This is a genomic window from Fibrobacter sp. UWB4, from assembly GCF_002210345.1.
Classification (GTDB): domain Bacteria; phylum Fibrobacterota; class Fibrobacteria; order Fibrobacterales; family Fibrobacteraceae; genus Fibrobacter.
This window is the reverse complement of record NZ_MWQI01000003.1, coordinates 230,686-288,356: the sequence shown is the minus strand read 5'-3', so window position 1 is coordinate 288,356 and position 57,671 is coordinate 230,686. Positions and strand designations below refer to the sequence as shown.

Annotated in this window: 41 protein-coding genes and 1 tRNA gene (2 of these 42 only partly in view); 19 read left to right on the top strand and 23 right to left on the bottom strand. The window is 48.8% G+C overall.

All coding sequences use genetic code 11. From position 1 onward, the window contains the following. Positions 1 to 1,204, top strand: the final stretch of a protein-coding gene (locus B7990_RS07905; protein WP_088640441.1) for a TIGR03960 family B12-binding radical SAM protein. 1,370 nt of this gene lie to the left of the window's left edge; the window shows 1,204 of its 2,574 coding nt (coding positions 1,371-2,574); its start codon lies off the left edge, out of view; the stop codon is at positions 1,202 to 1,204. A gap of 199 nt (positions 1,205 to 1,403) precedes the next feature. On the opposite strand, the gene B7990_RS07900 is transcribed toward B7990_RS07905, so the two are convergent. Next, entirely contained in the window at positions 1,404 to 1,616 is a 213-nt protein-coding gene (locus tag B7990_RS07900; protein ID WP_015732184.1) for a hypothetical protein, read from the bottom strand. Positions 1,617 to 1,828: 212 nt separating this feature from the next. Here B7990_RS07900 and B7990_RS07895 point away from each other — a divergent pair, with 212 nt between their 5' ends. The 3 genes from B7990_RS07895 (at position 1,829) to B7990_RS07885 (ending at position 5,560) form a co-directional block, all read left to right on the top strand. After that, entirely contained in the window at positions 1,829 to 2,671 is an 843-nt protein-coding gene (locus tag B7990_RS07895; protein ID WP_088640440.1) for a TIGR00730 family Rossman fold protein, read from the top strand. 235 nt (positions 2,672 to 2,906) lie between these two features. Further along, complete coding sequence (locus B7990_RS07890) at positions 2,907 to 4,016, top strand: protein kinase (protein ID WP_088640439.1); 1,110 nt, start codon at positions 2,907 to 2,909, stop codon at positions 4,014 to 4,016. Between the two features lie 71 nt (positions 4,017 to 4,087). Then, positions 4,088 to 5,560: a hypothetical protein gene (locus tag B7990_RS07885; protein WP_254917395.1), complete on the top strand. Its 1,473-nt coding sequence runs from the start codon at positions 4,088 to 4,090 to the stop codon at positions 5,558 to 5,560. A gap of 328 nt (positions 5,561 to 5,888) precedes the next feature. On the opposite strand, the gene B7990_RS07880 is transcribed toward B7990_RS07885, so the two are convergent. Beyond that, positions 5,889 to 8,051 carry a glycoside hydrolase family 9 protein gene (locus B7990_RS07880; RefSeq protein ID WP_088640437.1) on the bottom strand — a complete coding sequence of 721 codons (2,163 nt, stop codon included), beginning with the start codon at positions 8,049 to 8,051 and terminating at the stop codon, positions 5,889 to 5,891. Positions 8,052 to 8,561: 510 nt separating this feature from the next. On the opposite strand from B7990_RS07880, the gene B7990_RS07875 reads away from it, so the two are divergent. Then, positions 8,562 to 9,503: an aldolase catalytic domain-containing protein gene (locus tag B7990_RS07875; protein ID WP_088640436.1), complete on the top strand. Its 942-nt coding sequence runs from the start codon at positions 8,562 to 8,564 to the stop codon at positions 9,501 to 9,503. An 86-nt stretch (positions 9,504 to 9,589) separates the two neighbouring features. On the opposite strand, the gene B7990_RS07870 is transcribed toward B7990_RS07875, so the two are convergent. The 6 genes from B7990_RS07870 to B7990_RS07840 form a co-directional block, all read right to left on the bottom strand. Then, positions 9,590 to 11,020 (bottom strand): hypothetical protein, encoded by a 1,431-nt coding sequence (locus B7990_RS07870; RefSeq protein WP_141099239.1) that lies wholly within the window; start codon positions 11,018 to 11,020, stop codon positions 9,590 to 9,592. A 245-nt stretch (positions 11,021 to 11,265) separates the two neighbouring features. Further along, on the bottom strand, positions 11,266 to 12,324 hold the full coding sequence (locus B7990_RS07865; protein WP_088640434.1) for a hypothetical protein: 1,059 nt from the start codon (positions 12,322 to 12,324) through the stop codon (positions 11,266 to 11,268). Between the two features lie 280 nt (positions 12,325 to 12,604). After that, the gene (locus tag B7990_RS07860) at positions 12,605 to 13,576 is read right to left on the bottom strand and encodes a hypothetical protein (protein WP_141099238.1); all 972 of its coding nucleotides are present in this window, start codon (positions 13,574 to 13,576) and stop codon (positions 12,605 to 12,607) included. A gap of 177 nt (positions 13,577 to 13,753) precedes the next feature. Then, complete coding sequence (locus B7990_RS07850; protein WP_088640431.1) at positions 13,754 to 14,779, bottom strand: hypothetical protein; 1,026 nt, start codon at positions 14,777 to 14,779, stop codon at positions 13,754 to 13,756. A 207-nt stretch (positions 14,780 to 14,986) separates the two neighbouring features. Then, positions 14,987 to 15,820: an aldo/keto reductase gene (locus B7990_RS07845; RefSeq protein WP_088640430.1), complete on the bottom strand. Its 834-nt coding sequence runs from the start codon at positions 15,818 to 15,820 to the stop codon at positions 14,987 to 14,989. Positions 15,821 to 16,191: 371 nt separating this feature from the next. After that, entirely contained in the window at positions 16,192 to 17,121 is a 930-nt protein-coding gene (locus B7990_RS07840; protein ID WP_088640429.1) for a cation diffusion facilitator family transporter, read from the bottom strand. A gap of 93 nt (positions 17,122 to 17,214) precedes the next feature. Between B7990_RS07840 and B7990_RS07835 the strand changes: the two genes are divergently transcribed. Continuing rightward, positions 17,215 to 18,507 (top strand): efflux RND transporter periplasmic adaptor subunit, encoded by a 1,293-nt coding sequence (locus tag B7990_RS07835; protein ID WP_254917394.1) that lies wholly within the window; start codon positions 17,215 to 17,217, stop codon positions 18,505 to 18,507. Between the two features lie 66 nt (positions 18,508 to 18,573). Here the strand turns inward: B7990_RS07835 and B7990_RS07830 are convergent, their stop codons facing one another. Further along, positions 18,574 to 19,425 (bottom strand): A24 family peptidase, encoded by an 852-nt coding sequence (locus B7990_RS07830; RefSeq protein WP_088640427.1) that lies wholly within the window; start codon positions 19,423 to 19,425, stop codon positions 18,574 to 18,576. Between the two features lie 71 nt (positions 19,426 to 19,496). Here B7990_RS07830 and B7990_RS07825 point away from each other — a divergent pair, with 71 nt between their 5' ends. From B7990_RS07825 to B7990_RS07815, 3 genes are all read left to right on the top strand, one after another. Next, positions 19,497 to 19,955, top strand: coding sequence for a hypothetical protein (locus B7990_RS07825; protein WP_088640426.1), 459 nt, complete (start codon positions 19,497 to 19,499; stop codon positions 19,953 to 19,955). A gap of 85 nt (positions 19,956 to 20,040) precedes the next feature. After that, the gene (locus B7990_RS07820; protein ID WP_088640425.1) at positions 20,041 to 20,598 is read left to right on the top strand and encodes a hypothetical protein; all 558 of its coding nucleotides are present in this window, start codon (positions 20,041 to 20,043) and stop codon (positions 20,596 to 20,598) included. A gap of 98 nt (positions 20,599 to 20,696) precedes the next feature. Further along, positions 20,697 to 20,770, top strand: a tRNA-Val gene (locus B7990_RS07815). Between the two features lie 200 nt (positions 20,771 to 20,970). Here the strand turns inward: B7990_RS07815 and B7990_RS07810 are convergent. Both B7990_RS07810 and B7990_RS07805 read right to left on the bottom strand, forming a co-directional pair. Further along, positions 20,971 to 22,575 carry a DASS family sodium-coupled anion symporter gene (locus B7990_RS07810; RefSeq protein WP_088640424.1) on the bottom strand — a complete coding sequence of 535 codons (1,605 nt, stop codon included), beginning with the start codon at positions 22,573 to 22,575 and terminating at the stop codon, positions 20,971 to 20,973. 46 nt (positions 22,576 to 22,621) lie between these two features. Then, the gene (locus tag B7990_RS07805; protein WP_088640423.1) at positions 22,622 to 27,697 is read right to left on the bottom strand and encodes a T9SS type A sorting domain-containing protein; all 5,076 of its coding nucleotides are present in this window, start codon (positions 27,695 to 27,697) and stop codon (positions 22,622 to 22,624) included. A 222-nt stretch (positions 27,698 to 27,919) separates the two neighbouring features. Between B7990_RS07805 and B7990_RS07800 the strand changes: the two genes are divergently transcribed. Next, entirely contained in the window at positions 27,920 to 28,738 is an 819-nt protein-coding gene (locus B7990_RS07800; RefSeq protein WP_088640422.1) for a hypothetical protein, read from the top strand. A gap of 126 nt (positions 28,739 to 28,864) precedes the next feature. Continuing rightward, a complete protein-coding gene (locus B7990_RS07795; RefSeq protein ID WP_088640421.1) occupies positions 28,865 to 29,638 on the top strand; it encodes a hypothetical protein in 774 nt (257 codons plus the stop codon). A gap of 178 nt (positions 29,639 to 29,816) precedes the next feature. Here the strand turns inward: B7990_RS07795 and B7990_RS07790 are convergent, their stop codons facing one another. The 4 genes from B7990_RS07790 to fabG all read right to left on the bottom strand — a co-directional run bounded on the left by B7990_RS07790 (position 29,817) and on the right by fabG (position 33,811). After that, positions 29,817 to 31,637 (bottom strand): extracellular solute-binding protein, encoded by a 1,821-nt coding sequence (locus B7990_RS07790; protein WP_088640420.1) that lies wholly within the window; start codon positions 31,635 to 31,637, stop codon positions 29,817 to 29,819. A gap of 134 nt (positions 31,638 to 31,771) precedes the next feature. Then, positions 31,772 to 32,584 (bottom strand): ribonuclease III, encoded by an 813-nt coding sequence (gene rnc / locus B7990_RS07785; protein ID WP_088640419.1) that lies wholly within the window; start codon positions 32,582 to 32,584, stop codon positions 31,772 to 31,774. Between the two features lie 211 nt (positions 32,585 to 32,795). Continuing rightward, the gene (gene acpP / locus B7990_RS07780; RefSeq protein WP_014546672.1) at positions 32,796 to 33,035 is read right to left on the bottom strand and encodes an acyl carrier protein; all 240 of its coding nucleotides are present in this window, start codon (positions 33,033 to 33,035) and stop codon (positions 32,796 to 32,798) included. Between the two features lie 47 nt (positions 33,036 to 33,082). After that, positions 33,083 to 33,811, bottom strand: a complete 729-nt coding sequence (fabG, locus tag B7990_RS07775; protein ID WP_085491094.1) for a 3-oxoacyl-[acyl-carrier-protein] reductase — start codon at positions 33,809 to 33,811, stop codon at positions 33,083 to 33,085. 264 nt (positions 33,812 to 34,075) lie between these two features. Between fabG and B7990_RS07770 the strand changes: the two genes are divergently transcribed. Continuing rightward, on the top strand, positions 34,076 to 34,504 hold the full coding sequence (locus B7990_RS07770) for a hypothetical protein (RefSeq protein ID WP_141099237.1): 429 nt from the start codon (positions 34,076 to 34,078) through the stop codon (positions 34,502 to 34,504). Positions 34,505 to 34,805: 301 nt separating this feature from the next. Here B7990_RS07770 and plsX read toward each other — a convergent pair whose 3' ends face one another. From plsX to B7990_RS07750, 4 genes are all read right to left on the bottom strand, one after another. Continuing rightward, a complete protein-coding gene (plsX, locus tag B7990_RS07765) occupies positions 34,806 to 35,789 on the bottom strand; it encodes a phosphate acyltransferase PlsX (RefSeq protein ID WP_088640417.1) in 984 nt (327 codons plus the stop codon). 14 nt (positions 35,790 to 35,803) lie between these two features. Then, positions 35,804 to 35,992 carry a 50S ribosomal protein L32 gene (rpmF, locus tag B7990_RS07760; RefSeq protein ID WP_014546669.1) on the bottom strand — a complete coding sequence of 63 codons (189 nt, stop codon included), beginning with the start codon at positions 35,990 to 35,992 and terminating at the stop codon, positions 35,804 to 35,806. A gap of 2 nt (positions 35,993 to 35,994) precedes the next feature. Then, positions 35,995 to 36,522, bottom strand: a complete 528-nt coding sequence (locus B7990_RS07755; RefSeq protein WP_014546668.1) for a DUF177 domain-containing protein — start codon at positions 36,520 to 36,522, stop codon at positions 35,995 to 35,997. 391 nt (positions 36,523 to 36,913) lie between these two features. Beyond that, on the bottom strand, positions 36,914 to 37,789 hold the full coding sequence (locus tag B7990_RS07750) for a TIGR02147 family protein (RefSeq protein WP_254917393.1): 876 nt from the start codon (positions 37,787 to 37,789) through the stop codon (positions 36,914 to 36,916). A 130-nt stretch (positions 37,790 to 37,919) separates the two neighbouring features. Here B7990_RS07750 and B7990_RS07745 point away from each other — a divergent pair, with 130 nt between their 5' ends. From B7990_RS07745 to B7990_RS07725, 5 genes are all read left to right on the top strand, one after another. Beyond that, complete coding sequence (locus B7990_RS07745; RefSeq protein WP_088640499.1) at positions 37,920 to 40,274, top strand: Ig-like domain-containing protein; 2,355 nt, start codon at positions 37,920 to 37,922, stop codon at positions 40,272 to 40,274. A 61-nt stretch (positions 40,275 to 40,335) separates the two neighbouring features. Further along, on the top strand, positions 40,336 to 42,060 hold the full coding sequence (locus tag B7990_RS07740) for a LamG-like jellyroll fold domain-containing protein (protein WP_088640416.1): 1,725 nt from the start codon (positions 40,336 to 40,338) through the stop codon (positions 42,058 to 42,060). Between the two features lie 171 nt (positions 42,061 to 42,231). Further along, positions 42,232 to 43,362 (top strand): glycosyltransferase, encoded by a 1,131-nt coding sequence (locus B7990_RS07735; protein WP_088640415.1) that lies wholly within the window; start codon positions 42,232 to 42,234, stop codon positions 43,360 to 43,362. A gap of 2 nt (positions 43,363 to 43,364) precedes the next feature. Further along, positions 43,365 to 45,887: a DNA topoisomerase III gene (locus B7990_RS07730; protein ID WP_088640414.1), complete on the top strand. Its 2,523-nt coding sequence runs from the start codon at positions 43,365 to 43,367 to the stop codon at positions 45,885 to 45,887. Positions 45,888 to 46,063: 176 nt separating this feature from the next. Beyond that, positions 46,064 to 47,437: a glycoside hydrolase family 3 protein gene (locus B7990_RS07725; protein WP_176407247.1), complete on the top strand. Its 1,374-nt coding sequence runs from the start codon at positions 46,064 to 46,066 to the stop codon at positions 47,435 to 47,437. 80 nt (positions 47,438 to 47,517) lie between these two features. Here B7990_RS07725 and B7990_RS07720 read toward each other — a convergent pair whose 3' ends face one another. Together B7990_RS07720 and B7990_RS07715 are read right to left on the bottom strand one after the other, a co-directional pair. Next, on the bottom strand, positions 47,518 to 48,084 hold the full coding sequence (locus tag B7990_RS07720) for a PolC-type DNA polymerase III (RefSeq protein WP_088640412.1): 567 nt from the start codon (positions 48,082 to 48,084) through the stop codon (positions 47,518 to 47,520). Positions 48,085 to 48,090: 6 nt separating this feature from the next. Beyond that, positions 48,091 to 48,675: a hypothetical protein gene (locus B7990_RS07715; protein ID WP_088640411.1), complete on the bottom strand. Its 585-nt coding sequence runs from the start codon at positions 48,673 to 48,675 to the stop codon at positions 48,091 to 48,093. A 155-nt stretch (positions 48,676 to 48,830) separates the two neighbouring features. Here B7990_RS07715 and B7990_RS07710 point away from each other — a divergent pair, with 155 nt between their 5' ends. Together B7990_RS07710 and B7990_RS07705 are read left to right on the top strand one after the other, a co-directional pair. Further along, positions 48,831 to 49,820 carry a glutamate--tRNA ligase family protein gene (locus B7990_RS07710; RefSeq protein ID WP_088640410.1) on the top strand — a complete coding sequence of 330 codons (990 nt, stop codon included), beginning with the start codon at positions 48,831 to 48,833 and terminating at the stop codon, positions 49,818 to 49,820. Between the two features lie 35 nt (positions 49,821 to 49,855). Continuing rightward, positions 49,856 to 53,929: a hypothetical protein gene (locus B7990_RS07705; RefSeq protein WP_088640409.1), complete on the top strand. Its 4,074-nt coding sequence runs from the start codon at positions 49,856 to 49,858 to the stop codon at positions 53,927 to 53,929. Between the two features lie 128 nt (positions 53,930 to 54,057). Here the strand turns inward: B7990_RS07705 and B7990_RS07700 are convergent, their stop codons facing one another. Continuing rightward, complete coding sequence (locus B7990_RS07700; RefSeq protein WP_088640408.1) at positions 54,058 to 54,459, bottom strand: SPOR domain-containing protein; 402 nt, start codon at positions 54,457 to 54,459, stop codon at positions 54,058 to 54,060. A 66-nt stretch (positions 54,460 to 54,525) separates the two neighbouring features. Next, positions 54,526 to 57,671, bottom strand: the 3' portion of a protein-coding gene (locus tag B7990_RS07695; RefSeq protein WP_088640407.1) for a fibro-slime domain-containing protein. The gene runs 1,654 nt beyond the window's last position; the window shows 3,146 of its 4,800 coding nt (coding positions 1,655-4,800); its start codon lies off the right edge, out of view; it ends in the stop codon at positions 54,526 to 54,528.

The window sequence follows — 57,671 nt, the reverse complement described above, 5'->3', positions numbered from 1 at the left end:
ATCATTTACGGGCCTGCAATGGGCGCCGTTTATGGACAAAGAAACGGCACTCAACCACATCCGCTATGTGCGCGAAAAATTCTTCAAGCACCCGAACGTGAAAATCAACTGGGCTGCCTGGGAAACAAGCTTCCTCGAAGCGGTCTACAGCCGTGGCGACCGCAGCCTCGGCCCAGTCATTTACGCCGCCTACAAGAAGGGAATCATCTTCGAAAGCGACAGCTACCGCTTTGACTTTGACAAGTGGCTACAGGTCTGGGAAGAATGTGGCTACGACACTTCTTGGGTCTACCGCGAACGCGACAAGGACGAAGTCTTCCCGTGGGACTTTATTCACGCAGGCACGACAAAGCAATACTTGCGCCGCGAATGGGAAAAGGCATTCGACCCGACATCCGCACCAGTGCCGAACTGCAAATGGGGCGATTGCCAAGCTTGTGGCATCCCGGGATTCGGCAAAGAAATTGTCCTCGCCGACAATCCTGTGCGCCACAAGGCGCCGAGCCGCACACCTGAAGAAATCAAGAAGCTCGTCGCCGAACGCCGCCCGAGCCAGAAGGTGAGCTACAGCTACAAGATTACATTCAAGAAGTCCGGCATCAGCAGGTTCCTGCCGCACCACAACATGCTCAGTTTCTTCGAGCGCACGTTCATTTGCGCAGGCATCCCCATCAAGTTCAGCGAAGGCTTCAGCCCGAAGCCCCGCATCGTGAACATGGGTGCCTTGCCGCTCGGACTTGAGACTTACTGCGAAGTCATCAGCGTCGATTTATTGCAAAAGCTCGACCTCTCCGCCGAAGGTAAGCCAGCAATCATCGCAAAGCTCAGCGCTCCGTTCCCGCGCGGCATGGAAATCGTGGACATCGAGCCCTTGAAAGAAAAGCTCTCAAAGCATTTCCCGAAAGCGATGGTCTATCGCCACACGCCTGAAAGCATCCCCGCAGACCTTATGCAAAAGTTCGAACAAAAGCAGTTGCCTATTGTCACGAATCACCGCGGTCAGCAGATGGACTTGAACGAACAGGTTTTGGGAATTGATATTCAGAACGGCACGATGGTCGTGCGCGTCAAATGCAACAACCAGGGGACAACCCCTAGTCCGTTTGTCATTTTTGCAGGGCTGCTTGGCATTGAGATTGACCCGGCCAAGCTCGATGAAGTCTCCCGCCGCTTCCTCGTCGCAAAGATTGCGATTGAATGGTAACCAACACCCCCGTAGATGTCATCCTGACGCCAAAGGCGGAAGGATCCAGTGAAATCCTGTATTGCAAAACAAGACTTTACTGGATCCTGCTCCTACGAACCTAATTCAACTAAGGCAACAAGTTGCCGAGTTTCATATATCGCTACGCTCAGGATGACGAGCGATTAAGCAAGGTCAATTTAGCAGGCATGATAAGCTGCTATTCAGCCGGGAGAATGATCTCGATGTGACTGGTGCTGACGTTGAGGAAGTGCGTACGGAACAGGTCCTTCTCATTCCTGTCGCAAACGCGCACCTGCGTCACCGCAATAAAGTCCTTGTTCTCACGGATGTAGTCCGTGAGGCGCTCGTCACGCAACGTGTCGATTTCGCCCGTAATGACAAAATTATCTGTCCACATTTTTACTAGCATACCACTAATATATAAATGTTACTCCAAGTAAGAAGATAAAAACCTTATTTTTTGGTCCACAAAGCCTTTTTAACGTATATTATTCAATAAGATACAACAATGTCATGCCCGATTTATTCGGGCATCTCCCTTTTAAAAGAAAATAGGAGATTCCCGCTTTCGCGGGAATGACAAGAATGAATCAATTTAAACTTAATTAAGAGGTTCGCATTATGGCACCGAAGAAAGTACGCACGATTCCAGGGCAGATGGCATACCACAATGCCGAATTTATGGAAAGCGATGCAGCACGCCCCATTCGATTCCTTTCTGAATTTTTCCAGCCTGCACAGATTTTTGCACAAGAAGATATCAAGAATTCTATCGTATTCTTTGGTTCGGCTCGAACAATTCCGCCGGAAGAAATCAAGAAACGCCGCAAAGGTTGCAAGAACAAAGCTGAACTGGCAAGGCTCGACCGCCTCTCCAAGGTCGCAGATTCTTACACCGCTGCTCGCGAACTCGCAGCCAAGCTCGGCAAGTGGATCAACAAGCGCCACCACGGCTACGCCATCATGACAGGCGGCGGTCCAGGCATTATGGAAGCAGGCAACCGAGGCGCATCCGACGTGGGTACGCCTTCTGTCGGCTTGAACATCAAGCTGCCTTTCGAACAACATTGCAACCCCTACATCGATGACGAACTGAACTTGCAGTTCCGTTATTTCTTTATTCGTAAGTACTGGTTCTTGCGCATGGCTCGTGCGCTCGTGATTTTCCCTGGCGGATTCGGAACGCTCGACGAAGCCTTCGAAATGCTCACACTTATCCAGACCGACAAGTACGCGCAGCAAATGCCTGTCGTGATTTTCGATTCGAACTTCTGGAAGAAGGCTTTGAACTGGGAATTCTTTGCCGAAACAGGCATGATCAATCCCGACGACCTCAAGCTCTTCAAGTTCTGCGATACCGTCGATGAGGCTTACGACTTCATCACCTCCAAGCTCGAAGAGCAAAGCGAAGAAACGGTCACATTCGCGCGCTCCCACGCCGAAGACGAAGGAAAGAAGAAGTAAAGAACAAGACTTAACTGGATGGGGCAAAGCCCCAACTCATTGGCTTGGTTATGCCCATGCAAGCATGGTCGCAACACACGCCTTCCGAGTTGTCTTCACTTCGTTCAGGATGACGATACAATAATGTCATGCCCGCCGGAGCCTGTGCTGAGCGCAGTCGAAGTAAGCGGGCATCTCCTTGCTACTGTCATGCCCGCCACCGAGCGGGCATCTCCTTTTTTATTAAATTTTTGCCATGTTCTGGAACAATTTGGCAGAAATGATGGACAGGGTCTCGCGCAATTTGGCGCTCCGCCCGAACTACACCATGGAAGAATACCAGCGGTGGTTTGACCATAATCCTGACTTCAAGCACAACGGCAATGCAGAACGCATCGAGCTTATCGAGCCTCTTTCGCTCGTAGGCACAAACCAGCTTTACCGCGCAAAGCTCTGGATCGAACATCCGCGCGACGAAAAGCGCTACGACGAAAAAGAAATCGTCGTGAAGATCTGCAAATACTGGGCACCTCCCGGCAAGAACCGCCTGCACCGCTTGAACATGCTATTAAGCGCATTCCAAGACGAAATCCGAATCAACAACCTCATCCGCGCGACAAACATCGAAGGCGTGGTACAGTCATTCGGCGGAGGCATCGCGGGTCGCCACCCCTACCTCAAGCTGGAGTTCATCAAGGGCTGTTCGCTCGATAGAGTCATCAAGCCGAAAATCACCGACGAAGAACGAGTCAAGCGAGTCGCACAAATAGCCTACCTCGCCAACACGATCAGCCAGCTCCATTACTACCAAATTGTACACAAGGACATCAAGCCCAGGAACTTGCTCCTGTGCCAGAATCCGGTACACAAGAACAACCACAAGATTTTGCTCTGCGACTTCGGCTACGCCCAGGCCAAGATGCGCGAAACCGTCACCGAGGGCGGCGGACTTTCATCGCCAAGCTACAGCGCTCCCGAACTTGCCCAGTCCAGCGAAAACATAACCAGCGCCGTGGACTACTTCAGCTTTGGTGCCGTGATGCACGAATACCTCACCGGCGTAAAGCTCTACCCCAAGGCAAAGGACATCTACACCGAAGAAGGCCGCCTGATCACCAAGCGCTACATGGAATACATCGAAAATGGACGCGAAAACGTATTCGACGACGAACGCTTCCCGGAAATCCATGAATGGATCGACGCCCTCACGACCTTCGACGCGAACGAGCGCATGAAAAAGAGCCCAAACCTCTTTGCCCTCGCCCACAAGCTCCGCGAAGAAGTGAACGCGCTCGGCTACAGCGACGTCAACACCGACTTTTTGTGGAATCAGCTAAACGAGTACGGTCAGCAGCGTACTTTTTAACACGCATTTATCCCCCACCTCAATAGCATTTTACTAGTGATTTGTTTATATTCACTAGTATGAAGAAAATATTGAGTATAATCTTAAACCCGTTCCGGTTTTTCAAATTCCATCACTACGTGACGCTATTGGTACTAGCCGTCCTTGGGATTTTCAACTTCCAGACGACCTTCAACCCGACGATTCAAAAGATCCGTCAAGAAAAGGATATCCACCAGTCGTTTGACAAGTGGTGGGACGAGGAACGCGCCCAGGAATTCAAGAACGTAGGACTCACGCCCGACGAGACGATCAAAAAGCAAGAGTTCGAACTCTACAAGGAGCGCTATAAAGTCGAAAACCCAACGCCGGTCATCGAAGACCGCATCGAAGAGATGAAAGTCGAATTTCTCGACTGGTGGGAAAATCAGGGCGGCAAGGAACAATATGCCGCCGAGCACGGCAGTTTCCCGACCGACAAGCAATACGAGGCCGAACTCAAGAAATGGATCTATAAATATACAGACAAATTCATTCGCTACCGTTGGGCATACCAGCCTAGCCGTGGCAACACCGAAAGCTGGCTCACGTGCAGCCTACTGTTCCCAAGCGCATGGTCCTATATTTTCTTCGTCGTATTTTTCATGTTTGCGTTAATGCAGCTCGAAAAGCGCTGGAACGCATTCTTTGTTTACGTTTATGCGGTGGTAATCGCAATTATCAGCGGGTTCTTTGTCGATTTGCTTGTAAACACCTCGTTCTTTGGGCTGTTCGCCACACAGCGTTACATGGGCGTAAGCCTGATGATTTGTTTCTTGCTCGGAGCAAATGTATTCGACAAGGAGAAAGACGCCATTCCCTCTTACGTCAGCAAGATATCGCAATTGGCTCTCGTCGGGAGCATGGCTATAGACTGGTTCATCAATCCGGGAATTTTCAACGCCGTCACAGTCGAATCCCCGATATTCTTTGCGCTTGGCGGACTGGCCGGCTACTACATGCCGCACCGTTCTGACGAAATAGCAACGCCGAAGCAGGTGGTACAAAGTACAGAAGAATCGCTTTCACCCGGAGAACGCATACGCAACATGATAAGCGACGGGCTTGACGCCGCAAACAACGGCGAAACGGAGAATGCAGCAAGAATGTTGCGATACGGGTTCACGGCACTTTTGCAAGAGAACCCTGTCAAGTTCTATGAAGTAAAGGACGCTGCCAACAAAATTGCCGGCTGCTATGCCGAAATTCCCAGTACGCAATGGATCGAATGGGGCGCAATAGCCAAGCAAAAGAACATTCCAGAAGCGGCCATAGTGCTACTTGAAAAAGGAATCGCAAAAGAAACGGACGCAAGCCTCTTGCGTCGTGCGCACTTCGACATAGGCGAACTCCGTATCCAGACAAAGTCCGAAGTCAATGCGGCAATGGAGCACTTGAGCAAGGTCATCAAGGAAAACGACAGCGACCTGCTCGCCGAACAGGCCAAGAAGCTCATGGAAACCGGCAAGGACATTCTAGTGCAAATGGCCTACGCCGCCCCCAAGCAGTTTAAAGTGTCTAATTAAAAGTTAAAGGCGATGCCGGCACAAGGCCGGCATGACAACAAAGCCCCGGGATAAATCCGGGGCTTCGTCATTCTGAACCCGCGCAGCGGGTGAAGACAACTCGGAAAGCGAGTATGCCCCAAGGCGAATGCCGCAGTTGTGCTTGCACAAATATGGCTGAGCCGTTTAGCAAGACGCGAAGCGTCAATGTTGCGCCCATGCTACGCATGGGCATAACCGAGCCAAAGAGTTGAGGGCGTTAGCCCAATCCAGTTACATTATCAGTTGCTTCACCAAGAATTAACTGGATCCTTCGTCCTTACGGACTCAGGATGACGTCAAAGCATTCTTACTTCACAACAAACTTCTTAGCGGCAAAGCCTTGAACTTGCACGAGGTATAGCCCGCTCTTGAGAGTGCTGACGTTGAGCGATTCATTCATGCTCTGGGCAGTCTTCTGCATATGCACATTGCCCTTTACATCAAGAATCTTGATGGACTTGCCCACGACAGAACTCGGCAAATGGAGCGAAAGCGTATTGTCTACGAGCGACATGCCGAACTTCGCCATAGCCACAGACTTCGAAAGTCCAACAGAGAATTTCACAGGCGTTGTCACTTCATCATAGCGTTCCACGAGCGCCATCAAGTACCATGTGCTATGCGGAAGCCACTGTTCATCCCAGCGCCACACCTGCCAAGATTCCTTCATGGAATCAAAGCCCACTGCAGCAACGCCGTCATCCGTCCATGCAATGCCTGAACCATCCTGATTCTTGCCGGTAATGCCGTTTGCAATACCGCCTTCAAGCGTTGCATCATATTCAGACTGACCATCATACTTTTGCGGGTTCTTCGTTCCCTTGCCATACATCATGCAAGTCGCATACGGGTTCTTGCCCAAAATCCAGTCGAGCTGATCCGTAGCATATTTTTGCACATCACTCGTGGTAACATTCCTATATTCGCCGTCAATAATGCGATTTGCGTACATTATCGCCGCAGAAAGACTTGCAAGGCGAGCATCTTCACCCTGCCACCAATAATTACTTTCGTTATCGTGCGGGATAAAGAATCCATCCTTTATTTTGTCCTGAGTCTTGTAAGTCTGGCGGGCATAACCAAACGGGTTATCAACCTTATTCGTAATTTTAACAAGCCAGTCAAAATGAGACCTAATGGCATTACGAACATTATCGATAGATTCGTTCACGCAACCACCACCAATCATAGTAACGCAAGCCCAATAAGGGAATGGCTGACCATGAACTTCTATGCCGGCATCTTCGTCAATAGCGCCAACAACCTCACTATAACGAGCAAGGGCCACCAACGGGAGCCCCGCATCACTTGCATGCCAAAACGGGCGTGTCTTAGCATCGTCACTCCAGAAATAGCCATCTACACTGACACGAGAAGATAAATGTTCGGCACGGTCATAAGCATCTTCCAAATACTCCTGTTTTTTTGTAGCGGCATAAAGTTCCGTCGCCGCCAAAAGCGCCGTGTAATCGTCGATGATATTTTCCTTGTGGTCATCGCAGTAAGCGCAATCGCCGCCAATGCTCTGCTTTTCGGACAAATGCTTGTAAGCCTTTTCAGCCGCCGCCAAATACTGTTCGCTTGTAAAGTCGCCCTTCAGCTGAAGCCTAGCAGCGCTTGCGAGACCGGCAATCGCCATGCCACCGCCTTCGCGGAACGCCGTCTGGTAATCAGCACTCTTGATACCATCAGAACCAGAGAATGCGCAAATTTCGCGCTTGCCCAGTGGCGAACCCCAGTTATCAAAAACCGTCATGTAGAAGAAACCTTCTTCAGAGAGCATGCGCACCAAAAAATCCGCACCGTAAGCCGCTTCATCAGCCGTTTTCGCCTTTGTCGCAGTCGAGCCAAGCAACTTCGGGATGCGTTCCGAAGCAAAAGCAAGCGACCAGACCGTCAAAGGAATCTGCTGCGGATTCAAATAGTTCGCATAAGACAAATGCGAAAGGTATTTGCTCACGTCACCGCTGGCATCGTACCAGCCGCCATGAACATCCACCTTTTTGCCGGAATTATAAATTCCCATGCTCTTGTCCCAGCCCTCAACCGTCGGGTCATCGGCACGGTCATCATAAAAGTAATTGAGCACTGATGCAAGCGTATTTGCAGCCAAAGCGTTTTCGCTCACAGTAAACTCGCCCGAATTCTGCGGCTGCCCATTCTCGGAAACCTGGAGCGTGTACTTGCCCGCCGTAAGGCCCGTCAAGTCCGCCACGTAAAACTTGCCATTATTCAGCCAGTTGTCCGGATTCGAACCCGCCGACAACTTACCCGTCTTGACCGCAGTTCCGCCCGACATCACGCTAAATTCGGCACCATCCGAAAGATTATCGCTCTTGACAATTACAGAAATCGGCTGACCGACATCATAACCGACCTGATTGTAGAAAAACTTGGTTTCGGCAGAAGCGACACCCGCGCTCAAAAGAACCGCGGCAGAGAGAATTGGGGAAAGCTTATATATATGCATGCGCTAAATATAGATTCACGATGTTTTTTCGAAAAGTAAAATTATCCTCATACTAAAACGTCATTCTGAGGACCGAAGGGACGAAAGACCCTGTCAAGCTTCGCATTAATTTAACGCATTTTTAGCGTAGATTATAAAATTACCCTTACAAGACCCAATCTAAAAAGCTTCCAAAGCCACCCAAAATAGCAATTTATTATAGGGGTTTTATAGCAACCGAGTCCAGACGAGAAAGCTTTCCGAGAAATTCGCAGCCTTAAAACACCCTCAAACAGCGCGTTTTTATACTTTCAACGCAACAGTTACGTTAAATAACAAACATTTTCAAGCTGTTTCAAAAATTTTATTGACCGATCAAATTATAAAACCTATGTTTGCGATGTAAATGAAAAACGACTGGATTCTTCGCGATTTCATCGCTCAGAATGACGTCTAACGCAATCTAAACTTCAACCTCAAAGCCGCTCGCGGCGACCCCAAACCTCAAAGCGAAGCGACCCCATAACCACTATGTACTACGAAACCATTAAAGTTCTCGACTGCACGATCCGCGATGGCGGTCTCGTCAACAAGCACGATTTTTCTCTTGAATTCGTGCGTAGATTGTACACCCTCCTTTCCGCAGCCGGCGTAGACTACATGGAAATGGGTTACAAGAACTCCCCGGAACTCTTCGACCCCAAGGAATACGGTCCGTGGAAATTCTGCGAAGACGACCTGCTCTGGAAAGTCAAGGACGGCATCGATTCCAAGATGAAGATGGCCGTGATGGCTGACGTGGGCCGCGTCAACATGGACGCCGTGAAGCCCGCTTCCGAAAGTCCATACCAGATGTTCCGCGTCGCAAGCTACGTCAAGAACATCGACAAGGGCATCAGCATGGTGAACGCTTTCCATGACATGGGCTACGAAACAACGCTCAACATCATGGCCGTAAGCCGCGACCGCGGCCCGGAACTTGACGAAGCGCTCCACCAGGTCAACGAAGAATGCAAGGCCGACGTGCTTTACCTCGTCGATAGTTTCGGCGCCTTCTACCAGGAAGACATCGACAAGGAACTCGCCCGCTACAAGGGCATCGTGAAGAACAAGAAGTTCGGCTTCCACGGCCACAACAACCAGCAACTCGCCTTCAGCAACACAATCCAGGCCATCATCAACCACGTCGATTACCTCGACGGTTCCGTGTCCGGCATGGGCCGTGGCGCAGGCAACTGCACCACCGAACTCCTCCTCAGCTTCCTCAAGAATCCGAAGTACGACTTGCGCCCGGTTCTCGACGCCTACGAAGAATTGTTCCTCCCGTTGCAGCAGAAGTACGAATGGGGCTACATCATCCCGCAGATGATCACGGGCATGCTCAACCGCCATCCGCAAGACGCCATTGCCGTCCGCAAGACCGAAGACCGCGACCACTACCGCAAATTCTACGAAAAGATGGTCAACGACTAAAAATTCGCGAATCGGCAAACATTCAGTTATACAAGAATCCCGCTCCGACTGGAGCGGGATTCTTTGCATTATTCAACAATTTCGAATTACTTCAAAATCACATTCTTTGCATTCACCATGCCGTTCTGTTCGATCTTCACGATATAGCGGCCGCTCGGAACCATTCCGGAGTTCCATTTAACCTGATGAACACCCGGCTGGAGGCTCTTTTCGGTAACATTTGCAAGAACCGCACCGTTAATGCCGACAACAGAAACCTTCACATCGCCAGCAGACTTGAGTTCAACAGAAACGATACTGCGGCTCAAGCCCTTGATAGCAGGAGCAAGCGGCGCAGCTGCGACATAAGCGCTACTTACAGAATTGTCAGCAACTTCTGTAGACTTTGCTAAAGAGCCTCCATTCCATTTGACAACATGATAAGTAGTGTTATCAGACCCACTCATGATTTTATTTATACGTTTTTTCACGGCATCTTCAGCACCATAATAATTCCATTTATTGTTATTATTACTGTCTTCATCATCCACATAGATTTCACTGCGAGTCAAATTTTTAAAACCTTCCGCTACAGCGAATATACCATACTTCGAATCAAACGGATATTTCTTCGGTGCATTTTTGCCAGCCTGCACAAAGCAATACCTCAAAGAAGCGTTACTCCCAACTTCATTAGGCCAAATAAAGCCTGACGAACCATTATTGTTATCTGAATCCTCCGTATCATGACGACGAACAACATGATTTGAAGTATCGGGGCACCTTTGGTCCAGTTGAAGCACAGCATAATCAAAAGGCGCTCTAGGCAATTCATTTCTATAAAGAACACAGTATGTAAATTTTACACCATGCTTATCAACCTTAATTCCAGGAGGATTTGAATCACCGTCAATGTCATTTCTATTACTCGAATCTTCCGTATCAAGCCGAATCGAAACTTCTTCATTGCATTTATCCCCTGAATTCTTTTTCAGCACACCAATTCTCAACACTTCAGGATGTTTACCATATAAAATCTTACCATCCAAAGATTCCACAACTATATTGTCAAACGATTCTCCCGTAGGGAACGGGTACCAACCGTACTGTTCACTTTTGTCATGACTATCAAACCACCTAATGTCCATATCCAAAGAGAAGAACATATGGTTATAGGAAGGAGCATCTCCAGGGAAAACTCCATCCTCCGGAAACTTTCCGTTCGCAGGAATCGTAGTCGTTTTACCAAAATCAAGTACAATTCTATACACATACGCAGAACGTTTTTCTAACCAATACGTAAAGCCACGGTCTCCTCTGTTAATTCGAGGCATAGCATCTCGGCCATAATTCGCAAAATACACATACATTCTAAATCCCCGAATTTCAGCACCGCCTTTATTCGACAATCTAATATAAGGGGAATAATCGCAATATGAACTGAAGCTACATTTCGCATAAGAAAAATTACTCCCCTCTATCGTTAGAGCAAAACTCATAGAAACGGCCAACAGGACCAACAGATATATTTTTTTCATTTTTCTCTCCTTATCAAAGAACAACAATGCTGCAAATATAACAAAGACAGATTAATATTCAATACATCATCTACAAATTATTACAGACAATTTTATTACAAGCAATTTATTTCCTTAAAAAAAATCGTCATAACACACCCATAATACATCTACGATATTTTTTATACAAAACGCTCAAAATAAACGTAGAAGTCCTACCCCTTTTAAGGGATAGGACCTGATAATGAATAAAGAAACTTTTTAAATTATTTCAAGATCACGTTCTTGGCGTTCACCATACCGTTCTGTTCAATCTTCACGATATAGCGGCCGCTCGGAACCATTCCGGAGTTCCACTTAATCTGGTGATCGCCCGGCTGGAGGCTCTTTTCAGTGACATTTGCAAGAACTGCGCCGTTAATGCCGACAACAGAAACCTTCACATCGCCAGCAGACTTGAGTTCAACAGAAACGATACTGCGGTTCAAGCCCTTGATAGCAGGAGCAGTCGGAGCAGCAGCAACGAGCGGCATGGATTCATCCACAACGGAGGACTTCTTCAAATCATTTGCAGCACCCGTCCACTTGACAACATGATACGTCGTATTATCTTCGCCATTCATAATATTTTTCATTTTCTTCACAATACGATTTGGCGTTGATGACGGATAGCACCAATAATCTGAATTACCCTCTTGCGTGAACCCACCGCCCACAACAATAGGCAAATACTGCATCGTATACCATTCCCAATGGTCGTTCCTATTGTCTTCATCATCTATATAAACTTCGCTATGCTTTACTTTGGAGCTAACCTTCTTCATATCAGGATTTGCAAAGACCCCGTATTTATCCCCATTATTTTTATCAAACGACGGGAATTGTTTGCTAGAAGATTCATCAGCAGGAACAAAGCAATAAATCAATGTCGCATTACTATTCACAACATTAGGATAGATATTTCCCGAATGAGAATTCGCATTATGCGAATCTTCTGTATCATGATGACGCATAAACATGTATGTGCCTGCCGGACATTCTTCATCCAATGCTAGAACAGCATAATCATAGGAAATTTTCGGCATTGAACTAACGTTCAAAGCACAATATGTAAAAACAGCATGACCACCAAGAGAAATTCCTGGAGGATTCGGGTCCGTATCGTTTTTAACACCCGTCCTATTATGGCTATCTTCCACATCAAGATCAATCTTGATTTGTTCTTTGCACTTAAAGTTTGCATCTTTTTTCAAGACACCAATTCTTGTTGCAAAGCTTGCGCTAGTCAAGCAAGCCAAAGCGATTACTAGATATTTACTTTTCATACTTTTTCTCCTTTATTTTAAAAAGTACATATAATATAATTTATACAAACGTAAATGTAAATAAGCTAAAAACACTACAAAAAGCTTACATATAAAAAGTTGTATCACAACGTATCATAAAAATCAAATCAAGCAACTTCCATATCAGCAAACAAAATATTTTAAATAAAATTTCATAAACAAAGTTTTAAAAATAAAAAAATTCGCAACAACAAAAAAAAAAGACTCCTTGCACAAGCAAAGAGCCTTTTAATTAAAATTAATTAAGAAGTCGTTTATTTTACTTCAAAATTACATTCTTAGCGTTCACCATGCCGTTCTGTTCGATCTTCACGATATAGCGACCGCTCGGGACTATTCCAGAATTCCACTTGATTTGATGATCGCCCGGCTGGAGGTTCTTTTCGGTAACATTCGCAAGAACTGCGCCGTTGACTCCGACAACAGAAACCTTCACATCGCCAGCAGACTTGAGTTCAACAGAAACGATACTGCGGTTCAAGCCCTTAACAGCCGGAGCAAACGGAACAGCAGCAACGAGCGGACTTTCAGAAGAAGCCGGAGTTTCAGCAGCGCTCTTATAGAGGTCATAGAACATGTGACTGGTCCAGCGAGTCACGCGGTACATTGTATTTTTAGAGCCATTCATAATCGCGTCTATTCCATTTTGAACATATAGTGGTAAAGACGATTTTCCGAGCCATTTGTTTTTATTGTTGCTATCTTCATCATCTATATAAAATTCATAATTAAACGAACGTATTCCATTAAAATCGGCAAAAAGGCCATTGCTCCAATGGAACGGCCACTTCGCTGCAACATAATCATTCTTCGGCACGTAGCAGAAATAAAGCGTAACATTGCTGCCCACTTCATTAACGCCTACATATCCTGTAGACGAGTTACGCCCACCATCTTGGGTATCGTGACGACGGCCATACCTATACGACCCTGCAGGACATTCGTTGTCCAAGGACAGCACCGCATAATCGAACCTAGCTTGCGGCAAGCTCTCCCTGTCTCCTGTACAAAATTCAAATTCAACGCCACCATTACGGAACGTCACGCCCGCTTTTGAAGAAGCGAGATCACCAAAACGGACACCACTTTGGTCGTTACTATTTTCCGTATCGATAAATATGGAAAACGGATTACCGCACCAGCCCGAGGGAGCCTCAGCATTCAAGAAACCAATAAGCTTTGCAAAGCTCATCGATGCAGCAAGCAATACTAATGGATATATTTTATTCATTTATTTTCTCCTTAAAACAACAATACAAACAATATAACAAAATAAATTCATTTTTAACAATAAAAAAAATTATACAAATTCACACATACAAAATTACAGAACATAACAAGCACACAAAAAAGCCCTTTGCACAAGCAAAGAGCCTTTTAATTAAAATTAATTAAGAAGTCGTTTATTTTACTTCAAAATTACATTCTTAGCGTCCACCATGCCGTTCTGTTCAATCTTCACGATATAGCGGCCGCTCGGAATCATTCCAGAATTCCACTTGATCTGGTGATCGCCCGGCTGGAGGTTCTTTTCAGTGACATTTGCAATAACCGCGCCGTTGATACCGACAACAGAAACCTTCACATCGCCAGCAGACTTGAGTTCAACAGAAACGAGACTGCGGTTCAAGCCCTTAACAGCCGGAGCTGTCGGAACAGCGGCAACCATCGGCACGGATTCTTCCACAACGGAGGATTTCTTCAAATCATTTGCAGTGCCAGTCCACTTGATAACATGATAAGTGGTATTATGCAAGTCATCCGGACTTGAATAAAGCAGAGAATATATATCCATCATAAAGTTATAAATGGCCTGCGCTTCAGGATACTGAAGAGAATGGTCTATATCTTGGCTTACAAGATCCGAGGCCGAGAAATGGAATTCGTCACTATTCGAGTTATTACTATCTTCATCGTCAATAAATATTTCCGAATGCGCGATTTTCGATATACTCGAGGAGCCTCTTGAGAAAACGCCATACTTAATGTCAACAGGGTACTTCACCTTAGAAGAGTCATTTTTAGGTACATAGCAATATTCCAAAGTAGCGTTACTATTGACTACACTGGGGCTTATATTGCCGCTATGACCATTTCTATTGCGAGAGTCTTCCGTATCATGATGATGAGAGAACGCATAAGACCCCGTGGGGCACTTATTGCCTAACCTCAACACAAAATAACTATACGGAACTCTAGTAAGAGAGTTTACATTAAGGACGCAATATGTAAATTTGGCATGGCTACCAAGAGTAATTCCTGGAGGATTCGGGTCCGTTTTATTTTTAACACCCGTATGGTTGTTGCTATCCTCAACATCAAGATCTATAAGGACCTGTTCCCCAGGGCAACTGCCCGTATTCTTAAGAACACCAATTCTAGCACCAAAGCACATACTTGCAGCTAGCGGAATCAAAACAAACAACTTATTCATATTTTTCTCCTTTCAAATAAGTTATACAAAGTATAGTAAAACTTTATTTTATTTACAACACAATACAAATAATTTTTATTTTACATTACACTTCATCGCAATAAATAATTTTTCATTCACAAACAACAAAATTCGCACAAAATATTTACAACAACAAAAAAAGTACGACAGCAGCCGTACTTTTCAAAAAAATTCAGCAATTATGGGTTACAATCCTTCGATTTCGAGCAGAGACGCCATATCGTTCGAGTTGATTTCAAAATCGAGCTTAGCGTTTTCGCGGATACGCTCCTCATGCACAGATTTTGGAAGCGGCAAAAGTCCGAGCTGCAAAACAAAGCGGCTTGCAAGCTGCGGCACCGTAACATGGTATTTTTCGGCCATCGCACAAACTTCCGGCACCTTCAGGAGGCGCCCCGTCGCATTCGGCGAATACGCTTCCACCAAGATTCCCGCTTGTTCACAGAAGTCAATCAACTCCGTCGGCACATGTCCAATGTGGACGCGAATCTGGTTCACCGCAGGTATCACGCGGGCACCCGCCAGCAAATTATTCAAGTCGTCAATTTCAAAGTTAGAAACGCCGATCGCTCGGATTTTGCCGGCCTCGTAAGCTTCTTCGAGGGCTTTCCAGACTTCGATATTTTCCTTAAAATAGCGATTTCCGCTGATTGAACCCATCTCGGTCCACGGACGCGGAGCATGGATTAACATCATGTCGATATGGAACGCGTCTAAGCGGTCCATCGATTCCTGAATGCAGCGAACCGCATCATCGTAATTTTTGACTTCGGCAGGGATTTTCGTCGTGATAAAAACGCTTTCACGGTGGATTCCAGTCGATTTCAGTGCCGTTTTGAGACCTGCGCCGACCCCCGACTCGTTTTCATAGGCAATTGCCGTATCGATATGGCGGTAACCCGCATCTATGGCGGAGGCAACGACGGTTGCAGCCACGTCATTTGGCGTCTGCCACGTCCCTAGAGCTATTTTGGGGATACGTTGACCGTTGTTCAGCTTGTAAAATTCTTCGAGTATCATATCCAACCTCACAACTTATTCTAAACTAATATAAATAGAAACACGAATCTCGCAAGGTAGATTCGTCAAAGTGCTAATACCACTTTGGAATATTTACTGGTGTGAAAAGCGATATGGGCTTACGCCCAAAGCCTTTTTAATTTAAAATGAACTTCATGCGGGCGGGGCCCCAGCTCAGAGTTGCGAAGGCCGCACGGGCCCCTCCCTGCCCCCTCCCCATCCTTGGCCGACGCTTTATGCACTCGACGAACATTTATACATTCATTTAAAAACAATACGACGCAATAACCATAGTTACTTGAAATGTTTACGTAGAAACTTCTAGTAACTACTAACTATTAACTAGTAACTGTGCCGAAGGCACTAAATAACTATTTCTCAATCGTTTTGATGTCGCCTTGGGCGGCACGTTTGGCGTTGTAGGGGTCAATATGAACGAGGGCATCGACGACGTTTTCGTTCGAGTCGATAAGCAACTGCTCAACCTCCTCGGCAACGTCATGAGCATCTTTCAGCGTCATCCGGTCATCCACCACGATATGCACATCCACATGCAAGTCGCTCCCGACATAACGCGAACGGAGTCCATGCAAACTGATAACTTTCGGGTGCGAAAGCGCCAAATTACGCAATTTTCCAAGGACATCCGGGTCTGCACCTCGGTCCACAAGCTGTCGAAGCCCCGGAGCCGCAATTTCAATAGCGGAATGCATAATGAAGAACGCCACGACGAGGGCGCCAACAGAGTCTGCAAACCACAGCTGGGGGAGCAAAATGGCAAAAACGACCGCAACAAGCACGGGAATCGAGCTAAAGGAGTCGCTACGGTGGTGCCAAGCGTTCGCCTCGAGCACTTGGCTGCGAATTTTCCGCCCCGCATTTCGCGTATAGCGGAACAGAATCTCTTTCACAATAATGGACACAAGCGCCATTACAGCAACGACATTTTCCGGGTGCGAAGCTTCGCCCGCCAAAAGAGCAATTACAGCCTTATACCCGATACCCACACCAACAGCGGCTACAGCAAGGCCAATTCCAATCGTAATTAAAGTTTCAAAACGGCGATGCCCGTACGGATGTTCCGCATCTGGTGGGGAATTCCAAAAATGACTGCCCACAATAACAGCAACATCCGTCACAAAATCCGATGCGCTATGGACCGCGTCTGCAACTAGAGCTTGAGAATTACCTACAACACCCACAACAAACTTGGCAATAGAGAGCGCGGCGTTCCAGCCAAGCCCAACCCAAGTCACTTTGCGAACTTCTGCACTGTCATCTTTTTTGCGTACGCGAGTCATGACCTTTAAGCTAGAAAATTTGCAACCTTACGTGCTTCCAAATCATCAAAATTGCTGTAATAAAAAATCAATGTTACTATTTTTCTAATGCTTATGAAAAAACTCTTGAAAATCATCATCGTTATCGCCGTTTTGGCAGGGGTCGCCCTCGGCATCAAATCGTACTTCTTTAACGACGAATCCGCCAATCAGGCGGGCGCCCTCATCAGTACCAAAGTGGTGACAGATACCATCAAGACAACAATTTCGGCCACAGGCACTTTGGAACCCGTTGACCAAGTGGAAGTCGGCACCCAGGTTTCTGGCGACATCGCTAAAATCAACGCCGATTTCAATTCCAAAGTCAAGAAGGGGCAAGTCATTGCCGAACTGGACAAGTCCAAGCTGCAATCGACATTGAAGCAGGCTCTGATTTCGTACAAGAGTGCCGAAAACGACCTGAAGTTTAAACAAAGTACTTACGACCGTGTAAAGAAGCTTGCCGAAAGCAAGAGCGCAAGTGCGGTCGAACTGGAGCAGGCTGAATACAACCTAAACGCAGCCAAGCTTTCCGTGGAACAACGCCAGAACGAAGTGGCGCAGGCCCGCCTGAACCTCAGCTACGCGACCATCAAGAGCCCGATTGACGGTGTCGTCTTGAAACGCGCTGTAGACGTAGGCCAGACGGTTGCCGCCTCCATGAGTACGCCTACGCTGTTCATCATCGCAAAGGACTTGGTACAAATGAAGGTCATGGCCGCAGTAGACGAAGCGGACATTGGACAAGTTAAAGCCGGGCAGCGAGTTACATTTACCGTTGACGCTTTCCAGAACGATATTTTCAACGGCACCGTACAAGAAGTCCGTTTAAATCCGACGACCACGAGCAATGTGGTGACCTACACCGTCGTGATTACCGCCGAGAATCCAGAACAGAAGCTTTTGCCGGGCATGACCGCCACCTGCACTATCGTCACGCAAGAAATCACGGACGCAGTCATAATTCCTGTCAAGGCCCTCAAATTCAAGCCCGCCGAAGGCACTCCGATGATGGACCCGAAGGATATGCCGCGCCCGGAACGCCCGAAGACAGCCGAAGCTGGCGACAATTTCCCGCCCCCGCCTCCCGGCATGGGACCAGGAAAAGCACCGGGTACTGGCGCCAAGAAAAAGCACAAGAAGCCAAAACTTGAAGGCGACCACGTGTGGATCAACATCAACGGCAAGGCCGCACCGCGCCGCGTAAAGATCGGCCTTAGCGATGGCGTGAACGTACAGATTCTCAAGGGACTGAGCGTCGGTGATTCCGTGGTCACGAGTCAGGAAATCCTTTCGGCAAAGGGTTCCAGCGAACCAAACGCCAAAAGCCCGTTTATGCCGCAGAGACCCGGGAAAAAGAAAAAATAGTTGGTAGAACTTAGATAGATTGCCACGCTTCGCTCGCAATGACGTTTTTCTAAGCTCTAACTTCTATTACCCTAGAACATATTTAAAATAAACTTCTACAAGCGTTGAACCCCAGAGGTAAATAACTGGGGCGGCAATGGCGAGGAACGGTCCGAAAGGAATTTGCCCGGCTTCCTCGCTGTTCTTGTTTTGGGCAGATTTTTTCGCGGCAAGAACCCCGTACGGGACCATCACCACAATTCCAAGCAGAGCAGCCACCAAAAGCGTTTCCACGGCACCCGTCACGCCCATCAGCGCTCCATAACCCGCTAAAAGCTTAACATCACCAAAGCCCATTGCATCTTTCTTGAGTACCTTAGTCGCAATCCAGCCGAGCAGATAAAGCCCGCCGCCTGCAACAACAGCCCCAATCAAGCTCTGAAGAGGCGTCACGCCACCAGGAACAAGCGAAATCAAGAGACCCGCGACAATTCCGCCGACCGAGATGGAATCAGGAATCAGCTTGTACTTGCAATCGACAGCACAAACAGGATAAGCACCAAGCAAAAGCCAGAACATCGCAGCCGCATCGGCCCAAACCACAGGAGACAAGACCGGGCGCGAAAAATCCGTTCCAAATCCAACCGCCGCATAAAGCGCAAGCGCCCCAAGCAGCCCGCAAAGGCTCTCGCCAATCGGATAAATCACGCTAATAGGTTGTTTGCAGCAAGCGCTCTTGCCACGCAGCCAAAGCCAGCCTACAATCGGCAAATTGTAACGGATCGGGATCCTCTTTTTACAAAGCGGGCAGTGCGATGGCGGGTTAATCAGCGAAATTCCGCGCGGCATGCGGTAAACAATAACGTTATAGAAGCTCCCGACACAGGCGCCAAGGCAAAAAAACACGATCAACCAGTACCAAAGTGGAATTTCTTGCATAAAATCCTCGTCTTTTCCGGAATATAATTATAATTTAGTTAAACATTTATCTAACACTTGGAGACCCCATAATGAATATTGAAATTGCCGCTATCTGTGATGCCGCCACCGCCAACGATGCCGGTGGACGTTTGAACATCCTGGGTGCATTTGACCGAATTTTCGCTAAGTTCCCGCTTGTGATTCCGCAGTGTTCTGCCGCTTTCCGCTTGCGCTACCAGCGTTCCGAAGCAGGCACACACCAGTTGAGCCTTTCGATCGAAGACGTTGTTGGACACGCCGTTGTACCGCCGATGCAGTCCGAAATCGAACTTTTGCCAGTCGTCCAAGGCTTTGACACCGCTGCCGTGAACATGGTTTTGAACATGCAGCGTTTGCAGTTCAAGCGCCCGGACAAGTACATCGTGCGCCTCGTCGTGGATAACGAAGAACTTGCCACGCTCCCGCTTTACATTCTCGAAGACCCGCGCATCGCCCAGCAGAAGCAGCCGCCTCAGGCCGACGAAACTGGCGTTGACGGTAGAGCATAGCAGCTTCGCCGCAGTAGGCAGTAGGAAGTATTACTTCTAAAATGCGTCGGGTATCAATGCCCGGCGTTTTTTCTATTTTAAAAACATGAAATTCGCATTTTTGACAAGTCATTTTTCAAAGACTGCAACTCCCGCAAGGTTCGCGCAACTCGCCGTAGGAATCGTCATCACGAGTATCGCCGCAAGCCTCACCGCATGCAGCGGCATCAACGACAGCTGGGAAGTCAAAGGCGGCGGGTTCCTCAAATACACCATCAACGGCAAAGACCAGATCAAGCAGGAACTCAGCAGAGACGATGTTGAAATTCCATTCATCCGGAATAACCACCACTACCTTCAGATAAGAATTCCAATGGAAAGTAGTGAACGCAAGGACCAGCTGAGTATTCTTGTAAACAACCCAAAGCTCGGCAACAACAATATCGTCCCAACATACACATGGATTCAAGTCCAGGGAACCCCCAAAGCATTTGTCAAAGGGGACAGCAACTACGTCCACATCGACCAGAAGGACGATACAAAATGGACGGCCAATATCCATCTGCATTTTACAGATTGCAGGCAAGGAAAATGCGACGAAAGCCTCCCCCCGATACTTTTCGAAGGCCGACTGCATTACTGGATTTCGGAAGACGACCGTTAAAAACGAACTAGGACAAAAACTCTTCAATTTTTTTGAAAAATATCGCCCACCACCCTTGACAAAGGGAAATTCTTTTTCTAATATTGGGCTACCTTAATGGTCGATTAGCTCAGTTGGTTAGAGCGCTACCTTGACATGGTAGAGGTCACAGATTCGAGTTCTGTATCGACCACTGAAAAGCCTCGCAGAAATGCGAGGCTCTTTTTTTTGTTTTAAAAAGTGCAGCTCATTCTCAACACCGACAGAGCAACACGCAAGAGCGAGATGCGCCAAGGCGAAACGCGACGGCTATACAAACAGAAAAGCTCGGGAGTTACCCGAGCGAATTTCGTAAATGGCGACCCGACGCGATGGCCGGGGTGACATTCTTAATTACTTAGCGATAGAATCTACCACAACCTTAGCAGCCGAATCAGCCGGAATGGCGACTACAGCGCTATCGGTAGCCGGAGCAGCAGCTTCAGCGGCGGCCGGTTCAGCAGCCTTTTCTGCGGCAGGAGCCGGAGCAGTCACAGCAGCAGGAGCGACAGCAGCTTCAGCCGGATCTTCAAAGAAGTTCACCTTGGAAAGGCCGAACATCATGATCCAGGAGAGCACAAGACCGCCAACACCCATTACAATACCTGTAACAGCCATGCCACGCGTATCCGTGTAACCCGTAGCGTGTGCAAGAGCGTTAGGAGGCGTAGAAATCGGGAGGCACATGCCGAGAGAGCTTGCGAATGCGACAGCGACCATCAAGGAGGTCACGCCACCGAGCGGAGCGAGATTGTCCTTGCAGCTCACAGCCACGACAATGAAGATCGGGACGAGCAAACTAGCCGTGGAGGTGTGACTCATGAAGTTTGCCATGAAAAGGCAGATGAAGCCGCAACCGACCATGAGGACGACCGGGGACCAGGTGTTGAACGGAATAGCGTTGATGAGGTCCTTGGCAAGACCGGTCTGCTGCAAACCGAGACCGAGAGCAAAGCCACCAGCCACAAGCCAGAGAACGTCCCAGCTCATTTCGTTGAGGTCCTTCTTATTAATCACGCCCGTCAAAGCAAACACAGCCATCGGGATCATAGCAATCACGTTGTCGTTAAGACCGTGAACCTTGCTACCCGTCACCCACAAAATCACGCAAACAGCAAAGGTAATGTAAACGATGATAGCGCGCGGACTCTTGTCAAAGCCTTCGGCACCTTCGATATCGAGGTTCATTTCCTTCATCTTGATCGGATAGAGCTTGAGGAGCAAAAGCCAAGCGAGGATCATCATAATAATCACATACGGAACACCGAATTCCATCCACTGGCCAAACGAGATGTTGAAACCGCTGGACTGGAGAGCGCCAAGAGCGATAGCGTTAGGAGGCGTACCGATCGGAGTACCCATACCACCGATGTTAGCACCGAGCGGGATGGCGAGAGCAAAAGCAGCTTTACCGCGGTCGTTTGCATCAAAGAGTTTGAGCACCGGGCCGAGGATAGCGAGCATCATTGCAGCAGTAGCGGTGTTGCTCATGAACATGGAGAACACGGCGGTAATGATCATGAGGCCAAGGAGCACCCACTTCGGATCCTTACCAAACGGCTTCAAGAGCACACGGGCAAGGTTCTTGTCCATGTTGTACTTGCAAGCGGCAGAAGCAAGGAAGAAGCCACCCAAGAAGAGCATGATGATCGGGTTGGCAAACGTTGCCATGATATCCTTGAACTTGAGCGGTTCAACACCTTCCACGCGGAACGGGATAAGAGCCGAGTTCGAAAGCGTGAGAATCATCAACACGATGACGAACATGGAGGTGGACCAGATCGGGAACGGTTGAAGGATCCAGAAAAGGGCTGCCATCACAAAGATTGCGATGACGCGAATTTCGAGAGTGTTCAACGCGTGGTCACCAACGAAGCCGAGGGCTTCGTACGGGACGAAGAGGGCAGCGATGGCGAGCACCGATGCAATGATGAGTTTGATGAGTTTAGCTTTTGTCATAACGAGCGCAAATTTAGTAATTAAACTTGCGTTCGGCTAGACTGATTTATCGGACCATAACGCGGGTAACGGCGCTAAGGCTTCCGACCTTGACCTTCACGAAGTAGACGCCCTGCTTGGGCTTTTTCATGGAGATGGCGTTCGTGCCCGCATTAACAGTAGACTTGCCCGTCGCAACGATTCGGCCATCGATACCCACGACGCTAATTTTCACCTTGGCACCGGCGAGCTTGGAGGCTGCATCGAAACCGACGTTCAGGACGTTCGGAGTCTGGTTCACGCGGAGTCCCTTGAGGAGATTCTTCGAGACTCCAGAGACTACTGCACTCTTGGTCACTCGAACAGAGATATTCTTCGCTTTCGACGAGAGCGTTACATCCAGCGGACGGTCTTTTGCAATCTCGACAGTTTCATTATCGACCGTCGCATAAACGCGCAGGCCCTTTGCCCAGACGCTTTCGAGACCTTCAAAACTCAAGTGACCATCGCGCATTGTCGTTGCGCTAGCTTCGAGATTCCACTCAAGATCGTCTGCATTCTGCTTTACGCTCTTGGCAAGGCGCTTTTTGCCTTCGACAATGGAGAGGTTCACACGGTCCCCCATACCTGCCGGCGGTTCACTCAAGGACGAGGCAGAACCCACAGCAAGTTCGTTCCAGGAGTCGCGTTTGCCGTTATTGTCTGCCAGGACGACGCGGAGATTCCAGTCGTCTGGTGCGGCGTTCTTGTTCAAGGACTTCTTTCCCTTTTCGTCTTCGAGAACGATAACAGCCTTCAGCGGAATGCGGTACGTCATAGGCTTTTCCGTATGCACCCAAATAGCTTCATAAGGTTCAAGCGTATCAGCGGGAACATATCCGCTAGTTTCCGGATTCCAGCGGCAGAACGTCAACTTTTCGTCTTCCGGAAGCTTGACAAACCAGCCAAACGGATTTGCCACAAGATTCCAGCCAGAGAACTTGTTTTCCAGGCGCCAGACAATTTCATCTTTCATGTTGGGCGTCTGTAGACTCATCACCAAAGGTTCGCTATTTATCGGGCCATACCAGTAACCGCGAGTAGAATCGAACTTGTCGTTCACGCTAAACTTGCGGTACTGCCAATAATCACCGATTGGGTTCGTTTCATCCCACCAGTAAATCGATGTCGAGACTTCCGAGCTATTCGCCTGGGCACAGACTTCATCTATTTCACGATAGAACTGATCATTGTCAGGAGCGTTGCCACGCTTGACTTTGGACTTCATTTCTTCACACTGTTCGGCGGCCCTGTTATTCAGCTTGCGAGCAAAACGTTCTTCCAGATCTGACAGACATTCTTCGCCCTTGTTTTGGCAGAAGGCGTACAGCGAAAGCGTCTGCCAGGAATTGGTGGCGAGTTCGCGTTTCTCTATAGACTTGAAAGTCTTTTGATAGGGGATGGAATCAACACCATCCTTAAGCGTGATGAACACGGTGTATTCGCCAGCAGGTGCCGGGTCAAGGCGCCAGGTTCCGTTCTTAACCCCACCCACCGTTTTTCCATCGACCACTGTATCGAGGTAGATTCCGGCCTCCGAAACCACCTGAATGTGGCAATCCACCTTTTCAGACATATTCGCAAGCTGGTTATCGAATTCCATGCGAAGAGCCTTGCCGTCCTGCGTCGCCGTCGGCTTGGCAATTTCGTGCAGGTACTTTTTCTCTGAACTGCTAGAACTCGATTTGTCATTGCCGGCGCTGCTACTAGATGCGTTGCCGTTACCAGCGCTAGAAGAATTGCCGCCATTGCCAGCACTCGAAGAACTCGAGGATTCCGAAGTATTTCCGCTGCTAGAACTGCTGGAATTTCCGCAAGCTTTAGTCTTCACCTTGACGGTCAGATCAGCCTTTACATTTGTATAAATTCCATCCCAGCTATCGAAGCACTTGCCTTCAGGCAAATCCAGTTCCGTAGGAGCCGTCGCATCCTTGTTGTATTCAACAGTCTGCTTCTTAAAGACCTTTGTTCCGGCTTCATCCGTAAATTCAACCGTATAGGTGCAAGGAGCCGTTTTGGCCTTAATGGTCAAATCAGACTTTACACTTGTATAAGTTCCGTCCCAGCTGTCGAAGCACTTGCCTTCGGGCAATTTTAGATCTGTAGGAGCGGTTGCATCTTTGTTGTATTCAACAGTCTGCGTCTTAAAGACCATTGTTCCGGCTTCATCTGTAAATTTAACCGTATAGGTGCAAGGAGCGGTTTTGGCCTTAATGGTCAAATCAGACTTTACACTTGTATAAGTTCCGTCCCAGCTGTCGAAGCACTGGCCTTCGGGCAATTCTAGATCCGTAGGAGCGGTTGCATTTTTGTTGTATTCAACCGTCTGCGTATCAAATGTTTTCGTCCCATCTTCATTTGTAAACACAACTGTATACGTGCAAACCTTATATTGGGCAAGAATATCTACCGCAGCCATGATGTGAGTATAGTCTTCGCTCCACTTGTCAAAGCACTTGCCATCCTTCGGCGCAGGAGTTGCAGGAGCCACGGCGGCACCGCCAACTTTCACATCTTGAACATCAACAACTTTATTCCCAATTTTGACCGATAGAACAGATTCACCATCCTTGAACACAACAGGAACAGTCAACACAACCTGCCCCGTCGATGGAGTTCCAAAGAACGGCAATCCCCCCGCATCATTAGAATAGGCCCACACGAGGTCTTCGGTTTCAGTCCAGGGGCTGTTCAGGAATGCTGCAAAATTTGAAGATTCCATGTAGTCTTTAGAGACATAGCCGTTATTTTTAGCCGTCAATTCCGTTTTTGCACCATTGCGCACATTATTTGTAGCGGTGAATTCGCCAAAATTGCCCTCTGTAAAGTTCTTAACACTGGAACCATCCGCATCACCAATAGCAGCAACGTTATCTACACCATAATGGAAATTCGAAATAAGTATGGATTCTTTTTGTCCTTGAATTCCCGGGATTTCGCCAAACAAGTAACCCACTTTATTTTTGGGAGCTTCTTCATCAGCTTTTTCAACGGCAAACCCATCAGAAATGTTACCATCCGAATAAGTGTTCTTTACAGTTATTGCTTCTGATGCTCTTGATTTACCGACAAGACCACCCAGGCTAAAAGCCTTTTTCTCAAAAGATCCGTTAGCGCCATCTAGTTTGTTAAAATGTCCCTTGACCGAACTTTGTACAATTTCACCAATCAGAGAACAATCTCCGCAGAGACCACCCACAGAGGCATAGCTGTCATATCCAGGAGTACCATAAGCTTCATAGTCCAAAAGAATCGATTTCTTTGAACTTCTCGGCACGACCTGAACATCCTTAAACGAAATCTTCGAATCACCACTGCTAATCAATGGGAATTTACCAACAACTCCACCCACATAGGAGTCAACACCATCATCGACAACCTTGATGTAGTTTGAAGAACGCAAGCCTTTTACCACAGCCGACGAATTATACGTATTCACAGTACCAAACGCACCGCCAATATAAACCTTCTCCGAAGCTTCGGCTATTTTAGCATTCGTTTTCTTTACATCGTAAGTAATGCCAACGCTTATCTCGTTCTCAGCCACAGCATTTTCATTTCCGGCAATAACAGCCGCACCCACAAGGCCACCAATCGAAGCCGATACATGAACTTCAGCGGTCGACGCAATATCGGGTTCCTTGGCACTCAGATTAATCGAACCCGTAGCCTTTGACTTTGTAAGTGTCAAATACAAATCAGTCGATGACGAATTATTCACATGGTCACACCCTGCATAACCGGCAATGCCACCAATATAATACTGATAAATTCCATTTTTCTTCACGGCTTCAGTAATCTCGAAATCCGTTACAGAAGAGTTCGATATTTCTAGCTTTCCACTATTGCATATATCACCGTTCCCTATAAGGCCGCCAAGATAAGTAGCTTTAGGTAAAGTCTTTTTGAATATGCTTTGCGAAGCTTTCAGATTTTCGACCTTTGCCTCCTGGATAATCAAACTTGATTTAGGGTAGTTATTCGAATCAATCCGCTTAACCTCTCCAAGCAAGCCACCCATTGATATACCACCAGCAACAACAGGTCCCGACGCTTTATTGGGACCCTTGATAGAAATCTTAGTGATTTTAAATTCTTTGTAATCTTCATTATTCTGGTTACCCTTGGTGACATACAGGCCCACAAGGCCACCCACGCTCGACAAGTCAACAGCAGCCTTGTTTCGGACATCGACCTGCAAATTGATGTTGTCAAAAGAGGTTTGATAAGCGACACCGGCAAGACCGCCGACAAGGGCCTTGTAACCTTTTGTATATGAAATATTGCAACCTTCACATTCACCGACATAGCCATCGGTCACCGCAATTTCATTTGAAACATTTACTACGTTATTAGTTCCAAATGACCAAAAACCCGAAATCAAGGATTCTTCAATGACCCCAGCAAGACCACCAGCTAGCGGCCCCTGAATAACAACATTGGTAAAATCAACACCTTCTACACTACTCCTAAAAATTTTTCCGGCAAGCGCCCCAACAGGGTAATACTTAGTTCCCAAGTCAGAAGGGTTCAACGTCGAAGTCACAAATTGCACATCTGAAAAAGCCACGTTCTTAACGATAGCATTAGAAATCTCCTTAAACAAGCCTACCGAGGAACCCGTCTGGTCATCGATGGTCTTGCAGAGATTTGAAATAATATAGCCGCTACCATCAAATACCTTTCCTGTAAAATCAGGCGCGAAATGATCTTCTACACAGACCCCGGCTTGAAGCTCATGGAAATCAAGATTGGACGCCAAGACCAAGGTGGATGACTGTTTCATATCGGGATCGGGATTCGTTCTCCATCGAAATCCAAACTTGTTCCCACCAAGATCCATACGAAGTACTTTAACGAAAGCATCCGACACGGGGAAATCAGCCTTCACCTGCGCAAAATTGACGCATTCAACGCCATCCTCATTTACCGATCCGATGGTACATTTTTCATTTTTCTGTTTCAGGTAAAGAGCGTTATCTGCGGCGCTATAGCCAAGATTCAAATACACGGACTTGGCCCAATTCAGCGGGGGTTCCGCAGCAAGTGCAGACATCGGGATAGCCAAACCTAAACCAAGCAGCAGACGTGTTAAATAATTCATTCAAGCCCTCTAAAATTTTTTGCGCGCTAAAGACAGATTACAGCGAGCCTCTCTGCCTGTAAAAATACCTTTTGTAGCAACTTTTGCAAGCGCAATGCAAACAAAAAATATCATTTGTGACTATAAACACGATATGAGGAAATTCTCATATACATCATTTGCAAGCTTCGATTTCTATTGCTAAATTGAAAACAGCCATTCAAGCATTTCATAGGAGCAAAAATGATAAAAAAGGTCATTCTCTTGGCAGCTGCGATTGCCACATCCAGCTTTGCAACGTGGGATTACTTTAGCCTCCTAGACGGGAACCAGGGATCCGTCAAGGCCGGGCTTTATTACGACATGGATGACGACTGGTCTCAAATGGGTCTCAAAGTCGGTGCACGAATGAACATAGCACCAAAGGTCGAACTTTCCATCCAGAGTTTCGGTTTCCAGTTCTGGGGCGAAACTGAATGCGACGCCTGCGCTGAAGGCGGCTATGGGCTTCGCGACTTGATCATCGGAGCGCGCTACGCCTTAGATCCGGAACTATACTTCTTCCTTGACTTCAATCTCCCCATTGGACGCGAAAGAAACGATGGAACGACTCCTCCAAGCCAAGGCGAAATATTCCTTTACTTTGGCGCCCAGCACAACAAGGCCATCGACGCGATAAAGGGAGCCTCCTACGGTACTGAAGCAGGTATTTTCTGGGGATTCGAGCATCACGACCTGGAAAGAGGTCTTGAACTGCACCTGGGCGCAGAATTCGACTACAAGCTTCCTTCGGCGCCATTGACTCTTTTAGTCGGCACTCAGTTCTGGCTGCGCATTTTTGAATCCGAAGACCACGACAAGGACTTGCGCGACGACTGGTCTGACCAGTGGAAATTCTGGGTTGGTGCAAACTTTGAACTCAACAAGAACATTGCGCTCAACGGTCAAATTATCCTTCGTAGCCAGGACCTGAACCACCGTAAAAACAACGAAGGCTTCCGCGAGGTCCCCATGGAAGGCGACGCCCTCGGATTTGCGCTTGATATGGAATTCAAGTTCTAATTTTTCCCGGTCAATTTCACTTTAAAACCAGTCGATTTTTCGGCTGGTTTCTTTTATTTTACATAACATCATTTTTCCCTATAGTTTTTAATTATATTTGCCGCAAAACTCATGTATGGAGATGTTATGTTAAGAAAAATTCTTATGGGTGCAGCTGTACTCGCTACATCTAGCTTCGCAACTTTCAGCAACTTCCCAGTCCCTGCCGCACAAAGCGGCGAAGTCAAAATCGTCTCGGACTTCACGATGCAAGGCGACTGGAAAGACCTCGGTCTTTCAGCAAAAGGTCGCTTTGTCCCTGTCCAGAACCTAGAACTGTACTTGAAACTTCCCTTTACAGTCGTCACCCGTTGGGAAGGCCATGACGCCGACAAGGAAGGCATGAAGAACCTGACTTTTGGCGGACGTTACCAGATCATCTCGACTGTAGCCGCATTCCTCGATGTAACTTTTCCGACCGGCAAGGACGCCATCAACGATGACGGTTTTAGCTTCTACTTTGGCGGACAGTACTCCAAGGACTTTGGAGCCGTAGCTCTCGGATCTGAAGTAGGACTCACTATCATTACCGAAGGCAGCAACCACAAGAAGCCGCCGATGGTTTTGAGCCTCAATGCAGAACTGGACCCCAATGTTTCTCCGGTTGTAACCCCGTACTTCGGCGCAACAATGAATATAATCTTGACCAACCCGCAGGCTAACGGGCACAAGGACGGCGAGACCAGCGGCGATGTCGGCGTATCTCCGTATGTAGGCGCCAACATCAAAATCAACCAGATGTTCTCCTTTGACGTAAGCGCTTCGTTCACCTTGGGTGACGACTATCTCGCCGCCACATGCGATGACAATACAAAAACGCCGATTACATTGTCTGCTTCGTTCAACGCAAGCTTCAAATAAATAATTTTAAAGGTACACTACCAATATGTATGTGAAAAGTCCCGGCTATGCCGGGACTTTTGCGTTTCGAGACTGACGAGATGGAGATGCCCGCGCAGTGGCGGGCATGACAAACGCTGTAGGAACTGTGCGCGAACGCGCTCAGGATGACGGGATGCGGCAACGAGATGCGCGCGGGTTAGCGGATATCGAACGGCGGAATCGGGAGCGATTCACCGGATTTCATCGCCTTGTCAAGCGCTGCGGACTTGACCGGATCGACCCACCAGTAAACGGGAATTGCATCTTCGCGGTTGAACTGGTCGAGAATCTTTTCGGGGGTGCCGTAACGGTTCCAGTAGAGGATACGGTGGTGGTCGCATTGCCACATGAGCACGTACGGGACGATTTCGGCAAGGCGGTTGTCAAGCGCCTTGAGGATTTCGTTGCGCTTTGCGAGGTCAAATTCCGTCTTCTGCAAATTGATGAGGCTATCGACAATGGGGTCTTGAACGCCGGAGAGATTGTTCGTTCCTTTCTGCATAGCGGTCGTAGAGATCCAGCTTGCTTCCGGGTCGCGGAGGCGGCCAGCGCCCCAGTTCACCCAGTAAAGGTCAAAGTCGGCATCGTCCAAGCGCTTGCGGAGCGTGCTCTGGCTCATCTGTTCGATGGTCGCCACGACGCCGACCTTCTTCAAGTCTTCCTGGAAAAGCGTGAGGTGACGCAAGTCCTCCTGGCTCGTGATGAAGTTGATGGCAAACGGCTTGCCGTCTTTCTCGAGAACGCCTTCCCCATTCACCTTGTAGCCCGCTTCAGCAAAGAGCGCACGAGCCTTTTCGGGATTGTAGCTGTAGACAGGTGCTGTCGGGTTCTGGTTATTCGCCCAGAGATCCGGATAGTAGCTATTGAGGAGGAAGTACTGGCCGTACATGTACTTTTCGTTCATCGCTTCACGGTTCAAGAGGTACGAAAGTGCGCGACGGACGCGGACATCCTGGAACTGCGGCTTGCGGAGGTTGATTGCCATGCCCTGGAAGCCAATCGGTTCCTTGTTGTAGATGCGCTGCTTGACAGCCCAGCCCTTCTTGACAGCATCAAAATCGGTCTGTTTCATCCAGATGCTGCTCGTGTAAATGGCGTAAGCGTTGAAGTCCTGCTTCTTGAACGCTTCGAGCGCCTTCGTCTGGTCGTTCATGAAGCGGTAGCGGATTTTCTGGAAGTTGTACTTGCCGTGGTTCCAATTTTTCTTGAAGCCCCACCAGTCGCTACGGCGCTGGAGTTCGACAAAGCGATCCTCACGGAACGTCTTGATGATGTACGGGCCAGAGACCACCGGGAATTCGTAACGAATCTTGTTGAAGTCCTTGCCTCCCCACACGTGCTTCGGGAATGCGAGCATGCCGGCGGCTTCCCAGAAGTTGCCCCAATGCGATTCCTTCGCGGTCATGCGGACCGTCAAGCTATCGACGACTTCCGGGCGTTCAAAGCGGCTCAGGCCCACCTTGAAAATCGGCGTGAGGTTTTTCTCGTCCATGATGACATCGTAGTAGAACTGCACATCTTCGGCGGTAATCGACTTGCCGTCGCTCCACTTCGCGCGCGGGTCCACATGGAATGTGAACGTTCTGCCGTCTTCGGAGACTTCCCACTTGTCGGCGAGGATACCGACTTCACGATCTTCAGTGGTATGCAGGCTCACGAGCGGTTCGAACATCATGTTCATGAGTTCGGCAGAGAAGCTGTTATAGTCTTCCCACATGTTGAAAGACTTCGGCATGGCGGAACCCCAAAGCGTGATGGAACCGCAGGCGCGGGCATCCTTGGAGGCAATCGGGTCGAACTCGCCGGTCGCGGTAGAATCAATCGGGAGAATCGGGCAATCGGCTTCAGAAACGACGGTGCCTTTTTTCGAAGATTGGCTGGATTTGGAATCGCCGGATTCATTGCAGGCAACAAGAGCAAAAGCAAGAGCAGCCGCCATCGGAACGGCAAGTAAAGAGCGGAGGGAGAAAGTTTTCATGCAGGATAAGATAGATAAAAAGGAGATGCCCGCTCAGTGGCGGGCATGACAACATAGGCTCGGAAGCATGCGTGACAACGCAGGCTCTACATACGAACCACATCCTACCGCCTACTGTCTACTTCCTACTTTAATCACGGCAATCCGATATGGTGTGCGGGTTGTTTGACTTTGGGTGCTGCTGCTTTTTTTGCTTCGGCTTCGGCGGCTTCTGCCTTGAGCGTTTCAAGCGACAAGCGGGAAGCTTCCTGTTCGGCCTTCTTCTTGTTCGGGCCTTGACCGCGGGCATATGATTTGCCGTTCACGACCACTTCGACCGTAAACACCTTCTGGTGTTCCGGGCCTTCTTCGCCAACAATCACGTACTCCGGAGAGCAGCGCAACTTGCCCTGGCAAAATTCCAGAAGTTCGCTCTTGTAGTTCACGAAGTCGGTCGCACTGATGATTTCCTGTACGCGCGGGAAATGGAACTTATTCAAAATGGCACGGACCTCTTCGAGGCCGCCGTCGAGATAGACGGCACCAAGCACAGCTTCATAGGCATCAGCGAGAATGCTTTCCTTGCCGCGACCGCCCATCTTGGCTTCGGATTTTCCGATTTTCACGTATTCGCTCAAGTCCCATTCCTTGGACGACTGGGCGCAGGCATGCCCCGAGACAATCGCGCTCTTGCGCTTGGAGAGTTCGCCCTCCGGATCGCTCGGATACGTCCTGTATAAATATTCCGTCGTAAGCATGTTGAGGACGGAATCGCCGAGGAACTCCAGGCGCTCGTTGTTGCTTGCGTACGGGACGTCTTTCCCGACGAGGAACGAACGGTGGACGAGTGCATGAGCCAGCAGTTCTGGATCGCGGAATCTGTACCCAAGCTTAGCCTCAAGCCCGTCACCGGACTTCTGGCGAAACCAGAGTTTTAGAATCTTGTGGAGCAGGTTTTGATCTTCCAACAGAATCTCCTTAATAGTTTAAAATGCTAGATGAAATGTAGTATTTGGTTACTGGTCATTAGCAACAACTAAGAACGATCAACTACTGACTAATGACTAACTACTAATGACTACTGACTAATAACTAACGACTAAAAAAAGAATCCCCGGCGGAACCGGGGACCCAAAGCTCTTTCTTTGCCCAACAGATGCGGGCTAAAGTAAAACTAGATTACTTCTTGTGTGCTTCGAGGAAAGCAACAACGTCAGAAACCTTCTGGAACTTTTCAGCGTCGGAATCGAGGATTTCGACATCGAATTCGTCTTCGAGGGCCATCACGAGTTCAACACGGTCCAGGGAGTCAGCACCGAGGTCATTACCGAATTCAGATTCGGGCTTGACATCTTCAGCCTTGACTTCCAACTTAGCAACGATCACGTCCGTGACCTTCTTGAAAATTTCTTCGTTCATTTTTTTCTCCATGGGAAAAAGTTTTGTCCAAATTTAATAAAATGTTGTTAAGCGTTCAAGCCCCCATCGACACCAATTACCTGTCCGGTAATGTATTTGGCATCGTCGGATGCTAAAAATGCTACAGCCTTGGCGACATCTTCCGGCTGACCGAGGCGGCCAAGCGGAATCTGGGCGGCATATTTTGCACGGGTCTCTTCGCTCATGGCGGCGGTCATGTCCGTATCGATAAATCCCGGAGCGACAGCGTTCACGGTAATGCCGCGAGAGCCGAATTCCATGGAGTTGGACTTGGTCATGCCGATCACGCCAGCCTTTGCAGCGGCGTAGTTGGCCTGGCCGGCCTGAGTTCTGATACCGTTCAAGCTTGCAATGTTCACGATGCTGCCTTTGCGGGCGCCCATCATCGTCCTGAGGACGGCTCTGGTGCAGAGGAACGTCGAGCGGAGGTCCGTTGCGATAACATTATCGAAATCTTCGTCCTTCATGCGAAGTACGAGGCCGTCACGGGTGATGCCAGCGTTGTTCACGAGGCAGTCCACGCCACCCAGTGCGTCGATAGCTTGTTTGAAAGCGTCCTTCACGGATTCGGAGTTGCTCACGTCGCATGCGAACGTGAACGTCTTGACGCCGAATTCCTTGGCAATCGCTTCGGCCTGTTCCGGGCAGCCGCCGCGGGAAATAAGCACAACATCAGAACCGCGAGCCGCAAGTTCCCTTGCAATGGCAAGACCGATACCACGAGAAGCGCCAGTCACAATAGACTTCGTAGGCATTATAAATTGACCTCCTGTATGACATTAACTGTCATTGGTGAATATAAATGATTTAAGCTTAGAAAGGCCGTCACACCACCGGTGCCAGACGGTCCGTCCAAAGCATATTTATTTGTTACTCAAGATAAAAAAGTTTCAGAAGGAAATTTAAGAGAACTTAGAACTTAGTAGGAAGTTAGAAGTAGGAAGTAGACAGTGGCTAGTGATTAGGGCATTCAATTTTCAAGAAAATATTCTTTTTTCTAAAATTTGTACGAGACTTTTTTGAGGTTACTGATTTTGTTTTATTTGAGACAATTGCTATTAATCATTTTCCTTTTACTAGGGAATACCTTCGCTGCAGTCGAAAACAATAATACAAACAACAATCAAATAACTCCAGATGATATTTACAATCTATTTAGCAATGAAGAAAACAACAAAGAAGATGGTTTACTAGCGTTAGCTACAGGAATTCCTTTAACTGTAGTAGGTGTTGTGGCATTTGTCGCATATAAAAACCACAATCAAGATGACGAACCAAACATGGCGGCACTTGGAATTCCTCTCGCGTTAATCGGTATTCCAATAATCATTTACGGTATCTATTGTTTCATTCCTAAGAAAAAAACTCAATCTGCACATTTATTTATAACGCCAACAATAGATGTTCTCCACCCACAAGCGGGTATCGGAATGCACGTAAGCTTCTAAGCCCTTAAATAGCTCATACATCAAAAGACCGTAGGTCCGTGCCCATAGCCCATACCCCAAAGGGGCGATAGCCCCGCGCCCATAGCCTATACCTTTACTGGATCCTTCGGGGCGAACACCTCAGGATGACAGTGCTAAATCTCTACTCTCTCGTCTGTAGGACCGCAGGTCCGAGCCCATCCCTCATACCCCACACCTCATCAACTAATAACTACAGACCATTGACCAATGACTAAACAAAAAAAACGGACCTAGCGTTCACTAGATCCGTCTAATTGCAACTAAAGTCTAAAGACAAAAGTTATGCTTTCGGAGCTTCCTCGGACTTGATTGCAGCGAGGCGAGCGTTCACCTTATTGGCAACGTCAGCTTCGGCATACTTGGCAGCTGCATCAACAGCCTTTTCGATTGCAAGAGCATCGGAACGGCCATGAGCGATGATACCAATGCCATTGAGACCGAGCAGCAGAGCGCCACCCGTAGCGCGGTAGTCCCACATTTCAGCAAAGCGCTTGCCAGCCGGAGTGTCGATCGTGCCGAACATTTCCTGGTGCATTTCGAAGAAACCTTCCAGAAGCTTGAGCACGACATTACCCGTATAGCCGGAGCAAGCGACAACATCGGCCTTGCTTGCGATAAGATCGCGACCTTCGATGTTGCCCATGAAGTTGACCGGGGCAGACTTGAGGAGCTGGTAGGCTTCCTGCAAAACAGCCGGACCCTTGTGTTCTTCTTCGCCCATGTTCAAGAGGCCAACCTTCGGATTTTCGTAACCGAGGTAAGCTTCAGCAAATGCAGAACCTGCAATGGCAAAGTCAACGAGAGTAGAAGCGCGTTCATCAACATTTGCACCGCCATCGACCAACACAATGCGGCGATCCTTTGTCGGAAGTGCAACCCCGATAGGCGGACGGGAGAATTCGTCACAGGACTTACCGAGAATCATGAGGCAGCTAGCCATCATAGCACCAGAGTTACCGGCGCTGACAGAAGCATCGACAAGACCTTTCTTCTGCAAGGCAACGCAAGTCACCAAGCCAGAATGCTGTTTCTTCTTGACCACCATGACAGGATGTTCATCCATAGCCACAGGATCCGGAGCATCAACTACGGAAATCTGATTGCCGGTGTAACCAAGCTTCTCGAGAGAAGCCTTGACCTCGGCCTCAGGTCCGCAGAGAACCACATGAATATTGGGGTTTTTCTTGACTGCGCTAACGGCGCCTTCAATGCAAACACTCGGGGCGTAGTCGCCACCCATGGCATCCAGTGCAACTTTGATCACGGATTCCTCCTAGATTAAGCTTCGGCACCCTTCATGTCAACAACTTCCACACCGTTGTAGAAGCCGCAAACCGGGCACACGCGATGCGGACGCTTCACGGAACCGCAATGATCGCAGGTAGCCATAGCCGGCACTTCCATCTTCCAGTGGGTGCGGCGCTTGTCACGACGAGCGGTCGAAGTTTTTCTCTTAGGTACTGCCATTTTTAACTCCTGTTTTCCATTTTGCTCTTAAGAGCTTTGAGTTTTTCCCAGCGGGGGTCGAGCGGCTTTTCAGCATCGGCACCATCGCCAGCTTGATTGTTTGTTACAAAGATAAAATCTTCGTCAGGATTTTTCACGGGCGCAATGGGTTCCTGTAGGGTCACCAGCTGTCGGACGCACTCGGAAACATCTACGAAGTCCTGTGTCTGCGGAATCGTGTAGGCGAAGACATCATCGTCGTCGTCATGAAGTTCCTGTGCAGCGCATGCTCCGCGCTCCACCTCGACAACAATCTCGGTTTCGAACGGACGGTCAAAAAGATCCAGGCTGCGGACACAAGTGAGTGTTTGCACTCCAGAGATAGTACCGGTCACAAGGCACTTGCCGTTGCCTTCGGGGCTAACCAGCACCTCGGCTACCAGATCGCCCTTGAGGTGCAGTTCGTCGAAGATTTCAGGAGCGTCGGCATGGGACCAGACCACTCGTTGGTCTTCGGAATCAGTAAGTTTTTGTGCGATATTAATTCTCAAAGTGGCACAAATGTAGTAAAACGCAAGAAAGGGGTCAAGTGGGGATTAGTAGTTAGTAGGCGGTAGACAGTAGGAAGAAGAAAACTGAAAAACATTAGCCGTTGTCTATAGACAACCATTTATTATAGTGACAGGCAACATTTTCCCAAACAAAGGTATTTTAGCACTATATTGTCGTGCAAGGGTGTATATGGGATAATCTTTTGGTTTTGACCGACATTTCGCGGTTTCGGCGCTCAGCTATTAACGTTTTGGTGTATAAAAGCGAGCGCCGGACCGCTTTTTTTGCAGAAAAACGCACTGTTTAGACTTGATTGTAACGGGAGATACTCCCATACATCAAAAAAATCCCGATGCAGGCACCGAGATTTTTATTGTAAAGAGAGAAATCTTATTTTCCGCCGACGGGGAACAGCGCAAACTGCAACTGGAAAACCTTATCGCTATTTTTATCTTCTTCGGCAATGAGCGCGATTTCTTTGCGGAAGGCGTTGATGCGTTCCACGATGCGTTCGTAGCCCTCCTGGCTGATGCCGAGCGTAAGCCCAGAAACATGACGCGAGCCCGGCGGGTCGCGATCGATAGAATCCGCCGCAAGCTTTAAACAATGCTGGTGGAAACCGCGCAGCGCAAGTTTTGACGTGCGGTCACCCGTGCTGATTGCACTTTCGGAGAGCACGTATTTGCCGTCCTCCCCTTTCTTGATGAGTTCACATTCTTCGAGCAACTTGACCGACTTTTTAGCCTCATCCGCCGTCACGTGCGGGTGGACCATTTTCGCAAGAGCTTCGTAGTCGCCGTCAAAGCCGAACATGCCGATAAGGCTGCGGATAATCAGGTGCCGCCAATGTGAATACACCATATACTGCGTATGCCCGAGAATATGCTGTTTTTCGGAAAAACGCACGACCTTGAGCGCCGCCTGCATTTCTTCAAACGCAGCATTGCGTTCGTCCATCGTTTCGGCCTGATTGAACTTCACAAGCCCGACAAAAAATTCCGTTTCATGCTTGCCCAAGCGAAGTCCAGACGCGACCTTCGGGATGCTCGCGCTCGAAAGGTTCTTGTCGCCGTTCATTACGCGACTGATGAAATCCTTGGCCTTGAACCCGATCTTATCAGAAAATACACGGAGCGAAAAGGCGGGGTTAGCCTCCTTCTTTGCGCTATAGTAATCCTTCAAAAATTCCCGGTAATCCAGGTATTCGAAGATTTTTTTCCCTAGTTTCTTTTCGCCCATGCCATAAATGTAAGAAAAACAGGCCATAAAAGAGTAGAAGATTTCACTTTTAGCGTTGTCCAGAAACAACGAGAAATCCGTCTTAAGGAGAAAAGCGCTTTGAATAGCTACCAGCAGGATTTAGATTATAGATATATAAAAACTGAGGATGAACAATATGGGTGTTAAAGGTTTTGGCCACATCGCGTTTGCAAGCGTTGTCTCAATTTTCGGAATTTCTGCATTACACGCCGCAGATTCCGCTTCAATTCCAGCAACAGAAGTTGTTTCGTTCCCGTCCGACGCCGCCTACGGCGGTGGCGACAAAATCGGTTCGCAGCTGATTGCAGCCACTTACAACGCCGGGAACGGCCCTGGCATCTGGATTGTCGCCGATGGCGGTTACAGGCTTTACCACAACGGTTCTCTCCTTGCCGAAGACAACCAGGCAGGCCGCGTACGCTTCATCCCGATGACATTCTTGCCCGGCGAAAACGCAATTTCTGTCGTGGGCGTAAACGGCAAAGGCACCCCAGGCGTTCTCGTGCAAATTGACGATCTCGACAAGTCTTACTATTCCGGCAGCGGTTGGAAATCCAAGCCCGTTGTTGGCAACAACTCCTGGAAAAACAAAGGGCGTGACCTCTCGCAATGGGGTGGCGCGACGACGCTTTCTCACGCAAGCAACAAGCTCCCGAGTGGCGGTGCGCTCGAAAATTTCGCCCCGAATACGCAAGCCAAATGGATCTGGACGAGTGACGAATCCGACCCAACAGCAGTTTTACTTTTCACGTTCAATGTGAAAGCCGAGGGCTTCGGCGCATCAACGACAGGCGGCGACGCAGGCAAGGTCGTCATCGCAAGCGATTCCGCAAGCATCCGCAAGTACTTACAGAGCAACGATGCAGTCACGATTCTCGTGCCCGAAGGCACTTACGACTTTAGGCAGTTCCGCAACGCCGTTACCGAGGCAAAAAGCAAAAACCGCACTTGGTGCAAAACGACCTGTACCGAAAAGAACCGCGTGACGGGGAAAACCAATACCTTCTACCGCATTACATTCAAAGCGAACAATTGCAGCGACCTCACCGAAGCAGGAGTGCAGATTGTGCAAGAAAGCGAAAACTTGCAGAAGTGGGAAAACTGGATTACCACGAAGCCGAACAAGAGCCTCGTAGGCATGGGCCGTGGCGCAAATCTCCGCGGAGCATCTATCGCCGTGCGCAGTAACGAAGGCTCCAGCAACCACATTTACCGCAACCTCGCCATTTACGACGTGAACCCGCACTTGATCGAAGGAGGCGACGGCCTTGAAACCGTAGGCACTGCAAGCAAGCATGTAGACAAGTTCTGGGCCGACCATATCAGCTACAAATGGATTTCCGATGGCATGGATATGGAATTTGTTGACAACGCCACCATCAGTTATCTCGATTTTGACGGCGCCAACGATTACAACTGCTGGGGCACCGACCCGTACATGGCACTCGTTGAAGACGCGCATTTAACTTACGCGAACAACTACTGGCACAACACTTACGGCCGCGTTCCGAAAGTCACCGGAGAAAACAACGGCTCGCAAGTTCATTTGTACAACCAATACGTCGATTACAACCGATTCTTCGTCGCAGGCGCAAACGGTCACAGCGCAAACGCGAAGGCTTACGTGCGCTACGAAAACAGCTACATCGATAACGGCCAGGGCTACCTCGCCGAATGGGGCGACAATGGCTACGTTTACTTTAGCGGAGTCTCGTTCGGGAAAGGCACCAAGCAACAGCACCGCTACAACGGCACCGTGAAAAGCGGAATCCCGCAAGCCGAAACGTTCAACCCGAGCTACAGCTTTGAAAAGCGAAACGTTGAAGACCTCCCGAAAGAAATTCCAAACCTCTCGGGCGTCGGCGGACGATACGGCAAGATGCCCGAATACAACCAGGGCTTCGGCCAGAGCAACAAGGCCGCAAGCGTAACGCTTACCGCACCTGCCGCTGGCGCAAAAATCGCCGCAAGCGCAGGCGTGACCTTAAAAGCCGACGCTAAAGATAACGACGGTTCCGTGAAAAGCGTTGCATTCTATGTCGGCAACACGCTCGTCGGAACATCAACAGCGACACCATACCAAGTCACCGTCAAGAATCTCGCCGCAGGTACGCATTCCGCAGTCGCCGTCGTGACGGACAATTCCGGGCTCACGTGGATGTCCGAATACGTGACGTTTACCGTCGAAGGCTCGGCAGAATCTAGCAGTTCAACAGTCGCTGAATCCAGTTCTAGCGAAGTTTCTTCATCGAGCGTCACGGAATCTAGCTCCAGTGCGACACCCGTAAGCAGCTCCAGCGAAGGCACCATCGGTATCGCCTCCCCCGTGCACCACGCCACCGAAGCCGAAGCAGGTTTCTACCGCATCTTCGACATTCAAGGGCGCCCGCTATACTCCGGCGACTGCAAGCCCGCCCAAATGCCCGCCGCACACGTCATCGTGATCGAATACTCCAAAACAGGCAAGACTTTACGCCACTATATCCAATAACGATTGCAATCGCGATCAATAGCCCTCCCGCTTTTCGCAAATCTTATATATATTGGTATCAATGAAGTTCTGCAAAAACATATTGGCTGTTTCGATTGCGTCTGCTGCAATTCTTGGAGGTTGTTCCTCCGACAGCCATATTGCAGGCAACAGCGCCGAGACGGGTTCTCCAGAACTCGCCGGTATTTTCCTTTTGGATAACGGCAAGCCCGCCGCATTCGCGCGCGTACACTGCGTTCCTAGCGACTTTAACGCCACCTCTGGCGAACTCCCCGCCGCCTACTCCACAGAAACAGATTCAAAAGGCTACTATAGCCTCGATTCCATTCCCCCGGGCACTTACGCCGTCGAGGCTTTCCACGAAGAATCCGGCAAGCGGTTCCTCGTGCAGAACATAAGCGTCACCGAAGACGATTCCGTCGCTGTTAGCGATACTTTGCGCGATCCGGGAATCATAAAATTCGAAGGCATAGAAAATCTTTCGGACGGCGCAGCAGGTGTCGCCACCGTTTTGGGAACGACTATTCATAGAAACATCGTTGTTCACGAGCATACATTGTTTATCGATAGCTTGCCTGTAGGCAAGTTCGATTTGCAGGTGTTCATTGACGAATATTCTAGTGCAAATCCTTGGGCGTATCTAAAAGTCGATATCGTTGCGGGACATACCGAGACGATTCTTGAGCCAAGTCCGATCGAACCCGACATTGAAACTCCTCGTGATTCTGTAACCCTTACCTTTGTGGCGCCGCTAGCTCTCCCCAAAGGAATCGACACGCTGAATTCTGTTGTGACCGACATTCCGATTGCGCTTCGATTGACGGAAGACATCTGCGATTTTGATTCGCTCCAGTATGTTAATTATGGTCGTTGGGATGCTGCGCGTATTTCGAAAGATGGGCGTCACCGCAGCAATCTTCCGATTAGCTATGCAGGTTTTGACAGAGAATCAAAGGAAATGGTCATCTGGGTCCGCGTGGATTCATTAAATGTTGATGATTCGCTAGAGATTGTTTATGACGGATTGCAGTATCCTTTTTACGCATTGGACATATTCCCGACCAACCGCAGCTATTCGCTCGTGTACCATTTCGACAGCGAAACCACCTTCAGGGACGATGCCGAGAAGGGCTATTTCAACGGAATGTTAAATTCTACCGAAACTGGATCCAAGACGAGCACCGAGAACCGCAACTCTGACGGCGTTCTCAGATCATCCATAGCGCTAGACGCAACGACTACAATCACCGCGAAAAATTCCGCCAAGGCAGATTCGACCCGCAAGGTTAATTTGTCCTTTGGAAACGGTCAATTCTGTTTTTCTCTGTGGATCAACCTTGAATCGTTAGAGCAGCAGACCATCTTTGAAAAAGCAGACGAATACGCGCTACGCTACGATCCCGCTCAAGGCTTCGTCGTAGAATTTTATCACGTCGCCACAGAAAGAGCAGGCGACGAAGGCGCGACGGACACCGCAAGTTACAAACAAACATGGGCATCTGGCACAGAAGGAATTGAAGCGGGCAAATGGATTTTCATAGCATTCAGCAAGCACTCCATTCCGCAAACAAGTTATTTTATCAATGGCACCTCAATCAAGGCCGAAGAAACCAGCAATGACTGGGACGGCAACCGCGAACTTGCAGACTTGAAAATCGGCGGATTCACCGGGAAAATCGACGAGTTCACGCTCGGCAGCACTTTCCGCGACGATTCCTGGACTCGCCTCACCTACCTCAATCAAAAGCCCGAAATTTCCTGGCCAAAACTTTCCGCAAGAAAGTAATACCGTTTTCCGCCAATTCCTAATTCCGAAATCCTAATTTCGAATCACCTGCTGCCCACACGTTCAGCACCTAGTCGCTTACTATAATATTATATGCGTAAAAATGCCCCGCGATTTTGATGGTGAGTTTTAAACATTCAAAAAAACCTTATTACATTTTGCCGAAGAACAATGTTCCTTACGGTTTTGACATACGTGGCCATCGGGCTTTTGGCAATACTCGCCATCTTCTATCTCGGGTTAGAAGTGCGGTTCTACCGTGCGCTCGGGCGCGTACGCGAGGGCTTTGCCGACCCGGAACCACTCCCGAAGGTGAGCATCCTGATTGCGGCCCGAAATGAATCCGAAGGCATCCGCGAAACGCTCAACTCCGTACTCTCGCAAGATTACGAGGGCGATTGGGAAGTCTGGGTAGCCGATGACCGCTCCACGGACGACACCCCGAAGATTCTCGCGGAATACGAAGCAAAATTTGAACGCCTCCACGTACTCACGATCGATTCCATCCCCGAAGGAGTGAGTCCCAAGAAGCAGGCCATCAGCAAGATGATCGAAGCCTGCAACGGAGAAATCCTCTGCCTCACGGACGCCGACTGCATCGTGCAGCCGTCCTGGATCAAAGGGATCGTCAAGGAATTCGAACCGGGGATTGAACTTGTCGCCGGACACTCGTACATCCCGACCGACAAGAGTTCGCCGTTCATCATATGCATGCAGGCGGTCGAAACGCTGATTTACCGCGTCGCAGGCACAGCAGGCCTCGCCATGCACCTCCCGCTCACAAGCACAGGCAACAACCTCGCCTACCGCAAAAGCTTCTTCCAGAGCGTGAACGGCTTTACAGGCGTCATCAAAATCCAGAGCGGAGACGACGACCTCCTGATGCAAAAACTGGCAGCCGACCGTCCATGGGCCATGCGCTACTGCATCACGCCCTCCACGTTCGTCACCACAAGCGGCAAGGAAACACTCAAGGCCCTCTGGGAACAGCGCAAACGCTGGGCATCAAAGACCATCTACTATACCCCAAAAATCGTCTTTGTGCTCTCGATGGTGTTCCTGTTCCTTACCATGCTCTGCATCACCGCAGCATTCTCGATTTTCAGTTTCAAGATTTTCGTCGCCACATTGATAGCGTTCTTGAGCAAGAGCGTAGGCGACATGGTTCTCATTATTCGCGGGCTCAAAATATTCAAGCAGGAACACCTCCTCAAGTGGTGCATCCCGGTTGAATTCATCCACGCCCCCTTTACCGTACTGGCCGTACTGTTCGGCCTGTTCGGACGTTTTAAGTGGAAATAAAAATGGCAACGACTAAAACTACAACTAAGGCGACAACTAAAACCACTACAAAGAAAACTGCCGCAAAAACATCAAAAGCGGCTATCGAAGGCAAGACGCTCATCATCGCAGAAAAACCTAGCGTGGCAGCCGACCTCGTCAAAGTGCTCGGTGCAAAATCCTTCAAGAAAGAAACCGCCTATTACGAAAGCGATTCAACCATCGTAAGCCATGCGATTGGTCACCTCGTTGGTATCGCCGACCCGAAAGATATCGACGAACGCTACAAAGCATGGGACATGAAAACACTCCCCATGCTCCCGGAAAAGTTCCCGCTCGTTGCCCTACCGACCACAAAAGCCCATCTCTCCGCCCTCGGCAAGCTCATCAAGCGCAAGGACGTGACGACGATTATAAACGCATGCGATGCGGGCCGCGAAGGTGAACTGATTTTCTATTACATCGTGGACTACATTCTCAAGGGAAACTTCAAGGGCAAGACATTCAAGAGACTTTGGATGCAGAGCATGACGCCTGCCGCCATCAAGGACGCATTCGAGCACCTCCGTACCGAAGAAGACATGGTGAACTTGAGGAACGCCGCCCTCTGCCGTAGCGAAGCCGACTGGCTCGTAGGCATGAACGGAAGCCGCGGACTCACCGCCTACAACAGCTCCATGGGCGGGTTCCAGATTACGCCGTGCGGACGTGTGCAGACTCCGACGCTTGCCATTATCGTGAAGCGCGAAGAAGAACGCAACCGCTTTGTACCGCAAAAGTTCTGGACGATCGAAGCCTCGTTCGATAACGCAGGCGCAGGCTACCAAGGCAAGTGGTTCACCGTCGATAAAGAAAACGGCAAAGACCGCGTCAAGCAGATTTTTGACGAAGCTCGCGCTCAGGAAATTCTCGCCAAGTGCAAGGGCAAGACCGGCTCCATCGAAGAGACCACCGCCCCGGGCCAGCAGAAGTGCGGTCAGCTCTATGACCTCACCACGCTCCAGCGCGAAGCAAACAACCGCTTTGGATTCAGCGCAAAGACAACGCTTTCCATCGCCCAGTCACTCTATGAACATTACAAGGCGACCACGTATCCGCGTACCGATAGCCGTTGCTTGCCCGAAGATTACGTCGCCCCAGTAAAGGCAACACTCGGCAAGATTGAAGGTCCGCTCGCCAAATTCGCTCAAGAAGCTTTGGACAAGAACTACGTGAAGCGTACGCCGAAGGTCTTTGACAACTCGAAAATCTCGGACCACTTCGCCATCATCCCGACAGGCGTTGTGCCGAAGGGACTCTCCGAAGCTGAAGAAAAAATCTACACGATGATTTGCCAGCGCTTTATTGCGGTGTTCTTCCCGCCAGCGCAGTACTTGAACACGACACGAATCACGACAGTCGAAAACGAGACCTTCATCACCGAAGGCAAGATTCTTGTGGATCCGGGCTTCAAGGCCATTTACGGCAAGGAATCCGACGAAGAATCGAATATTCCGAAGCTGAACGGCAACACCGCCAAAACGCTCGAAATTGACGCTAAAGAAGACTTTACCAAGCCGCCTGCACACTACACCGAAAGTACGCTCCTCTCGATGATGGAAAGTGCAGGTAAGCTCGTGGAAGACGACGAACTCCGCGACGCCATGAAGGAACGCGGCCTCGGAACGCCTGCCACACGCGCCGCCATCATTGAAAAACTCGTGAGCGACAAGTACGTTGTCCGCGACGGCAAGGAAATGATCCCGACCGCAAAGGCATTTGACCTCATCAAGGTCCTCTCCGCCATGAACTGCGAAGCCCTCACCAGCCCAGAACTCACCGGTGAATGGGAATACAAGATGGACCTCATCTCGAAGGGCAAGGAATCTCGCGAAGCGTTCATGAACGGCATCGTCGAAATGACAAAGACGATGGTGAAAAACATCAAGGGATTCAAGGAAGAAAGCACGACCGACGAAGCAAGCTTCAGCCCTGTAAACGGCAAGAAGGTTTTCGAAACGGTCAGCCGCTACACCACCGAAGACGGCATCGTCATCCGCAAGATTGTGGGCGGCAAGCACTTGTCCGAAAGTGAAATCGTTGAACTCTTGACCAAGCGCAAGATTGGCCCTTTGACCGGTTTCCGCAGCAAGAAGGGCGCCGAATTCTCGGCCGTTCTCATCATCAACGACGAGAACAAAGTCGAATTTGTCTTTGACGAAAAGCCCGAAGAAATCGAACTCGGCGAAGTCATCGGCAAGTCGCCTGTTGACGGTTCAGACGTTTACGAGACGCTCACAGGCTACGTCTCAGAAAGCTACGTGAAGAAAGAACCAAGCGGCATCACGCTCCCGAAGATTCTCCTCGGCAAGGAAATTCCGCTCGACGACATCAAGAAACTGCTCGCCGGCGAAAAGACTTCGCTTATCAAGGGATTCCGCAGCAACAAGACTCGCCGCCTGTTCGACGCATACCTCACGCTCGTGAAGGGCAAGCTCAAGTTTGATTTCCCGCCGCGTGAATTCAAGCCCCGCCGATTCGGTGCGAAGAAAAAGAGTGAAGAGTGATAAAGCTTGTCATTCTGAGTCCGCAAGGACGAAGAATCCAGTTAAATTTCACTGGATCCTTCCACTTTCAGTGTCAGGATGACAAATGAATTTCTGTGTCAAGAAGACACAATGAATGTTAATACATGACCTTAAGACTTTTATATACACTTGCTCTTTTCGCGGCTTATTCCGCCATGGCTTCGGGAAACGTTCCTAAAGCCAAAGCGCCGTTGGCCATTGACGATAGCATCATCATGCCCGCGACAAGCGCTTCTGCAAAGAGTACAGCCCCAGTTGCGCAAGACAAAACTCCTTTTTACGCAAGTTCATCGTCCGAAGAGACCATGTGCGTGTTTTCGTCTTCGTCTGTAGCACCCATTTGCACTTACTCATCATCGGAAAATGTCACGGAATCAAGTTCCGCGAACCTCGTAAAAGATTCGACGACTCTCGCGACCTCCAGCTCCACCAAAGCACCGCAGTCTTCGTCGAGTGTCGCAAAGTCCGACAAAAATCCGTACAACTTGCCCGATGAACTCATGCCGTTGTGGAATTCCATGTCCATGCGCCAAAAAGCTGGCCAAATGATCATGGTGTTCCTCACCTCGCCGCAATTCGTGATCGAAAACGAGCTCGGCGGCGTGCTCATCACAGGCAAGCACCTCCGCAGTTTCGACAATTACAAAGAACGAATGGACGAAATCGACAGGAACTTGAAGATTCCTCTTTTCACGGCACTCGACCAAGAAGGCGGCCTCGTTAACCGTTTAGTATCGTATTCAAAGCAATGGGAAGGCCTCCCGAGCGCCCGCGAAATGCGTCGCATGGATACCACGCAAATTCACTCGCTCGCAAAAAAAGTCGGGAGCGTACTCAAAGACATCAGAATCAACATGAATTTGGCACCAGTTCTGGACCCGTCCAAGGACCACCGCGGCACCAATTCGTTCATGGAAGAAAGCCGACGCTCGTGGGGTAACGACACATCAAACGCTTACAAAGTAAGAGCATTCGTCAACGGCATGCGCGACAACGGCATCATCTGCGTTTCAAAGCACTTCCCCGGTTACGATTCCTGGACAAACAGCGACTTGCAAATTGCCATCAGCGCTTCACCCAAAGAAAAAATTGACCAGAACATCTCCTTTTTCAAGACTCTTGCAAACGACATTCCTGTCACAATGATGTCGAGCGTCCATTTTCTGCGCATTTCAAGCCGCCCCGCCGTCTTCGACGCCAACATTGTAAAAATGGCCCGTCGCGGATTCCCGGACATGGTCATGCTCACCGACGACCTCTGGGGAACATCCCTTCGCACATGGGCAAGCGGCAAAACGCAAATTCAGCCTCGCAAGACCTACCCGGACAAAGACTTCAAGCGCCTCGTCACCGCCATCATTGACGCCGGCAACGACATGCTCATGATCTCCTACACATCAAAAGCCAAGGACATGCTCGACATCATGATGGACCTTTGCGAAAAAAACTCAAAATACAAGCGGCGAATCGAAGAATCCGCCGCCCGCATCTTGAAGCTCAAATATAAAATGGGATTGTTGAAGTTTTAATCTCGCGCGCATCTCGTAGTTGCGATTCTCGCATTAGCCATAAACCAATAGCCATTGACTTAAGACTATAGACCCAACAACTACTTGCAAAACGCCTGTTTCTTGGCAACAGATAAATTCACGACGTTTTTCATCACGCCGGTCTCGCCGACTTTTTCCAGAGCCGACTTCAAAATGGCGGCCGCCGCAAGCGTATCGTCCAAAGCGCGGTGATGGTTAAAATCCGGGAGTCCAAGAGATTCCGTAAGCTTGTGCAAACTGTAGCTCGGCTGCCCCGGGAACACGCGCCGCGCGAGCTTTACCGTACAAAGTCTCGCAGGGTTGAACTTGATGCAGCAGCGCTTCAGTTCCGCAGTCATGTACTTGCAGTCGAACTGGACATTATGCGCTACAAAAATGCGGTCTTGCAAAAGCGCAGCCACATGCTCTGCAACTATGCCAAATTGCGGTTGTCCATTCACCATTTCGTCAGTGATGCCCGTCAGTTCGCGCACAAATGGCGTAATAGGCTTACCTGGGTCCACAAGTGCGTGGTACGTTTCAACAATTTCGGAACCGTCCATCAGGGCGATTCCGATTTCCATTATACGATTATCTTCACCATGTCCGCCGGTCGTTTCGAGATCGACTACCGCAAATTTTAGCAATGCAAATTACCTTACGGGAATATCGATATCGAGCGTTTCCATCCCGTCTCGTGTTTGCACTCTTGCAAGCATCACATTGGACTTGGGGTGTCCGTAAACAGGGACGACGAGCAGGTTAGAAACGCCTCTCTGTTCACTCGGAACCGCTTCGGTATCGTAAGCTGTTTTCGTAAATATAGGTTTCTTGCTGCCATCGTACAACGAGTACGTCAACTTGCGAGGCATTCCCTTCTTGATTTGAGATGTTTTCACCTGAAAATAGATATAGCCGCCCTTCGGGACCGTTCTCAGGCTGTCGCGAATTTCTTCTTCAGTCGCATAAGCAGCCTCCATCGCAAGGCGCAAATTCTTACGCACCTGCTCAGGTCTTTCGTATTCGACCATTACATTGAACCTGGCATCTTCGGGAATGGCACTTTCACGCACATCGCGAATCTTGCTGTTGTTCTGATGGTACTCCCAGCGACCATTGTCGTGTAATATTACTGTTGCGCCGTTCGAAGCCGTAGCGACAACATCATTAGCGAAAGCATTTGCTGCAAACGCAAAGAAAAGAGCCACGCAGGCCCTCGAAAGTCTCATTCCACCCATAATTACTCCAGTGTTACATCCCATTACCTCAATAATATATTATAAGAAATGCGTTTTAGAAGCAAAAAGTGAAATAAATATGTTTTTTCATAGAAATTATGTGACTTTAGTAATAATTTTACAACTTATATTTACTCCGTAACTACATTTGCACCATGTCTGGAAAAATTCGATTCGCACCTAGCCCCACGGGTTACCTTCACGAAGGCCATCTGCTTTCGGCACTTTATGTGTGGGCCGCCGCAAAAAAATGGAATTTAAAAGTCCATCTGCGAATCGAAGACCATGACCAGAGCCGTGCGCGCCCCGCTTACATCGCAGGCATCCGAGAAGATTTAGCTTGGCTTGGGTTCAAGTACGATTCCGAGAGCATACAAAGTGCCCGCGGACCGATCTACGAAGCCGCCCTCCAAAAACTTGTTGCAAAATCGCTCGTTTATCCGTGCTATTGCAGCCGCAAGCAGCTCCTCGCCGAAAACCCGCAAAGCGAAACCGGAGAAATCATTTATCAGGGAAAATGCAAACATCTCGTCATCCTGAGCGAAGCAATTCGTCATCCTGAACGAAGTGAAGACAACTCAAAAGGCGAGTGTTGCGCCCATGCTCGCATGGGCATAACCGAGCCAAAGAGTTGGGGCTTAGCCCCATCCAGTGAAGTTTTGAGTAGCAACTCAGCACCGCACAACTTGCGGTTTATCGTTCCAAACAAGTTCATCGACTGGCACGACCTACGTCTCGGAGACTTTCACGAGAACCCGAAACTCCAGTGCGGGGATTTTCCCATCCGCGACCGCGACAACCAATGGACCTACCAGTTCGCCGTCTGCGTTGACGACATTGACGAGGGCATCACGCATATCGTCCGTGGCGAGGACATCCGCAACTCCACGGCCCGCCAGATTGCACTCATGGAAGCACTAGGCCGCAAAGAACGCCCCGTCTACCTGCACCACCCGCTCATCGTGGATGCAAACAACAAGAAGCTTTCCAAGCGCGAACTCGCCCACAGCTTGCGCCAGGACAAAGAAGCCGGCATTTCCCCCGAAACGCTCTTCGGACGCGTCTGCTACAAGGCGCACCTGACCGAAAATGACGCACCAAGATCCATCATTGACGCAATATCCATAATTATGGAACATCTATAGCGTCCATTTCGTTAAAAAAAATTTATATTCGGGACATGGCATCAACGTCAATGTCCGCAACCATTGAAAAAATCCGCGAAGCAGCAGCAGCCTTTGATAGCAAAGACCGCTTACTTAGCTTTTCTCAAAAAAACAAGTTTCAATCCCCGCTGCTTTTAGGTAACGGCGACCAGTTTTTTGATATCTGGCAAAACGATCCAAAGCCTCGCGCTCTTGCGCAGTTTTTCCCTGTCACTGCCAAATACGACGAAGAAAAACAAAAGGCCGACCTCGAAAAATTCCGCAAAGTCCTCAATACCAAGACCGAAGATTTCTGCAATCAGGACTTGTACCTGGTCACAGGATTTATCAAGTGGGGCGAAAAATCGCTTGCCCCTGCACTCCTCATCCCGCTTGATTACGATGACGAAAGCGACTCCGTCACCATTTCGGCTCGCGCCCCCATCGAAAATATTGCTCTCCCGGCGCTGGACAAGAACATCAAGTTTCCAAAGGCTTTAGACTTTGTCAAGAACGGCACCTTTGGAATCCAAAAGTTTTTCGACACGCTCGAAAAAAAAATTGAATCGAAGGCGGACTGGAAATTTACACGCAACGGCTTTTGCATCACGTTTTACAGCACCAACAGGATTCTTCTCAAAAAGAAGCTGACAAGTGAATGCTGGACAACAGCCAAAGCCGCAAACAACGATTTTTTCATCGCGACAATTGGTAACGAAGGATTCCTGCCACAGTCTTCGCTTTTTGACGATGTCCCCTATGACCACGTTTACAACCCAGCAGACCACTATTTCCCCTACATAACCGATTCACAGACAAACAAGGCTGTCATTGACGCCCTTCACGAGAAATCTTCGGTCTATGCGATACAGACTCTCCCCGGATCGGAGAAGGCCAAAGCCGCTGTAAACATAGCCGCCGACTTGATCCAGCAAAAGAAAAAGGTCTGTGTAGTATGCCGTAGGGCCATCACCAAATTCAATTTCGAGAACGCCTGGAACCCGCCATTCCGCTCATTCCAAGGTCCTGACCGCGATACACTCAAGACTACTCTCTGCGATACCCGAGCAAAGCTTGTCTCGTATTACGATGCGGTCAACAATCCGCTTAAGCCAAGCGGCGCAAGGCTCACGGAATTACTTGATGAAATAGCAAAGTTAAAGCCCGTCAAGACAAAGTTTCCAAGCAGCCTTTTCAAGAATATCGAAGACGTACGCTACAAAAAATTCAAGTCCATGCACTATAGCCTGGAACAGATGGCGCATCTTTTCTTCAACGAAAACGGCATCGACATTTACAATTCTTTCCAGGGAATCACGCTGCCCGCCGTTTCACAAGAGCGCAAGAACTCCATCGGCGAAGACCTGGAACAAGCGGCAAGCTTGTTCGAAACCATCAAGCCGTTTATCGAAAGCATCGGCAAATCCAAACTTTATCTCGATGGAATAAAACTTTCAGACGTCATAGCCCTGGCAAACGTCCTTAAGAAAAATTTCGACAACGAAATGCCCGGCTTTGAAGAATGGGATCTCCATTCAAACGGATGGATCGCCTATCAAGACGACCTGAACGATTTACCGAATGCAGGCGCCCGCTGGTCAAGCTATCGCCGCAAAGGCTCCGACATCTTTACAGAAGACGCCATTGACGAAAACATCCTCGCCGCGCGCAATGAATTTGACGAGAGCCTAAGTTCAGCGCTCAAGGCCCTGTCGGACCACTATCGCAGACCCAAGCGACTCCTACTGAGTGTTTTCAAGGATCCCAAGAGCATCACCTCGGACGACATGCTCCTAGAGCAAATCGACAAGCTCATTGAAATCCAGGATTACAGACGCAAATACAAAGATTCCTCCGTGCTTGCCGCACGTTTGTTCGGTAAAGACTGGAAATACGAAAAGACCGACTGGAAGGATCTGGCCGAAAAAATCCGCCATTACTATGTATTCCGTGCCCGCATCAAAAACAGCGACCAGCACGATTATCTGCTACAGCTACTCGCCAAATGGCACTTGTTCAAGCCGTTCGCCGAGAATTTCGACAACATCCAGGAAAGCGCCGAAAAACTGCAAAAGAAGCTCCAGAGCATAAGCAAGGCGCTCAACTTGAGCGAATCCATGGATACACAGAATGTGGACTCGTGGATTGGGAAAATAGAAAGCTGGTCCAAGCACTGGAACAAGCAGGACATTTACCTGCAACTCTGTGAACACATGGAAAACATCAGCGATTCGCCATGTGAAAATCTCGCCCAGTTTGTAAAAGATACAAAGAACGCCAATAAAGATATCGCAATGGCATTCGCCCGCGCCTGGACAAATCAACAGATGCAAGCGGCAACAGCAGACTGCCCAGACCTCTTCAGTCCATCTGCAAAAAACAGAAAGCAGCAAGGCAAGCAGTACCGAACACTATTGGATCAATTCAGCAATGCGAATTTCCGCATCGCACATGAGGCTATAGAAAAGAACCCCGACCTGCTCCAGGTTGTTACATTGGCAAACACCTACGAACAGGATTTCGATTCGTTTGATGCAGCATTGATTCTGGATGCCGACTGCATGTCGATTGCCGAAGCCATGTCTGGAATTTTCAATTCCAAAAAAGCCATCTTATTTGGCAATCCATGCGCACCCGCACTCGAAATGCTCCCAATGGACGCATGCAACATGGAAATATCTACGCAGTCGATATTCTTCAAGGACAACGTGCTTTCGGCGGCACTCCGCAAGGGAATCCCGACCCGAATCATCGGCTATACAACACAATATGCGGATCCAGCTTTATTCAGTTTTGCAAACAGCAAAATATACAATAACGCCATATCGCAATTTCCAAATCCGGCATTAGCAACAAGCAAACCGCAAACGCTCAAGATCGTTCGCGACAAGATTTCGTCAATTGCAGAAAAAGCCGTCCAGCATGCGACAAGAAATCCCAGCCAGACTCTAGGAATTGTCGTGTTCAACCAGGCACTCATCAGCGAAATTGAAGATGCGATACAAAAGCTCCTGGTGAAAAATCCAGGCGCAGCAAAGTTCTTTGCGCAAAAAAGCATTACAAACAAGTTCTACATCAAGACCGCAGAGCGAGCCGTTGACTTGTACCGTGACGTCATTTTCATATGTGCCGATATCGATCACGCCACAAGCATTTCCGGGATTCGCAAAATTTCAGTTTGTACAACACTTGCAAAGCAAAGCCTCAGCCTGTTCATGACAAACGAAGACGCCGAGAAACTTGCAAGCGCCAAGCCCAACCTGTTCCAGGAATGGATCGGTTCGCTCAAAAATTCAGAGATTGCAGTACCTCAAAACAACGCCGCCGAATCCGTTCTTGACGCACAAATTAAGGATATTTTCACGAAGGAATCGATAGCCTTTAAGGACAGCATCGCCACGGGCAACATTCCTATAGGGCCAGTCGTCATCGACGCCAACAACTCCAAGCGGTTCCTAGCGGTCGTCGAGAGCGATTGCAGCACCTCGCCCTACAAGGAATCCATTGAAGATCGAGAATACATACGACCGAATGCGCTTTCAAGTCGCGGCTGGAAAGTCCTGAACATGTGGCTTCCGCTTTGGAACATTTCAAATGCCGATGAAAAGGAAAATCTCATCGCAACAATCGCCATTGAACAAAGTGTCGCACCACCACCGCAAGAAGACATTCCGCTCGACGATTCAGAGCATGTCGCAACGGCAAAAGTCGAACCATACAGCGTAAAGCACCCCGCAAGCACAACCGACAAACCAATGGCGGAACTTCCGACAGAAACGCTCATCAAGCAGCTCAAATTCTATGTGGATAGCGAATCGCCAATTCACGGAGAACTCCTTCTGCAAAGGCTCCTGGAACTGCATCATGTCGAACACACTAGCGCAAAGATCAACGCAATATTAAGCGATGCCATCAAGCAGGCGCTACACCAGAAGCAGTTCATCAAGACCGGGCCATTCTTCTATTCTCTCACAAACAAGAGCGTTGTGCTCCGAGACCGCTCCAAGAGGCCCGACAGCGAACGCAAGATGGCTTACGTGCCCCCCGAGGAACGCGCCCTGCTCAAGCTCGATGACCACAGCCTCAAGCAGATGCTTGGTGTGCTGTAAGTAGTAGGAAGTAGGCAGTGTATTATGATGTCATGCCCCACTTGATGGGGCATCTCCTTCTTATTTCGAAAAATGACAAAGAGCAGGCGATATGCCTGCTCTTTGTGTCTTAAGAGTTTTAACAAACTTTATCGAAGCTTTACAACAAATGCGTTAATGTTGTATGCAGAAAGCTCGCGAGCTTTATCTTCTGCAACCTTACGCTTTGTCCAGCCACCACCACGTAACTTATAGAACGGGGGGTCAAAGACAACCTGAATGGTATAGCCCGTGCTAGCAGAAAGCTGCGCCTTGCGCCTCTGGGCTGCATCAAAATCGCCAACAGCTTCGAACTGGAGCATATAAAATCCATCGGATTTTTCATTCTTGCCCGAGACCTTCGCAGGAACAGCGGCGTTGCTTGTCGTATCGCGAAGCGAAGCACTAAGCTTTGGCTTGTACTCGTTACCACGGAAAAGAGAATCCATATCAGTCGGCGATCCGGCCCAGGCCATAGCGCACAAGGAAGCTGCAATTATAATCTTTCGCATGCAAGGAAATATAGAAAAAAGCCTCCCCAAAGGGAGGCTTTCTAAAGTTTTTACAAATGTCTAAGACTACTTTTTCGGTTCAGGAATAGTACCCTTGATATGGGAGTTGTGGCGAACGCCCCACATTTCAGTCTTATTGGACTTGAATGTCTTGCCGCGAGAACCGAGATTTGCGTAAGCCTTGATCTTGGAAACATAAGCACCAGTACCCACAAGGCGGTTCTTGGCACCCTTCATGTTCCACACGATAAAGAAGTTCTTACGGTTTTCAACGCAGTTTGCATTCGCACCACCATAGTAGTACTTTCCGTTTTCCTTGAAGTTCTTGTTATCTTCGCAGTAGATGCGCTTGTGATTCGTCAAGACATGGGAACCCAGGTTCGTAAAGACCTGAATTTCATAGTCGAAATAAACCTTGTCGAGCTGGTAGATGACAGAATCTTCCTTAGATTCAACCATTGCGCCCAAATCAACCTTAGCGAACCAACCATGCGGGAAGAACCCATACTTACGGAATTCCGGATCAAAATCGGTATTCTTATCGATGATGGCATTCTTGAAGTCATTTTCATCCTTGAATGCATCAAAGGTGAATACTTCCGTGATCGGGAGTGCAGTCGGATCTGTGAGATCAGACGGAACACCATCCTTTGCATCCGGGACAAGTCTTACAATGTATGCATTCACGTCACCAGAGACGAGTGCCCACGGAGACGGTACGCGATCAGTAGCATCGAAACCAGGAGCGGTATTCCACAGGTGATTTGTTTCAGCACGAATAGAATCAGCACCCGGAATAGAATCGTACATAGACCTATCCTGCACAAGGCCAACACCACCAATGCTTCTAAAGTGGATGTAGTCACCAGACTGCGGGAATACGTTCTTCTTGTCATAAGTCAAGATCAAGTTTTCACCAAGGATCTGCGGGAAAGCAATACCCGTGAGAAGCGGAAGGCTTTCATGGAATGTCGGGGTCTTGGTGTTGTTGATATAGAAGGAGAACACCTTATCACCTTCGCCAACACCCTGAGCCGTCTTCTGAACTTCTTCAGAGAACGTGATCTTCAACTGAGCCTTATCCTCATCAGTATCCGTCATTGCTCTAGCAGAGATAATAACCGGAGCAATACGGTCGTAGATGATGCCATCGTAATCCTGAGTTACAGGAGTCGTACCGCAAGTACCATCATCCTTACGTCTCGGGCAGTATGTAGCCCAGGACTTGAGCTTGCCCATACCAGAAGTCTTTACCTTCTTGGAGAGCTTGATATCCTTACCGCCGAGTGTAATTCTGGGCAAGCAGAGGGTATCAGCAGAGGCGCCCTTAGCAACACCGCAAGCAGAACCGGCAGCAATTGCAGCAGCGTCAAAGACAACCGTCGTATCCGTGCTCCAGGAAATTTCGATCTTTTCCGGGAGAGAGTCCTTATTGAATTCACGATGGTAGTAGACGACAATGGAGTCACCGATACCGTCGAGATAGTCCTTATTCTTGTCGAAGTACTCGAGAGGCATATTCATTTCGCCAACCGGAGCACCATAGACGTCGAAGATGTCAGCAAACTGCGGAGTCGGAACCGGCGGTTCCTGGAACTGCATGTTGTTGTAAGTAGCGACCATGAGGTTCTTGCTCGGGCCACGAATTTCAAATGTAGCAGTACCAGAACCATCAGCCTTTCTTTCGTAGACCTTAGAAGATCTAATGGTAATCGTCACACGGCCGTTAATCAATTCGGCATCGGAAATCATGTCAACGCCAGGATCAGAGCCTTGGCCCTGCTTGAGCTTAATGTGCGAGCAGGTGGTGCAAAGGCTATCGCGATCATCAACAGCGACAACATAGAATTCATAAGCAGTGCCCTTCAAGCGCTTGTCAGTATCCTTATCGCCCTTGACTTCATCCATCGACGTTGCAGAAGCGACAAACTTAAGTCTCGGAACGAAGAACGAGAGTTCAGCCTTGCGGTTACCGCCCACAACAGAGATTTCAGCCTTTTCGACAGCTTTCGTCATACCGTCAAACGGAATCGTAACGTAAACCGTATCGATACCTGAAGCACTCGGGGTTCGCTTTGCGGCCGGATCAATGCTGTTCAAGACACCATTCTTCATTTCATAGAAAAGAACATTCTGATTTGTGGATTTCAAAGAATACTGATCACCTGATTCAGACATTTCAAGAGGATCCGTGCAGGTAGGAACATTGTTACAAGGATCCGTAATAGATGCAATATAGAGCGGAATCATCTGGTCCGGGTCTGGAGTACCATCGTCCTTCAAAGTAGAAGCCATCTTGCTCGAAATATGCTTGTAAACCAGGCTCTTGTTGTTATTGCCATCAACAAAGACGGCATCGCGGTTAGCCACGTTGACAGAACCCTTGATTGTAATCGTGAGAGGATAGCTCTGCTTTTCAATAGTAACAATAAGGTAGTAAATACCCGGCTTCAAGTAGTTGCGCAACGAGTCTGCGTTAAACGTCGGTTCGCCAGGATTGGTAACATTGATGTATCCATCAAACTGCACCGGTTTCTGAGCAAATTCTTCAGCAGTGATTTTCACAGCCGTCGGATCGGTATTGGACTTATCCGTCGTAAGCACAAAGCTCGTTTTCAAATCCTTGATTTCATCACCACATTTTTCGATATCCTTAGCATCCGGATCGGCTTCAGCAGCGCAGGATCCATTGCTGGATTCATTATAGCAAAGATACACGTGGTTCGTACCAGTGGTATTCCAGTCCTTGCGGTCATGTCTTTCATTAGGAGTAATACCAGACTTCTGTTCAATGAACATGTTCGTCTTGATATGGACGTTACTCATCGTAGTGCGGCGGTCGCAGAAGAAGATATCGATCGGGTAAGAAGTACCAACTACAGCATAGCTACCCATAAACTTGTCCAAATCAACATAGCCCGGAGCAGCAAGATGGGTACCACCAAGGTCCACAGCAAGCTTGTTGTTGATGAACACCCAAATATCGTCGTCTCCACGGAAGCTGAACTTCAGTCCCTTTTTGAAACGGAATGTCGCATGAGATTCAAAGCAGAAGTGCTGGTTACGGCCTTCCGTTGTAAGGACCTTGGAATCATCCGAACCAGAAGTCCAACGGTATTGCCCCTTAGCAGGCGGCTGATTCTTTACAGCCATTACACCAACAGAATCTTCAGAGTTTTCAGTATAGAACGTCCAACCGATCGGAGCCATCT

Coding starts and splice junctions, on each gene's coding strand:
- B7990_RS07700 (WP_088640408.1), bottom strand. CDS start 54,459: ATGCGAAAGATTATAATTGCAGCTTCCTTGTGCGCTATGGCCTGGGCC.
- B7990_RS07900 (WP_015732184.1), bottom strand. CDS start 1,616: ATGCTAGTAAAAATGTGGACAGATAATTTTGTCATTACGGGCGAAATC.
- B7990_RS07845 (WP_088640430.1), bottom strand. CDS start 15,820: ATGATACTCGAAGAATTTTACAAGCTGAACAACGGTCAACGTATCCCC.
- B7990_RS07825 (WP_088640426.1), top strand. CDS start 19,497: ATGAATATTGAAATTGCCGCTATCTGTGATGCCGCCACCGCCAACGAT.
- B7990_RS07805 (WP_088640423.1), bottom strand. CDS start 27,697: ATGAATTATTTAACACGTCTGCTGCTTGGTTTAGGTTTGGCTATCCCG.
- B7990_RS07860 (WP_141099238.1), bottom strand. CDS start 13,576: ATGAATAAAATATATCCATTAGTATTGCTTGCTGCATCGATGAGCTTT.
- B7990_RS07705 (WP_088640409.1), top strand. CDS start 49,856: ATGGCATCAACGTCAATGTCCGCAACCATTGAAAAAATCCGCGAAGCA.
- B7990_RS07850 (WP_088640431.1), bottom strand. CDS start 14,779: ATGAATAAGTTGTTTGTTTTGATTCCGCTAGCTGCAAGTATGTGCTTT.
- B7990_RS07835 (WP_254917394.1), top strand. CDS start 17,215: ATGAAAAAACTCTTGAAAATCATCATCGTTATCGCCGTTTTGGCAGGG.
- B7990_RS07895 (WP_088640440.1), top strand. CDS start 1,829: ATGGCACCGAAGAAAGTACGCACGATTCCAGGGCAGATGGCATACCAC.
- B7990_RS07730 (WP_088640414.1), top strand. CDS start 43,365: ATGGCAACGACTAAAACTACAACTAAGGCGACAACTAAAACCACTACA.
- B7990_RS07870 (WP_141099239.1), bottom strand. CDS start 11,020: ATGAAAAAAATATATCTGTTGGTCCTGTTGGCCGTTTCTATGAGTTTT.
- B7990_RS07800 (WP_088640422.1), top strand. CDS start 27,920: ATGATAAAAAAGGTCATTCTCTTGGCAGCTGCGATTGCCACATCCAGC.
- B7990_RS07880 (WP_088640437.1), bottom strand. CDS start 8,051: ATGCATATATATAAGCTTTCCCCAATTCTCTCTGCCGCGGTTCTTTTG.
- acpP (WP_014546672.1), bottom strand. CDS start 33,035: ATGAACGAAGAAATTTTCAAGAAGGTCACGGACGTGATCGTTGCTAAG.
- fabG (WP_085491094.1), bottom strand. CDS start 33,811: ATGCCTACGAAGTCTATTGTGACTGGCGCTTCTCGTGGTATCGGTCTT.
- B7990_RS07750 (WP_254917393.1), bottom strand. CDS start 37,789: ATGGCCTGTTTTTCTTACATTTATGGCATGGGCGAAAAGAAACTAGGG.
- B7990_RS07735 (WP_088640415.1), top strand. CDS start 42,232: ATGTTCCTTACGGTTTTGACATACGTGGCCATCGGGCTTTTGGCAATA.
- B7990_RS07890 (WP_088640439.1), top strand. CDS start 2,907: ATGTTCTGGAACAATTTGGCAGAAATGATGGACAGGGTCTCGCGCAAT.
- B7990_RS07810 (WP_088640424.1), bottom strand. CDS start 22,575: ATGACAAAAGCTAAACTCATCAAACTCATCATTGCATCGGTGCTCGCC.
- B7990_RS07725 (WP_176407247.1), top strand. CDS start 46,064: ATGGCTTCGGGAAACGTTCCTAAAGCCAAAGCGCCGTTGGCCATTGAC.
- B7990_RS07745 (WP_088640499.1), top strand. CDS start 37,920: ATGGGTGTTAAAGGTTTTGGCCACATCGCGTTTGCAAGCGTTGTCTCA.
- B7990_RS07865 (WP_088640434.1), bottom strand. CDS start 12,324: ATGAAAAGTAAATATCTAGTAATCGCTTTGGCTTGCTTGACTAGCGCA.
- B7990_RS07840 (WP_088640429.1), bottom strand. CDS start 17,121: ATGACTCGCGTACGCAAAAAAGATGACAGTGCAGAAGTTCGCAAAGTG.
- B7990_RS07740 (WP_088640416.1), top strand. CDS start 40,336: ATGAAGTTCTGCAAAAACATATTGGCTGTTTCGATTGCGTCTGCTGCA.
- B7990_RS07820 (WP_088640425.1), top strand. CDS start 20,041: ATGAAATTCGCATTTTTGACAAGTCATTTTTCAAAGACTGCAACTCCC.
- B7990_RS07795 (WP_088640421.1), top strand. CDS start 28,865: ATGTTAAGAAAAATTCTTATGGGTGCAGCTGTACTCGCTACATCTAGC.
- B7990_RS07830 (WP_088640427.1), bottom strand. CDS start 19,425: ATGCAAGAAATTCCACTTTGGTACTGGTTGATCGTGTTTTTTTGCCTT.
- B7990_RS07710 (WP_088640410.1), top strand. CDS start 48,831: ATGTCTGGAAAAATTCGATTCGCACCTAGCCCCACGGGTTACCTTCAC.
- B7990_RS07875 (WP_088640436.1), top strand. CDS start 8,562: ATGTACTACGAAACCATTAAAGTTCTCGACTGCACGATCCGCGATGGC.
- rpmF (WP_014546669.1), bottom strand. CDS start 35,992: ATGGCAGTACCTAAGAGAAAAACTTCGACCGCTCGTCGTGACAAGCGC.
- B7990_RS07790 (WP_088640420.1), bottom strand. CDS start 31,637: ATGAAAACTTTCTCCCTCCGCTCTTTACTTGCCGTTCCGATGGCGGCT.
- B7990_RS07715 (WP_088640411.1), bottom strand. CDS start 48,675: ATGGGTGGAATGAGACTTTCGAGGGCCTGCGTGGCTCTTTTCTTTGCG.